Annotated in this window: 49 protein-coding genes, 2 tRNA genes and 3 pseudogenes (2 of these 54 cut by a window edge); 30 read left to right on the forward strand and 24 right to left on the reverse strand. The window is 71.1% G+C overall.

From position 1 onward, the window contains the following. On the reverse strand, positions 1–667 hold the 5' portion of the coding sequence (locus tag F4554_RS02660) for a phytanoyl-CoA dioxygenase family protein (protein ID WP_179785895.1). Its footprint begins 170 nt before the window's first position; 667 of the gene's 837 nt are visible here — the first part of the coding sequence; it begins with the start codon at positions 665–667; the stop codon falls past the left edge of the window. A 147-nt stretch (positions 668–814) separates the two neighbouring features. Between F4554_RS02660 and F4554_RS02665 the strand changes: the two genes are divergently transcribed. Beyond that, entirely contained in the window at positions 815–1,636 is an 822-nt protein-coding gene (locus F4554_RS02665; protein ID WP_337795844.1) for an AraC family transcriptional regulator, read from the forward strand. On the opposite strand, the gene F4554_RS02670 is transcribed toward F4554_RS02665, so the two are convergent. After that, the gene (locus tag F4554_RS02670; RefSeq protein WP_179785896.1) at positions 1,607–2,257 is read right to left on the reverse strand and encodes a hypothetical protein; all 651 of its coding nucleotides are present in this window, start codon (positions 2,255–2,257) and stop codon (positions 1,607–1,609) included. The two genes, F4554_RS02665 and F4554_RS02670, sit on opposite strands and share 30 nt — an antisense overlap. Positions 2,258–2,374: 117 nt before the next feature. Between F4554_RS02670 and F4554_RS02675 the strand changes: the two genes are divergently transcribed. Beyond that, positions 2,375–3,772: a class I SAM-dependent RNA methyltransferase gene (locus F4554_RS02675; protein ID WP_179785897.1), complete on the forward strand. Its 1,398-nt coding sequence runs from the start codon at positions 2,375–2,377 to the stop codon at positions 3,770–3,772. A gap of 97 nt (positions 3,773–3,869) precedes the next feature. Then, on the forward strand, positions 3,870–6,026 hold the full coding sequence (locus F4554_RS02680) for an ABC transporter substrate-binding protein (RefSeq protein WP_337795845.1): 2,157 nt from the start codon (positions 3,870–3,872) through the stop codon (positions 6,024–6,026). 23 nt (positions 6,027–6,049) lie between these two features. On the opposite strand, the gene F4554_RS02685 is transcribed toward F4554_RS02680, so the two are convergent. Beyond that, positions 6,050–6,709 carry a hypothetical protein gene (locus F4554_RS02685; RefSeq protein WP_179785899.1) on the reverse strand — a complete coding sequence of 220 codons (660 nt, stop codon included), beginning with the start codon at positions 6,707–6,709 and terminating at the stop codon, positions 6,050–6,052. 201 nt (positions 6,710–6,910) lie between these two features. Here F4554_RS02685 and F4554_RS02690 point away from each other — a divergent pair, with 201 nt between their 5' ends. The 3 genes from F4554_RS02690 to F4554_RS02700 all read left to right on the forward strand — a co-directional run bounded on the left by F4554_RS02690 (position 6,911) and on the right by F4554_RS02700 (position 8,668). After that, positions 6,911–7,123 carry a CsbD family protein gene (locus F4554_RS02690; RefSeq protein WP_179785900.1) on the forward strand — a complete coding sequence of 71 codons (213 nt, stop codon included), beginning with the start codon at positions 6,911–6,913 and terminating at the stop codon, positions 7,121–7,123. A 252-nt stretch (positions 7,124–7,375) separates the two neighbouring features. Continuing rightward, the gene (locus F4554_RS02695) at positions 7,376–7,612 is read left to right on the forward strand and encodes a DUF6458 family protein (protein WP_179785901.1); all 237 of its coding nucleotides are present in this window, start codon (positions 7,376–7,378) and stop codon (positions 7,610–7,612) included. Positions 7,613–7,831: 219 nt separating this feature from the next. Further along, positions 7,832–8,668 carry a DUF1206 domain-containing protein gene (locus tag F4554_RS02700; RefSeq protein ID WP_179785902.1) on the forward strand — a complete coding sequence of 279 codons (837 nt, stop codon included), beginning with the start codon at positions 7,832–7,834 and terminating at the stop codon, positions 8,666–8,668. Positions 8,669–8,786: 118 nt separating this feature from the next. Here F4554_RS02700 and F4554_RS02705 read toward each other — a convergent pair whose 3' ends face one another. Continuing rightward, on the reverse strand, positions 8,787–9,713 hold the full coding sequence (locus F4554_RS02705) for a diacylglycerol/lipid kinase family protein (protein ID WP_179785903.1): 927 nt from the start codon (positions 9,711–9,713) through the stop codon (positions 8,787–8,789). Positions 9,714–10,017: 304 nt separating this feature from the next. Here F4554_RS02705 and F4554_RS02710 point away from each other — a divergent pair, with 304 nt between their 5' ends. Then, on the forward strand, positions 10,018–10,872 hold the full coding sequence (locus tag F4554_RS02710) for a low temperature requirement protein A (RefSeq protein ID WP_238341195.1): 855 nt from the start codon (positions 10,018–10,020) through the stop codon (positions 10,870–10,872). Beyond that, a complete protein-coding gene (locus F4554_RS31805; RefSeq protein ID WP_337796286.1) occupies positions 10,872–11,195 on the forward strand; it encodes a low temperature requirement protein A in 324 nt (107 codons plus the stop codon). Before F4554_RS02710 ends, F4554_RS31805 begins: the two co-directional genes overlap by 1 nt. Positions 11,196–11,206: 11 nt before the next feature. On the opposite strand, the gene F4554_RS02715 is transcribed toward F4554_RS31805, so the two are convergent. After that, positions 11,207–12,235: a putative sulfate exporter family transporter gene (locus F4554_RS02715; protein ID WP_202889116.1), complete on the reverse strand. Its 1,029-nt coding sequence runs from the start codon at positions 12,233–12,235 to the stop codon at positions 11,207–11,209. Between the two features lie 250 nt (positions 12,236–12,485). On the opposite strand from F4554_RS02715, the gene F4554_RS02720 reads away from it, so the two are divergent. Then, positions 12,486–13,421: a LysR family transcriptional regulator gene (locus tag F4554_RS02720; protein ID WP_179785904.1), complete on the forward strand. Its 936-nt coding sequence runs from the start codon at positions 12,486–12,488 to the stop codon at positions 13,419–13,421. 23 nt (positions 13,422–13,444) lie between these two features. Here the strand turns inward: F4554_RS02720 and F4554_RS02725 are convergent, their stop codons facing one another. Then, positions 13,445–14,422 carry a pirin family protein gene (locus tag F4554_RS02725; protein ID WP_179785905.1) on the reverse strand — a complete coding sequence of 326 codons (978 nt, stop codon included), beginning with the start codon at positions 14,420–14,422 and terminating at the stop codon, positions 13,445–13,447. 249 nt (positions 14,423–14,671) lie between these two features. Between F4554_RS02725 and F4554_RS02730 the strand changes: the two genes are divergently transcribed. The 8 genes and pseudogenes from F4554_RS02730 (at position 14,672) to F4554_RS02765 (ending at position 22,363) form a co-directional block, all read left to right on the forward strand. Next, a complete protein-coding gene (locus F4554_RS02730) occupies positions 14,672–15,697 on the forward strand; it encodes a zinc-dependent alcohol dehydrogenase (RefSeq protein WP_179785906.1) in 1,026 nt (341 codons plus the stop codon). Next, positions 15,694–16,521 (forward strand): SDR family oxidoreductase, encoded by an 828-nt coding sequence (locus F4554_RS02735; protein ID WP_337795846.1) that lies wholly within the window; start codon positions 15,694–15,696, stop codon positions 16,519–16,521. Before F4554_RS02730 ends, F4554_RS02735 begins: the two co-directional genes overlap by 4 nt. Positions 16,522–16,678: 157 nt before the next feature. Then, a pseudogene (locus F4554_RS31810) lies at positions 16,679–16,906 on the forward strand (ArsR/SmtB family transcription factor); the annotation flags it as partial. A 272-nt stretch (positions 16,907–17,178) separates the two neighbouring features. Beyond that, a complete protein-coding gene (locus F4554_RS02745; RefSeq protein ID WP_179785907.1) occupies positions 17,179–18,120 on the forward strand; it encodes a cation diffusion facilitator family transporter in 942 nt (313 codons plus the stop codon). A 328-nt stretch (positions 18,121–18,448) separates the two neighbouring features. Continuing rightward, on the forward strand, positions 18,449–18,664 hold the full coding sequence (locus F4554_RS02750) for a hypothetical protein (RefSeq protein ID WP_179785908.1): 216 nt from the start codon (positions 18,449–18,451) through the stop codon (positions 18,662–18,664). A 562-nt stretch (positions 18,665–19,226) separates the two neighbouring features. Next, on the forward strand, positions 19,227–20,510 hold the full coding sequence (locus tag F4554_RS02755; RefSeq protein ID WP_179785909.1) for an ABC transporter substrate-binding protein: 1,284 nt from the start codon (positions 19,227–19,229) through the stop codon (positions 20,508–20,510). Between the two features lie 6 nt (positions 20,511–20,516). Beyond that, positions 20,517–21,467, forward strand: coding sequence for a carbohydrate ABC transporter permease (locus F4554_RS02760; protein ID WP_202889117.1), 951 nt, complete (start codon positions 20,517–20,519; stop codon positions 21,465–21,467). Further along, the gene (locus F4554_RS02765) at positions 21,467–22,363 is read left to right on the forward strand and encodes a carbohydrate ABC transporter permease (protein WP_179785910.1); all 897 of its coding nucleotides are present in this window, start codon (positions 21,467–21,469) and stop codon (positions 22,361–22,363) included. The genes F4554_RS02760 and F4554_RS02765 overlap by 1 nt, the downstream gene beginning before the upstream one ends. 22 nt (positions 22,364–22,385) lie before the next feature. Here the strand turns inward: F4554_RS02765 and F4554_RS02770 are convergent, their stop codons facing one another. Continuing rightward, on the reverse strand, positions 22,386–23,411 hold the full coding sequence (locus F4554_RS02770; RefSeq protein WP_179785911.1) for a nuclear transport factor 2 family protein: 1,026 nt from the start codon (positions 23,409–23,411) through the stop codon (positions 22,386–22,388). 92 nt (positions 23,412–23,503) lie between these two features. Here F4554_RS02770 and F4554_RS02775 point away from each other — a divergent pair, with 92 nt between their 5' ends. After that, positions 23,504–24,118, forward strand: a complete 615-nt coding sequence (locus F4554_RS02775) for a TetR/AcrR family transcriptional regulator (protein ID WP_179785912.1) — start codon at positions 23,504–23,506, stop codon at positions 24,116–24,118. A gap of 16 nt (positions 24,119–24,134) precedes the next feature. Here the strand turns inward: F4554_RS02775 and F4554_RS02780 are convergent, their stop codons facing one another. Continuing rightward, entirely contained in the window at positions 24,135–25,148 is a 1,014-nt protein-coding gene (locus F4554_RS02780) for a DUF6081 family protein (protein ID WP_179785913.1), read from the reverse strand. 236 nt (positions 25,149–25,384) lie between these two features. Between F4554_RS02780 and F4554_RS02785 the strand changes: the two genes are divergently transcribed. Then, the gene (locus F4554_RS02785; RefSeq protein WP_179785914.1) at positions 25,385–25,912 is read left to right on the forward strand and encodes a hypothetical protein; all 528 of its coding nucleotides are present in this window, start codon (positions 25,385–25,387) and stop codon (positions 25,910–25,912) included. A gap of 16 nt (positions 25,913–25,928) precedes the next feature. On the opposite strand, the gene F4554_RS02790 is transcribed toward F4554_RS02785, so the two are convergent. Further along, positions 25,929–27,464, reverse strand: coding sequence for an LCP family protein (locus F4554_RS02790; protein ID WP_238341196.1), 1,536 nt, complete (start codon positions 27,462–27,464; stop codon positions 25,929–25,931). 477 nt (positions 27,465–27,941) lie between these two features. On the opposite strand from F4554_RS02790, the gene F4554_RS02795 reads away from it, so the two are divergent. The 3 genes and pseudogenes from F4554_RS02795 to F4554_RS33925 all read left to right on the forward strand — a co-directional run. Further along, positions 27,942–28,032, forward strand: a tRNA-Ser gene (locus F4554_RS02795). A 197-nt stretch (positions 28,033–28,229) separates the two neighbouring features. Further along, entirely contained in the window at positions 28,230–29,456 is a 1,227-nt protein-coding gene (locus F4554_RS02800) for a hypothetical protein (protein ID WP_179785915.1), read from the forward strand. Positions 29,457–30,038: 582 nt separating this feature from the next. Further along, positions 30,039–30,194, forward strand: a pseudogene (locus F4554_RS33925) (DapH/DapD/GlmU-related protein); the annotation flags it as partial. Positions 30,195–31,350: 1,156 nt separating this feature from the next. Here F4554_RS33925 and F4554_RS02810 read toward each other — a convergent pair. From F4554_RS02810 to F4554_RS02820, 3 genes are all read right to left on the reverse strand, one after another. After that, complete coding sequence (locus F4554_RS02810) at positions 31,351–33,207, reverse strand: phosphoenolpyruvate carboxykinase (GTP) (protein ID WP_179785917.1); 1,857 nt, start codon at positions 33,205–33,207, stop codon at positions 31,351–31,353. 227 nt (positions 33,208–33,434) lie between these two features. Next, positions 33,435–34,331 (reverse strand): TIGR03621 family F420-dependent LLM class oxidoreductase, encoded by an 897-nt coding sequence (locus F4554_RS02815; protein WP_179785918.1) that lies wholly within the window; start codon positions 34,329–34,331, stop codon positions 33,435–33,437. A 126-nt stretch (positions 34,332–34,457) separates the two neighbouring features. Beyond that, complete coding sequence (locus F4554_RS02820; protein ID WP_202889118.1) at positions 34,458–36,179, reverse strand: FAD-binding oxidoreductase; 1,722 nt, start codon at positions 36,177–36,179, stop codon at positions 34,458–34,460. Positions 36,180–36,237: 58 nt separating this feature from the next. Between F4554_RS02820 and F4554_RS02825 the strand changes: the two genes are divergently transcribed. The 3 genes from F4554_RS02825 to F4554_RS02835 all read left to right on the forward strand — a co-directional run bounded on the left by F4554_RS02825 (position 36,238) and on the right by F4554_RS02835 (position 40,421). After that, positions 36,238–38,292: a TRAP transporter permease gene (locus F4554_RS02825; protein ID WP_337795847.1), complete on the forward strand. Its 2,055-nt coding sequence runs from the start codon at positions 36,238–36,240 to the stop codon at positions 38,290–38,292. Further along, a complete protein-coding gene (locus F4554_RS02830; RefSeq protein WP_179785920.1) occupies positions 38,289–39,314 on the forward strand; it encodes a TAXI family TRAP transporter solute-binding subunit in 1,026 nt (341 codons plus the stop codon). The genes F4554_RS02825 and F4554_RS02830 overlap by 4 nt, the downstream gene beginning before the upstream one ends. 93 nt (positions 39,315–39,407) lie before the next feature. Next, entirely contained in the window at positions 39,408–40,421 is a 1,014-nt protein-coding gene (locus F4554_RS02835) for a DUF5914 domain-containing protein (protein ID WP_202889119.1), read from the forward strand. A 30-nt stretch (positions 40,422–40,451) separates the two neighbouring features. On the opposite strand, the gene F4554_RS02840 is transcribed toward F4554_RS02835, so the two are convergent. From F4554_RS02840 to F4554_RS02855, 4 genes are all read right to left on the reverse strand, one after another. Then, positions 40,452–40,598, reverse strand: coding sequence for a hypothetical protein (locus tag F4554_RS02840; RefSeq protein WP_179785921.1), 147 nt, complete (start codon positions 40,596–40,598; stop codon positions 40,452–40,454). A gap of 308 nt (positions 40,599–40,906) precedes the next feature. Then, complete coding sequence (locus tag F4554_RS02845) at positions 40,907–43,300, reverse strand: FAD-dependent oxidoreductase (RefSeq protein ID WP_179785922.1); 2,394 nt, start codon at positions 43,298–43,300, stop codon at positions 40,907–40,909. Then, positions 43,297–44,700 carry a cryptochrome/photolyase family protein gene (locus tag F4554_RS02850; RefSeq protein WP_202889120.1) on the reverse strand — a complete coding sequence of 468 codons (1,404 nt, stop codon included), beginning with the start codon at positions 44,698–44,700 and terminating at the stop codon, positions 43,297–43,299. Before F4554_RS02850 ends, F4554_RS02845 begins: the two co-directional genes overlap by 4 nt. Next, positions 44,697–45,596: a cobalamin-dependent protein gene (locus tag F4554_RS02855; protein ID WP_179785923.1), complete on the reverse strand. Its 900-nt coding sequence runs from the start codon at positions 45,594–45,596 to the stop codon at positions 44,697–44,699. Before F4554_RS02855 ends, F4554_RS02850 begins: the two co-directional genes overlap by 4 nt. 92 nt (positions 45,597–45,688) lie before the next feature. On the opposite strand from F4554_RS02855, the gene F4554_RS02860 reads away from it, so the two are divergent. Beyond that, positions 45,689–46,096: a lycopene cyclase domain-containing protein gene (locus F4554_RS02860; RefSeq protein ID WP_337795848.1), complete on the forward strand. Its 408-nt coding sequence runs from the start codon at positions 45,689–45,691 to the stop codon at positions 46,094–46,096. Next, positions 46,089–46,310, forward strand: a pseudogene (locus tag F4554_RS33930) (lycopene cyclase domain-containing protein); the annotation flags it as partial. The gene F4554_RS02860 and the pseudogene F4554_RS33930, both read left to right, overlap by 8 nt. Before the next feature lie 43 nt (positions 46,311–46,353). Here the strand turns inward: F4554_RS33930 and F4554_RS02870 are convergent. The 5 genes from F4554_RS02870 to F4554_RS02890 form a co-directional block, all read right to left on the reverse strand. Then, a complete protein-coding gene (locus F4554_RS02870; protein WP_420360713.1) occupies positions 46,354–47,304 on the reverse strand; it encodes a phytoene/squalene synthase family protein in 951 nt (316 codons plus the stop codon). After that, positions 47,301–48,863 (reverse strand): phytoene desaturase family protein, encoded by a 1,563-nt coding sequence (gene crtI, locus F4554_RS02875; RefSeq protein WP_179785925.1) that lies wholly within the window; start codon positions 48,861–48,863, stop codon positions 47,301–47,303. Before crtI ends, F4554_RS02870 begins: the two co-directional genes overlap by 4 nt. Next, positions 48,860–50,443: an SDR family oxidoreductase gene (locus F4554_RS02880; RefSeq protein ID WP_179785926.1), complete on the reverse strand. Its 1,584-nt coding sequence runs from the start codon at positions 50,441–50,443 to the stop codon at positions 48,860–48,862. Before F4554_RS02880 ends, crtI begins: the two co-directional genes overlap by 4 nt. Further along, complete coding sequence (locus F4554_RS02885) at positions 50,428–51,558, reverse strand: polyprenyl synthetase family protein (protein ID WP_179785927.1); 1,131 nt, start codon at positions 51,556–51,558, stop codon at positions 50,428–50,430. Before F4554_RS02885 ends, F4554_RS02880 begins: the two co-directional genes overlap by 16 nt. A gap of 260 nt (positions 51,559–51,818) precedes the next feature. Next, complete coding sequence (locus F4554_RS02890) at positions 51,819–53,129, reverse strand: FAD-dependent oxidoreductase (RefSeq protein WP_179785928.1); 1,311 nt, start codon at positions 53,127–53,129, stop codon at positions 51,819–51,821. 276 nt (positions 53,130–53,405) lie between these two features. Here F4554_RS02890 and F4554_RS02895 point away from each other — a divergent pair. Continuing rightward, a tRNA-Arg gene (locus F4554_RS02895) sits at positions 53,406–53,481 on the forward strand. A 13-nt stretch (positions 53,482–53,494) separates the two neighbouring features. Here F4554_RS02895 and F4554_RS02900 read toward each other — a convergent pair. Beyond that, positions 53,495–53,650 (reverse strand): hypothetical protein, encoded by a 156-nt coding sequence (locus F4554_RS02900; RefSeq protein WP_179785929.1) that lies wholly within the window; start codon positions 53,648–53,650, stop codon positions 53,495–53,497. A 252-nt stretch (positions 53,651–53,902) separates the two neighbouring features. Between F4554_RS02900 and F4554_RS02905 the strand changes: the two genes are divergently transcribed. Beyond that, positions 53,903–54,046, forward strand: coding sequence for a hypothetical protein (locus F4554_RS02905; protein WP_179785930.1), 144 nt, complete (start codon positions 53,903–53,905; stop codon positions 54,044–54,046). Between the two features lie 190 nt (positions 54,047–54,236). On the opposite strand, the gene F4554_RS02910 is transcribed toward F4554_RS02905, so the two are convergent. Together F4554_RS02910 and F4554_RS02915 are read right to left on the reverse strand one after the other, a co-directional pair. Continuing rightward, on the reverse strand, positions 54,237–55,211 hold the full coding sequence (locus tag F4554_RS02910; RefSeq protein ID WP_179785931.1) for a hypothetical protein: 975 nt from the start codon (positions 55,209–55,211) through the stop codon (positions 54,237–54,239). A gap of 111 nt (positions 55,212–55,322) precedes the next feature. Further along, the gene (locus F4554_RS02915) at positions 55,323–55,988 is read right to left on the reverse strand and encodes a VOC family protein (RefSeq protein WP_179785932.1); all 666 of its coding nucleotides are present in this window, start codon (positions 55,986–55,988) and stop codon (positions 55,323–55,325) included. 425 nt (positions 55,989–56,413) lie between these two features. Here F4554_RS02915 and F4554_RS02920 point away from each other — a divergent pair, with 425 nt between their 5' ends. Beyond that, positions 56,414–56,686: the 5' portion of an NUDIX hydrolase gene (locus F4554_RS02920; protein WP_179785933.1), read on the forward strand. Its footprint extends 162 nt past the window's final position; 273 of the gene's 435 nt are visible here — the first part of the coding sequence; its start codon is at positions 56,414–56,416; its stop codon lies off the right edge, out of view.

Raw genomic sequence — 56,686 nt, forward strand, 5'->3', positions numbered from 1 at the left:
TCTCGCCCACCTCCGGCTTGTCGATGTCGTCGGTGTTCCACAGTCGCAGCTGGCGCACCGTCGGGTTGAACCGGATCTTGAACATGTAGCGCTCGATGTCGCTGTCGTTGCGCCGGCCGCCGTGCCAGATGCCGTGGTGGACGAGGACGACCGTGCCGGCCGGGCAGGTGAGCCGGGTCTGGCCGCGGAGGTTCTGGTAGCGGCCGGTGTCGCTCTCGTTCGTACGGCGCAGGTGGCTGCCCGGCACGCTGAGCGTTCCGCCCATCTCCAGGGTGACGTCCTGCGGGTAGTACATGAGCTGCACGTCGAACGCGTCCAGGCGTACGTCGATGATCGCGTCACCGTGAAGCGGCTGGGCCTGGCCGTCCTTCGGCTTGCGGATGTGCACGGCGTGGTGGTCGATGGTCGGGCCGGGGCCGACCAGGCTGTGGATGGCGCCCGCGATCTGGGGGACCTCGATCAGGCGGCGCGCGAACGAGCCCTCGGGGAAGGAGTCCTCGATGGAGGTGCCGTACGGGACTGCCGGGATGCCGGCGCGGAAGACGTCGATCGCCTGGGCGTTCAACTCGTCGGGGACGACCGCCTCCATGATGAGCGAGCCGTGCGAGACGAAGTGCGCCATCTGCACCGAGCTGAGCAGGTGGTCGCGGGCTGGTTGGAAGTTCATGTCCTCTCCGAGGGCCTGGGCGGGTGCCGGTGGATGCCGGCGCGGTGCGCGCCGCCGGCGGACGTGCTGGTTGGCACCCATCCACGCTAGGCCGCGATCACCTGCCGACGCGTGGGTTCCAATCACCATTACTGGTAGTTTTTCACCGTGGCGGAGAACGCTGTCCCAACCTGGTCCGCGCTGGCCGACGCCGGACAGGTCGGCCCCGGGCAGGTCGCGGTCCGGATCGAGGAGCCGCCGCAGGTGATGAACATGGGTGTCGGCGTGCACGGGACGGTCCGCCGGCGCGACGTCTTCCGGCTGCCGGACATGTGGCAGTTCCACCTCTACCGCTACGCGGCCGACCTGGTGGTGGACGGCTCGGCGTACGTGATCCGTCCTGGCCGGGTGAGCCTGATCCCGCCCGGCGTACAGGTGCAGTACATCTACCGCGGGCGTTCGGAGCACCTGTACGCCCACCTGCGGCTGCCCGCCACCGGCCCGGCGCGGGTCGTACCCGTGATCCAGGACGCGGGCGCGGACGCCCCGCAGCTGACCGAGCTGCTCTCCCGGGCGGTCGCGGCGTGGCCCGACTCGCCGGCCAGGGCGACCGCGCAGGTGTGGGCCGCGCTGTGGGACGTCGTCCAGCTCGGCGCCGCGGCCGACGGCGGGCCGCACGCCGCGGTCGGCCGGGCGCTCGCCTACATCGCCGCCAACCTGGCCAGCCCGATCACCGTTCCCGACGTCGCCCGGGCGGCCGGCATCTCCCACAACCACCTGACCCGGCTGTTCCGCGCGGAGACCGGCGACACCGTGGTCGCGCATATCCGCAGGCGCCGGCTGGAACATGCCCGCCACCTGCTGCGGGAGTCGACGTTGTCCATCCCGACCATCGCGGCCTCGGTCGGGATCGGCGACCTGCAGGCGTTCAACAAGGCCTGTCGGCGAGAGCTGGGCGCCTCACCGCGCGCGGTCCGCTCCGGTCACTGATCCGGTCCCTGATCCGGCCCTCGAGGTGACCTCGAGGCCGAGGCGGTGGAGTTCGACCGAGGCGAGCCGGCGGAGCAACTCGGGGTCACCGCGCCGCCAGGCGTCGCCGAGCGCGGGCGCGGCCGCCACCAGCGGGCGGTACCGGCGGCTGACCAGGGCACGCAGCGCCAGTGCCGAGACACCGCCGGGCGTACTGGCCATCCGGCTGGCTGCGGTCGCCCGCGCGATCCACCGGACGCGGAAGACCAGCCGGACCAGCAGCAGCCCGAACATCACGACGCCGAGCACGACGGCGGTCCCCATGGCGAGCTGGTGCACGAAGTCCTGCACCGTGCGCCCGGTGTCGGCGATCGAGGAGCCGGTGCCGGCCATCGTCTCGAACGGCGTTCGCAGCGCGTCCCCCACGACCGGGGTCCCGGACACCTCCCGGCTCGCCTCGGTCATCTTGTCCTGGATGCCGGTGCCGGCCGTCTCCAGCCGCTGCCCCGGCGTGGCGTACCCGCTCATCTGGGTGTAGCCGGCGCTGATCACGCGTACGGACAGATAGATCCAGACCAGGCTGAGCACGTCCGCCAGCAGCTGTGCGGCCCGGCGCCCGGGCAGGTCGGCGTAGAACTTCATCGAGCCTCCTCGGGTGTCATGTCCAGGACAGAGCCTAGGGGTGTCCGGAGCCTTCGGGCAGGACGGACCGAAGGTCGCCGGTGCGGTACGCCGGAAGGCTGACAGACTCGACCCGATATGAACGACAGTGACGACGGCAGCCGCAGCCCAGCCCGCACCGACATCCGCGCCGAAGCCGGCCGCGAGCATGATCTCGTCGGCACGGTCCTCGAACTCGAGATCGGCCCGGTCGCTCACGGCGGCTGGTGCGTGGCCCACCACGACGGAAAGGTCGCGTTCGTCCGGCATGCGCTGCCCGGCGAACGCGTCCGGGCCCACGTGGTGGAGGAGACCGCGCGCCTGCTGCGGGCGGACGCGATCGAGGTGCTGGCCGCGTCGCCGGACCGGGTGACGCCGCCGTGCCCGTTCGCCGGCCCGGGCCGGTGCGGCGGCTGCGACTGGCAGCACGCGACCCTGCCCGCCCAGCGGCGGCTGAAGGCCGCTGTGGTCGAGGACCAGTTGCGCCGGATCGCCGGGATCGAGCGTTCGGTCGAGGTGGAGGCGCTGCCGATCCCCGGCGAGGACGAGGATGCCGGTGAGTACGCGGACGGCGACGCCGGCGACGCCGGCGAGGCCTACGACGACGCCGACGACGGGCTCGGCTGGCGGACCCGGGTGCAGTTCGCGGTACGCCGGGACGGCGCCATCGGGTTCCGCCGGCACCGCTCGCACGACATCGAACCTGTCGACGAGTGCCTGATCGCCCACCCCGAGGTGGAACGCCTCGGCATCGAGCGGCGGCGCTGGCCCGGTGCCGCGCGGGTGGAGGGCATCGCCTCGGCGGCAACCGGTGACCGGGTGGTCGCGGTGTCCGGGCGCGGAGCGAGGACGCGGGTCCGTGTACCCCGGCTGGCCGCCGCGGTGCGGGTCCTGCACGGCGAGCCGCGGCCCGGCCCCGGCCTGCCGTACGTGCGCGAAATCGCCGCCGGGCGGACGTGGCAGGTCAGCGGCGCGGGTTTCTGGCAGGTTCACCCGGGTGCCGCACAGGCGCTCGCGGACGCGGTGCTCGCGGGCCTGGCGCCGCGTACGGACGAGTCGGTCCTCGACCTCTACTGCGGCGTGGGGCTTTTCCTCGGCGCCCTCGCCGATTCGGTCGGGCCGTACGCCCCGCTGGTCGGTGTGGAGGAGAACGCGCTCGCGGTCCGCGACGCCCGGCACAACCTGCGCGACCTGCCCAACGCCATGGTCGAGCGGGGCCGCGTCGACGAGGTGCTCGAGCGGCTCGACCAGGCCGACCTGGTGGTGCTCGACCCGCCGCGCTCCGGCGTCGGTGCCGACGTCGTACGCCAGGTCGCGGGGCTCGGCGGCCGCGCGATCGCCTACGTCTCGTGCGACCCGGCCACGCTGGCCCGCGACCTCGGCTACTTCGCCGAGCACGGCTGGGAGCTGACCGGTCTGCGGGCCTTCGACGCGTTCCCGATGACCCACCATGTGGAGTGCGTGGCGATCCTGCACCCGGCCGGCATGCCCGGGTAGTTGCGTCGGCCGACCGCGGGCGGTTCGGGTGTTCGTGTACGTTTCACCCGCCGTTCGCGAACGCGCGCGCCCCGGCCCACCGCCTAGCGTCCGGGCTGTGAACCCAGACTCGAACCGCCCGAACCGCCGTACCTTCCTGCTGGCATCCGCGACGGCCGCCGTGGCCACCCTGTCGGCCTGCTCATCCGGCAATGGGAAAGACGGGGGCGGGGCGACGGGCACCGCGAAGGACGCAGCGAAGGACGCCGCGGCCACCGGCAAGGCGATCCGGAAGGGTTCGGTCACCAAGCCGCTGCGGCCGCCGGCGAAGTTCGCCGAGGCGCCCGAGCTGGCAGCGAAGGTGAAGGCGGGCAGCCTGCCGGCGGTCGCCGACCGGCTCCCCGACTCCCCGTACGTCGTACCCCACCGGTGGGTCGCGCCCGGCAGGTACGGCGGCAACCTGCGGATGCCCACCACCGACCCGGCCGGGGCGTCCAACAAGGAGTACATGTACGGCCACTCCCTCCTGCGCTGGCTGAACGACGGCCGCGACGTGGGCCCCGGACTCGTGCAGGAGTGGGACTCCAACGCCGACGCCTCGGAGTGGACCTTCCACTTCCGCAAGGGCCTTCGCTGGTCGGACGGCAAGCCGTGGTCGACAGCGGACATCATGTTCTGGTGGGAGGACATGGTTCTGAACAAGGACCACTCCGAGGCCCCGCCGGACGAGACCAAGGGCGCGGACGGCGAGCTCGTGAAGATGTCCGCACCCGACCCGCACACGCTGGTGCTGCGGTTCACCACTCCTGCCCCGCTCACGCCGTTCCACCTCGCCCGCTGGGTGAACGGCAACGTCGGGCCGGCCTGGATGGCGCCCAAGCACTACCTCGCCGAATACCACCCCCGCTACAACCCGAAGGTCGGCGCCGACTGGGCGGCGGCCGGCGGGAAGTTCGACCGGCTCCGCGACTACGGCACCAACCCGGACTGCCCGACCATGAACGGCTGGAAGGTGCGCTCCTACCGCGAGGGTCGCAGTGCGGTGTGGGAACGCAACCCCTACTACTGGTGCGTCGACACCGCCGGCAACCAGCTGCCGTACCTCGACACGGTGACCATCACCGCGGTCCAGGACGTCGAGGTCACCAAACTCCAACTACAGCAGGGGAAACTCGACCACGCGCACGGGCCGTTCCTGTCGCTGACCCTGGGCGACGTGTCCGGGCTGAAGCAGACACAGAACCGCACCGGCCTGGAAGTCCTGTTGTGGGACGGGGGTTCCGGCACCGGGTCGATCTTCTTCTTCAACTACGACTACAAGGACGACAAGCTCCGGCCACTGATCCGGGAGCCGAAGTTCCGCCAGGCCCTGTCGTACGCCTTCAACCGGGCCGACGCCCGCAAGGCGATCTACTTCAACACCGGCGAGCTCACCACCGGCACCTACAGCCCGAAGGCGATCGACCTGCAGGGCAGTGCGCAGGCCAAGCACGCCTACACGGGTTGGCGGGACAGCTACGTACGGCACGATCCGGAGAAGGCGAAGGCGATCCTTGACGACCTCGGCGTCGTCGACCGCGACGGTGACGGGCTGCGCGAACTCCCCGACGGCGGCAAACTCGTCGTACGACTGGACTATCCCGCGGGCACCTCGCCCGAGCACATCCACAAGAACGCCATGCTGGAACGCGACTGGCGGGCGATCGGTGTCGCGGTGAAGCAGAACCCCGTCGCGCCGGACGCGTTCTCGATCCGCTGGCAGGCCGGTGAGTTGATGACCACCACGGCCTGGGAGAACGGCGGCGGCATCCACGAGATCCTGGTCGAGCCGCAGGTTCTCGTACCGCTGGCGGGTTTCGCCGACTGGTGGGCGCCGCTGCACGCCAACTACCACGCGATCCGCAACACTCCCGAGGCTGCGAAGGTGAAGAGCACCGACCCGTACGAGCGGAAGCCGCCGAGCGTCGAACCGGACAAGGGCGGACCGATCGCCCGGCTGTGGGCGCTGCACGACCGGGCGAAGGTCGAACCGGACGCCCTGCGCCGCTACCGGCTGGTGTGGGAGATGGTGAAGATCCACGTGACCGACGGTCCGTTCTTCATCGGGCCGGTGGCGAACACCCCGGTGCCGATCCTTGCGCACAAGGACCTGCGCAACGTGCCGCGACGGGAGAACCTCGCCATGAACGGGTTCGCCGGGCCGTGGAGCCATCCCACTCCCGCGGTGTACGACCCGGAGACGTGGCACTGGACCAACCCCGCGCAGCACACCTGACGTGCGCCGGTGTCAGCGAATGCTCAGCGGGTCGGTCCGGCCGGACCGCGAAGGTAGGAAGGGCGCAGCAGGAGGGCGCCGGTGGCGTACAAGGTGATCGCGGCACCCACACCGGGCAGCAGCGTCCACAGGGCGGGGTTGCCGGACAGCGGTGCCACGATCACGGTGGCGATCGCGATCACGCACATCGCCAGCCCGGTGGCGTCGTAGAGCGGTACGGCGAACAGCCTGCGCAGTGGGAAGAAGTGGATGCCGACACCGAGACAGACCACCGGAGCGATGACCTCAGGATGGCCGGTGCGGCCGAGAACGGCGGAGACGACGAACAGCCCGAGGAACTCCGCGCCGACCACGATGCCGAAAGTGCGCCCCACCCGCTTCGACTGGTAGTCGACGCTTCCCGGGCGCAGCGACGCCGACCGCCGGAACGCCAGGACGGCCCAGCCCAGCAGGCAGAGGAAGCACAGGGCGCTGAGGATGCGCCCGGTGTTCTGAATCGTGGCCGGCACGCCGGTGGACAGTCCCCAGGCGGTCCAGGCGAGCGCGAAGAACGCCATCACCATGGTGCCCACCGCGCGCCCGCGTACTTCGGGTCGGGTCGGGCCCGCTTCCGGAGCGCCTGCCTTGGGCGGCGTGGTTCGCGGATCAGCGGCATCCGGGCGCTGCGGAGCGTGCTCGGTCATGGTTGTCCCCCCGAAGTCTGGTATCGCCGCATCCTAGGCGTGTCCAGGTGTCAAGTCCGTGTTGCGGCCATCCCCGGTTGTTCGGAACTTCACAAAGTCGGTGTGGCCAGTTGCGAGAAGGCGATCTTGGGTATGTGCTGTCAGGTGAGGCCGCGGTCGGCACCATCCGATGGCCGCGCCACGGGAAGGGAGACTTCCGTAATGGCTGCAGGCGACAAGATGAAGCACAAGGCAGAAGGTGCCAAGGGCAAGGCCAAGGAGAAGACCGGCGAAGCCACTGGCAACGACCAGCTGCGTGACGAGGGTCGCGCCGACCAGGCATCGGCGGGCGTCAAGCGTGCCGGCGACAAGGTGGGCGACGCCGCCGAGGACGCCAAGGACTCCGTGAAGAAGACTCTCGACAAGGACAAGTGACGCCGCACAGTCGGCTCGCGTCTCTGCGTAACCTGACGGGTGCCCCGTGCCGACCGGCGTGGGGCACCCGTTCGCATGGGGGCCAGGCGGAGTCCCGGTGGGATCTTGGTGGGATAGCCGGTTCGGCCGACTGCTCAGCACGCCGGGACCGCGACCGGTCGCGTCGACCTCTGAATTGCCCTATGGTTTGCCGACGGTATGCCAATCGGGGGGTCAACCAGATCCAGTTTTCCCAGCCACGAGGTGGTACGTATGGGTATCGGTGCGAGCATTCTTCTCATCGCGGTGGGTGCCATTCTGGCGTTCGCGGTCAACTTCAGCATTTCCGGACTCGACATCTCCGTCATCGGGTGGATCCTGATGGTCGTCGGTGTGATCGGCCTGATCATGACCGCGCTGATCTGGGGCCCCCGGCGCCGGCGTGCGGCGGCTCCCACCACTCGGGTCGAGGAGCGCCGGGTGTACGACGACGGGCCGCCCGCCGTCTGACCCACCACGTCACAACTTCGGGACGAAGCCCGCGGGGCACGTAGTCCCATGGCCCGGTGCCCGGGCAGGTGTGTGCCTGCCCGGGCACGGGCTTCTGCCCGATCACACTTGTGCCAGAAACGCTGTGCCCAGAGAACCTGTGCCCAGAAGACCTGTGCCCAGAAAACCTGAGCCCGGACGACACGCTCATGCAACAAGAGAACAGGGGTGGGAGCGCGGATGAACGCGCAGGTACGAAGCGGTGCGAACGCGGGCCGGCAGGCCCAGCAGGCCGCTGACAGCAAACCGGTCAGGGTGCTCGGCCGGGTCGGACTCGCCGCGTACGGACTCGTCAATCTCCTGTTCGCCTACCTCGCGGCCAAGGTGGCCTTCAGCGGTGGAGGTGGCGGCAACGCCAGCAAGCAGGGAGCGCTGCAGACCCTGGCCAGCCAGCCGGGTGGCGGTGTTCTCCTGTGGGTCATCACCATCGGCCTGGTCGCGCTGGCGGTCTGGCAGCTCGCCGAGGCCGGCGTCGGATACGCGTACGCCGGCTCCAGCAAGCGCCGGACGGCCCGGCGGCTCGGCAGTGCCGGCAAGGCGATCGCGTTCGGCGCGCTGGCGTTCAGCGCGGGCAAGATCGCGGCCGGGGGTAGCGCCGGCGGGGGCCAGCAGAAGACCATCACCGCGAAGGTCCTCGAGCTCCCCGGCGGCCAGATTCTGGTCGGCCTGGTAGGGCTCGGCATCGTCGCGGGTGCGGGCTACCTCGTCTACCGCGGCTGGAAGAAGAAGTTCCTCGAGGACCTCGACCTCGTGCGGGCGAGCCAGGCCACTCGGAAGGCCGCGATCAGGCTCGGGCAGGTGGGGTTCGTCGCCGTCGGTGTCGCGTACGTCCTCGTGGGAGTGCTGGTACTTGCCGCGGCGGTGACGTACGACCCGAAGAAGTCCACCGGCCTCGACGGTGCGCTGCAGACACTGGCGAAGCAGCCCTACGGCCCGCTGCTGCTCGGACTGATCGCCCTCGGTGTCGCGTGCTACGGGATCTACTGCTTCTTCGACGCCCGCTTCCGCAGGGGCTGAGTCTCACCGAACCGAGCCTCACCGAACTGACCGACAACCGACGGGCGGGTCTCCTCACATGAGGTGGGGAGGCCCGCCCGTCGGTGTGCCTGGCTCGGTTCTGGCTCGGTCAGCTCCTTCAGCCCGTTGCGCCCGCCGTCGCGGCGGGGTCGGCATCGGCCGGCTGGCCGCTTGGGAGGTACATCCGCCAGGCGCCCGGCACGACCCGCCACGAGCAGTGCCGCCGTGGCCCGGTCACCTCGCCGTCGGCGTTGATGAAGAACTCCTCGCCGGACACCACGACCTCACGGCCCCGCAGCGACACGACGTCGTCGCGTCCGGTGTGCCGGCCACGGGTCAGGTGCAGGGCGTAGCCCAGCCGGGCCAGCCGGCCCACCGAGTGCGACACCACGACGTCGACCTGCCCGTCATGCGGGACCGCATCCGGCGAGAGTTGCGCGGTGCCGCCGGCGATGCTCGGCGCGTTGGCCAGCCCCACCATGAGGGTCTTCCGCCGGGGCCGGGCGACCGTGCGTCCGTCGACGACCACGGTGAGCCGCCATCCCTTCGTACGCAGGCCGGCGACCACGGCGCCCAGCGGGAACGCCAGCGGGCCGAGGCGCGGCTTCAGCGGGTGCGCCGCCTGGGCTGCCTCCGCACCGGCGCCGACGTGCACGGCGTTGACGACCACACCGCCGTTGTCGTCGGCGATCAGGTCCATCGGCCGCAGCGAGCCCGCGCGGATGATTTCGGCCGCCTCCGCCGCGTCCAGCGGCAGGTCCAGCCCGCGGGCGAGGTCGTTGCCGGTGCCCAGCGGGATCAGACCGACCGGGCAGTCGGCAAGCTCGCCCCGGGCGTACAACGCCGAGACCGTGGTGTGCAGCGAGCCGTCGCCGCCGATGACCACGACGGGCCGGCCGGCACGGGCGTCGAGGCATTCCTGGAGGTGGTCGAGGCTCTCGCAGTAGACCAGCTCGGTAGGGGCGGCGGCGCGAAGGACCTCCAACGCCCGTTCGATCGCGTCGGGTTCGGTGCTGCCGGCGTCCTTGTTGGCGATGACCAGCATCTGCGACCCATCTTTCGTCCGGTCCTGTGGCCCACCGGCCGGTGAGTCTGGGTGGTGCCCTGGCGCGCCCTGGGGTGTGCCGCGAACACACCCTAGGCTTTCGGCCGCACCGAAGCACGACAACGACGTACCGCCGGGGCCACCGTCGTGATCGTTTCCGCGCACCGCTGTCGACGCCTCCCGCGCGTCATCCGCCGGGTCGCCGTCCGGCGCCGTACGGTGCCATACGGTGAGGCCCGCCGGACCGCACTGCGGAGGCACGCCACACTGCGGAAGCACGCCACGAAGCCATGGCAGAGGCCAGATGACCGAGCCCGCGGCACCCCAGGGCTGGCGCCGGACGATCGTGGCCCGGGACGCCCGCGAACAGCACCGCGCCGCGACGCCCCTGGAACTGCTGTTCGACCTGTGCTTCGTCGCCGCCGTCGCCCAGGCCGCGGCGCACCTGCACCACGCCGTCGTGGTGGGCCACGTCGGCGCCGGCGTCACCGGCTATCTGATGGTGTTCTTCGCGATCTGGTGGGCGTGGGTCAACTTCACCTGGTTCGCCTCGGCGTACGACAACGACGACGTGCCCTACCGGCTGGCCACCATGGTCGAAATCGCGGGCGCCCTGGTGATCGCCGCCGGAGTTCCCCGGGCGTTCGAGTCCCGCGACTTCGTGGTCATCCTGCTCGGCTATGCAGTCATGCGGCTCGCGCTCGTCGGGCAGTGGGTGCGAGTGGCTGTCGAGGTGCCGGCGGTCCGGGCCACCGCGTTGCGGTTCGTCGCGGGACTGAGCGTGTGCATGGTCGGCTGGGCGGTGCTTCTGCTGCGGCCGGAGTGGCCTGCTTGGGCGTTCGTGGTCATGGTGGCGGCCGAGCTGGCGGTGCCGGTCTGGGCCGAGCGCGCCGGGCGTACGTCGTGGCATCCGGGGCACGTCGCCGAGCGGTATGGCCTGTTCACGCTGATCGTCCTCGGTGAGGCGATCCTCGCCGCGACGGTCGCGGTGCAGACCGCGATCGACTCCCGCCGCATGGCCGGTGGTCTGTATGTAACTCGTCGTGGGCGGGCTGCTGATCGTGTTCGCGATGTGGTGGCTGTACTTCGCCAAGCCTGCTCAGGAGTTCCTGAACTCCAACCGGGAGGCGTTCGTCTGGAGCTACGGCCCACTACCTGATCTTCGCGGCGGCGGCCGCGGTCGGAGCCGGGCTCGGCGTCGAGGTCGACCGGGTGTCCCGGCCGGGCTCGGTTCCGTGGCTCACTGCCGGTGCGGCGGTCACCGTTCCGGTCGCGGTGTTCCTGTGTGCGGTGTGGGTTCTGCACGTACGGCCGCACCGGCTGCCCGCCGTCCGCAACGCGGTCTACCCCGGCGCCGCACTGCTGGTGCTGGCGTCGACGTTCACCGCTGCGGCCACACTGGTCACCGGGCTGCTGCTGGTGGCACTGGTGGCCACGGCCGAACTGCTGTCCCGCCGCGATGCCGCGTCAACCGCGTCCTGACACCGGTTCCGTCACCACTGGCCGGTCGCGGCCTGCAGCAGCAGGGCGGTGCCGGCGACGCACACCCACAGCAGCGCACCGAGGAGCAGCGGCCGAGGTCCGGTCGTTCGCAGCTCACCCAGCCGGGTGCCCAGGCCGACCGCCGCGAGCGCTGCCGTGACGAGGAACGCAGCGACGTGGCCGAGCGGTGCGTGGACGGCCGCGGGCACCAGACCGAGGCTGTTCGCCAGGGCGGCGGCGACGAAGAGTACGACGAAGCCGGGCACCACCTGTCGCAGGCGGGGGAAGGCTCGTGGCCCGGGCGCGGTGGCCGTCCCGTCACCCGACGGTGAACTGTTCGCCGCGGCCCGGGCGGCACGTGCCTGAACGAACGCGAGACCGAGCGTGAGCGGGACGATCGCGAGCGTGCGGGTCAGTTTCACCACGACGGCGTGGGTCCCGGCGGCCGCGCCGAACGCGTATCCCACCGCCACGACCGAGGAGGTGTCGTTGACCGCGCTGCCCGCCCACAGGCCGAAGCCCGTCGAGGACAGGTCGAGCAGGTGGCCGAGGACGGGGAAGACCACCACGGCGGCGATGTTGAACGCGAAGATCGTGGCGACGGCGTACGCGATCTCGGCCTCGGTGACCGCGATGACCCCTGCCGTGGCGGCGATGGCCGACGCGCCACATATCGCGGTGCCTGCGCCGACGAGCGTACGCAAGCCGCCGTTGACACCGAGGGCGCGACCCAGCAGTGGGGTCGCCACCAGGGCGATGCCGAGCGTCCCCGCCAGCACCGGCAGCGACGCCAGACCTGTGTGCGCGATCTGGCGCAGCGACAGGCTCGTGCCGAGTACGACCACCGCGGCCTGCAGACACCACCGTCCGGGAAGTGCCAACCGCGGGCGCAGTCGCGCCACCGGCGGGCAGGTGCTGGTGAGAAGTACGCCGAGCGCCAGCGCCACCACCGGTGCGCCGACCACCGGAACGTACCCACCGAGCACGGTCGCCACGAGGGCCGTCGCCAGGATCGTCAGGGCCGCCGGAATCGCCGGCACAGCCCGTCCGGCGCGCGCCCTGCCCGTCTTCGCCGGTGTGACCGGCGCCTGCCCCGTCCTCGCAGGTGCGTGGGACGCCCGGGTCGAGGGGTTCCGCACGTCCGTTGCCACCTTGCTCCTTTCGGGGTTTTCGGCGTACTGCCGCACCCTCCACGATGCGGGTGGTGGGCGGCCGGCGGTAGCCGTCGATTGCCGGGCAGGTGATAAGGCGGCCTTATGGCGGCGGCTGCCGGCCTCCTATGCTCGCGGTATGCTCGAACTCCCCGAGGTCGCGACGCTGCACCTGCTGGTCACGGTGGCGGAGACCGGCAGCCTGCGGCAGGCCGCAGGGTTGCACGGCATCAGCCAGCCGGCGGTGAGCCAGCGCCTGCGCGGACTCGAACGACGGCTGGGACTGACGTTGCTGGAACGCTCCACGGTCGGTTCGACACTCACCCCGGCCGGCGCTGCCGTCGTCGACTGGGCCCGGCCGGTCCTGGAGGCGTCCCGCGAACTCGCTCTCGGCGTGGCAGCTCTGCGTGCGGAGCAGGCCGGTCAGCTGCGGCTGGCCGCGTCGATGACCGTCGCGGAGTACCTCGTACCCGGCTGGCTGGCCCGGTTGCACGCCGCCGAGCCCGACCTTGACGTCGCGCTGCGGGTCGGCAACTCCGAGCAGGTCGCGGCGATGGTCCGCGACCGGCGCGCGGACCTCGGCTTCGTCGAGGGAACGTCGGTGCCGACCGGCCTGCGGTCGCGCACGGTCGGCGCGGACGAACTACTGGTCGTGGTGGCGCCCGGCCATCGGTGGTCCCGGCGCCACGCCGGCGTGCGCCCGGACGAGTTGGCTGCGGCCCGGTTGGTGCTGCGGGAGGAAGGGTCGGGTACGCGGGACGTGTTCGTCCGCCGGCTCGCCGCCGCCGGGCACCGCGTTCACGCCGGTCTCGAGCTCGGCTCCACCACGGCGATCAAGGCGGCGGTGATGGCCGGGGAGGGACCGGGTGTGCTCAGCGCGCTCGCGGTCGGCGCGGAACTCGCGGACGGGCGGCTGGTCGCGGTGGCCGTACGCGACCTGCGGTTCGAGCGCCGGTTCCGCGCGGTGTGGCTGCCCGGCCGCGACCCGAGCGGCCCGGCCGCGCGGCTGATGGCCACCGCGACGAGTTCGCCGGGCCGGCGGCCCCGGAGGGCGCCGGCCCGGCGAGGGTCGTAGCGATCAGAGCGGCTCAGGCGCACTCAGAGCACGTCGTGGCCGGGGTGCGGCTGGGCGGGAATGGTGCCCAGCCGGCCGGCCTGGAAGTCCTCGAAGGCCTGCAGGAGCTCCTGGCGGGTGTTCATGACGAACGGGCCGTACGCCGCGACCGGCTCCCGGATCGGCTGCCCGCCGAGGACCAGCACGTCGAGCGCCGGGCTGCGGCTCTCCTGGTTCTGGTCGGCGTCCAGCGTCACCACGTCACCGGGGCCGAACACCGCGAGCTGGCCGCTGCGGATCGGCCGCCGGTTCGCGCCCACGGTGCCGGTGCCGCTCAGGACGTACACCAGCGCGTTGAAGTCGGCCCGCCATGGCAGCCGGACCTGCGCACCGGGGGAGACGGTCGCGTGCAGCAGGGCGATCGGGGTGTGGGTGACGCCGGGCCCGCGGTGGCCGCCCACCTCACCGGCGATGACGCGCAGCAGCGCGCCGCCGTCGTGGGAGCTGACCAGGCCCACGTCGCCGCGGTGGATGTCCTGGTAGCGCGGCGCGGTCATCTTCAGGCGCCCCGGCAGGTTGACCCACAGCTGGAAGCCGTGGAACAGGCCGCCGCTCATCACGACCTCCTCCGGCGGGGCCTCGATGTGCAGCAGACCACCACCGGCGGTCATCCACTGGGTGTCGCCGTCGCTGATCAGCCCGCCGCCGCCGTTGGAGTCCTGGTGGCGGAGCGTGCCGTCGATCATGTACGTCACGGTCTCGAAGCCGCGGTGTGGGTGCCAGGGCGTCCCCTTGGGCTCGCCCGGCGCGTACTCCACCTCGCCCATCTGGTCCATGTGGATGAACGGGTCGAGCTGACTCAGGTCGACGCCGGCGAACGCCCGGCGGACCGGGAAGCCCTCGCCCTCGAACCCGGACGGTGCGGTCGTCACCGACGAGACCTTCCGCTCGGTGGCGGTCGCCGGGTCGACCTTGGGCAGGCGAGGCAGCACGAGGATGTTGTCGACGCTGACCGCGGGCATGGTCACTCCTTGGGTCGGTGGGGGCCTGCCGCCCGGCTGGCGGCCGGTCCTGCCACACGGAACGATAGTTGAAGCGTCAACATTCCCGCCATCCCCGTCCCTGCCCCCGTCCCCGGTTGTCGTGCCGCCGCCGGACACCGGCTTGGTCGGAAATGGGCCGGTGTGGTGCACTCCAACCGCGGACGTGGGTGCACGTGGAGGCAGCGTGGAGACTGCGTGGAGACCCAGAACGACGGCGGAGGAGATCGCATGCGCGCGGCCCTGTACACCGGTGACCCGACCCTGATCGTCGAGGACCGCGAACGGGTCCCGCCCGGGCCGGGCGAGGTCGAGATCGAGGTGGCGTACGCCGGTATCTGCGGCACCGACCTGCACATCCGGCACGGCGCGATGGACCACCGCGTGCCGGCCAAGGCGGTGCTCGGCCACGAGTCGTCGGGCCGGATCGCCGCCGTGGGCGAGGGGGCCACCAACTGGCGGGCCGGCGACCCGGTGACCGTGATGCCGCTGCGCTGGTGCGGCACCTGCGGCGCGTGCCGGGCCGGCCACACCCACGTGTGCCAGACGCTGAAGGTCATCGGCGTCGACATCCCGGGTGCCATGCAGGGGAGCTGGACGGTGCCGGCGGACGTCGTGGTCGGGCTGCCCGCCGACCTGCCGCTGGACGTGGCCGCGCTGGTGGAGCCGACCGCGGTCGCGGTGCACGACGTACGCCGGTCCGGCCTCGCCGCCGGTGAGAAGGCGGTCGTCGTGGGCGGCGGGCCGATCGGGGTGCTGATCGCCCGGGTGGCGCAGGCACAGGGGAGCGAGGTCGTCCTCCTCGAACTCGACCCGCACCGCCAGGCGACCGCCGAGGGCCTCGGCCTCACCGTCGTCGACCCGAGCCGCACCGACGTCGGTGCGTACGTCGCGGACTGGACCGCGGGCGCGGGCGTTCCCGTCTCGTTCGAGGTGTCCGGAGCGCCGGCCGGCGTGCGGACCGCCACCGACGTGCTCGGCGTACGCGGCGTGATGGTCGTCGTGGCCATCCACTCCGAACCACGACTGGTCGACCTCAACCAGGTCTTCCTGCGGGAGCTTTCCGTCCTCGGCACCCGCGTCTACACCCGGGACGACTTCGAGTACGCCGTCCGGCTGGTGGCCGACCGCCAGGTGCCGGCCGAGGAGCTGATCTCGCGGGTGGTCCCGCTGTCCGGCGCGAGTGCTGCGTTCGACGCGCTGGAGTCCGGCGGCGGTGTGATGAAGGTGCTGATCGACTGCCAGGACGCCTCGTGAGCAGCCCGGCAACCGGCCCGGCCTCGGGCTCGTCCGGCGCGGCCGCCGACCCGTCCGGCGCGGGCGGGATCTTCGACCTGACCGGGCAGCTGGCGCTGGTCACCGGCGCCAACCGCGGGCTCGGGCTGGCGATGGCGCGGGCGCTGGCCGCCGCCGGCGCGGACGTGATCGGGGTGAGCTCCCGGCTCCAGGCCAGGGGCAGCGAGGTGAAGCAGGCGGTGACCTCGCTCGGCCGCTCCTTCGAGGGGCACCGGGTCGACTTCGCCGACCGGGCGGCGGTCACGGAGTTCGCACGGAGCCTCGCCGACCGGGACCGGCCGGTGGACATCCTGGTCAACAACGCCGGGACCATTCGCCGGTCGCCCGCCGTGGACTACGCCGACGCCGACTGGGACGAGGTGCTCGCGGTCGACCTGACCGCGCAGTTCGCGCTCACCCGTGAGCTCGGCCGGCCGATGGTGCGCCGCCGCGCCGGCAAGGTGATCTTCACCGGGTCGGTGCTGAGCTTCCAGGGCGGGATCAATGTCGCCGCGTACACCGCGGCCAAGAGCGGGCTGGCCGGGCTGACCCGGGCGCTGGCCAACGAGTGGGCTCCGTACGGCGTGAACGTCAACGCGATCGCGCCCGGCTACTTCGCCACCGACAACACCGAGGCGCTGCGCAGCGACCCCGATCGCAGCCGGGCCATCCTGGAGCGGATCCCGGCCGGTCGCTGGGGCCGCCCGGACGACCTCGCGGGCGTGGTCGTCTTCCTGGCCTCGGCCGCCTCGGACTACGTGTCGGGTGCGGTCGTGCCGGTGGACGGCGGCTGGCTCGCACGCTGACCTCGCGACATCCGGGGCGGTACCAGCAGCTATCGGATGAACGCGATGATTCAGTGCTTGCTTAATTCAGTGAGTGCTGTACCTTGACTGGGTGCTCACCCCACCACCGGAACCCCCTCGCCCGCAGGCCCCGATCGGCCCGGCGGACGTGGAGGCGATGTCCCGGCTCGGCCGGGCGATCGCCGATCCCACCCGCTGCCGCATCCTGCTCGCCCTGGCCGCCGGGCCCGCCTACCCCGCCCAACTGGCCGACGTGCTCGAGCTGACCCGGCCGAACGTCTCCAACCACCTGACCTTCCTGCGCGGCTCCGGCCTGGTGGCAGCCACACCGGAGGGCCGGCAGGTGCGCTACGACCTGGCCAGCCCGCACCTCGCGCACGCGTTGTGGGAGTTCCTCGCCGTCGTCGCCGAGGACGCCGACCAGGCCGCCTGCGCGGAGACCGGCGTACGCGACCGGACTGACGTACGCGACCACACCGGCGAGCAGGCGCCCGCGTTCGCTCGCTCGGCCCGTCCGCACGAGAGCCTTCCCGCCAGCGGACACGAGCCGGCCCGCACGCAGGAGTCCGGACAGGTGCGCGCGCACCGCCGCCCGGCCCGCCCGGACCGCCCGGACCGCCTCGGCCGTCGGGGCCAGCACGCGGAGGGAGGCGGCTGATGGCCGCCGGACACGGGCATGGCCACGGGCACGGCCACGCGGCGGCGCAGGGAACCGCGACGGGCGGGCACCGGCGCCGGCTGATGCTCGTCCTGCTGTTCACCGCGTCGGTGCTGGTGGTGCAGGTCGTCGGCGCGATCGCGTCCGGCTCGCTGGCGCTGCTCGCCGATGCGGGCCACATGGCTGCCGACTCCGCCGGAATCGTGCTCTCCCTGGTGGCGGTGACGCTGGCCCAGCGCGCACCGACCAGCCGGCGTACGTTCGGCTGGCAGCGGGCGGAGATCCTGGCCGCCGCGGCCAACGCGGTGGTCCTGTTCGCCCTCGCTCTCTACATTCTGGTCGAGGCGGTACGCCGGTTCTCCGAGCCGCCGGAGGTCGCTTCGGGGCTGATGCTGGTGGTCGCGCTGGTCGGCCTGGCCGCCAACACCGCGTCCCTGCTGCTCCTCCACCGGGCCCAGTCGGACTCCCTCAACCTTCGCGGCGCCTACCTCGAGGTCCTCGGCGACCTGCTCGGGTCGGTCGCGGTGGTGGTGGCGGCGCTGGTCATCACGCTGACCGGCTGGCAGCGCGCGGACGCGGTCGCGTCCGGGCTGGTGGCCCTGATGATCCTGCCCCGGGCGTGGGGGTTGCTACGGGAGGCGATCGACGTACTCCTGGAGGCCGTGCCCAGGGGTGTGGACATCGGGGCCGTACGCCACCACATCACGCACGTGCCCGGCGTGGTCGACGTACACGACCTGCATGCCTGGACGATCACCTCCGGCCTGCCCGTCCTGTCCGCGCACGTCGTCGTGGACGAGGTGACGATGGCCGGCGGCCACACCGGACGGGTGCTGGACGAGCTGTGCACCTGCCTGGCCGGGCACTTCGACGTGGAGCACTCGACGTTCCAGATCGAGTCGGCCACCCACCGCGAGCACGAGAGCCCGGTACACGACTGAGCCACGTCCGGCCCGCTGAGCCTTCGCGCGAGCGTGCGCTGGAGACCGGTGGTGGGGAAGTGAGAAGGCTCGCGGGAGTCCTGGCCACCCGGACTTTTCGCACTTCGCCACGTCGCACCTTCGACTCGGCGGCCGCCGACCGCGCGATTCTTCCGCGGTGGAATCCACGCCGGGGCTACCGCGCGCCGGGCCGTGGAGGCCGGTGCCGTGCCGTCGCTTTTATGAGGGATCCCTCGTCAGGTTGGGTGGCAAATTTGCGGAAACCGGTGCTGACCGGCATTGGAGCAGGTGACCATGGGGTACAGCACGAGATCGGAAGGCGGCGCCAATGCCGGAACCACACGGGTTCGAGTTCGCCGCGGCGCAGGGGTCTCCCGGGCCCTCGCGCACCGCGCCGGACCCGGACGTCGGGCGGGACCAGGTCCGCGATCCGCTGGTCTTCTGCGTGAGTGGCGGGACCGGCGGTTTCGGCGGGGCCTACTGGCTCGACGACCGGATGGACGAGCCCGGACAGGAGCACGGCCCGGACGAGGTGACGCGGTAGCCACGCCGATACGATCATCGGCTGGTACGCCGAAGGCGCGGCGAGCGCCGTAGGCCCGCCGACCGCGGAGTCGCCCGACGACGAAGTTCGCAGCAGTTCGCAGCAGTTCGCAGCAGCGCAGCACCCGGCAGCATCGCAACACCGGAAGTTTCCGCGCACCGCCGCAGCCCGAACCACCGAACGACCGAACCGCGACACCGACCGCACGACCACACTGTCCGACCGAGCTGGGACCGCCACGAGGCCCCAGCCCCGGCGCCCTCGTCGAGCCCGTGCTCGGAGGGTCCAGATCGCACGCCTCCGCGATCTGGGCCGTCCCGGCGCGGGTTCGTCCGTTTCGGGCACATTGCAGACAACGAGACGGTGCACGAACGATTTAACTCTTGACGCCATTCCCCCCAACTGGGACTGTTTTCCAACGTGGGAGATCACTCATGCCGCCCGGTCCGTTGGCGTCGTTGGTGCCCTCGTCCCGCGTCGGTCGAGGTGACCGGGAGTCCGCTCGTGTGTCGTCAGCTGCGACCGCTCCGGCTGGCGTTTCTTCCTCGGAGGTGTGGTTCGCATGACCCCGACACAGCCGGCCGGCGCTTGGAGCCGACGTACTTTCCTGCGCCGCACAGGTGGGCTGGCAGCCCTCGGTGCGTTCGCCGCGGCCTGCGGCGGCAACAGCGGACGCCCGGCGAGCGGGGGCGGCGGTGGTGGTGGCAACACCGTGTTGTCACAGTGGTACCACCAGTACGGCGAAACCGGCACGAAGGAAGCCGCGCTGAAGTACGCCAAGGCGTACGACAAGGCCGCTGTCAACGTGCAGTGGACACCTGGTGACTACGCGTCGAAGCTCGCGTCCGGACTGCTGTCCGACAAGGGCCCGGACGTTTTCGAGAGCCAGCTCAACATCGCCATGGTGCAGAGCAAGCAGGTCGTAGCCCTCGACGACATCATCAGCGACGTCAAGGACGACTTCAACGCCAACGACATCACCACCAACACCGTCGACGGCAAGCTCTACGGCATCCGGATGATCGACGACCCGCAGCTCATCTACTACCGCAAGAGCCTGCTGGACAAGGCCGGACTCAAGCCGCCGACGACGATCGACGAGCTCATCGCCGCGGCGAAGGCCCTCACCAACAAGAACATGAAGGGCCTGTTCGCCGGAAACGACGGCGGTCTCGCCCTCGGCCGGCCCGCGTTGTACTCCGCCGGCGGGACCTGCCTCACCCAGGACCACAAGCCGAACTTCGCCGGTGAGCGCGCGCTCAAGGCGTACTCCAAACTGCACGAGCTGTACGCCAGCAAGGCCATGTTGCTCGGTGCCCCCACCGACTGGACCGACCCGGGTGCGTTCATCAACGAACTCGCGGCCATGCAGTGGATCGGCCTGTGGGCGATGCCGGCGATCCTGAAGAAGTTCGGCGACGACGTCGGCGTGATGCCGTACCCGAAGCTGGACGCTCAGGGCAAGGACGTGGTCTACTCCGGCGGCTGGACGCAGTTCGTCTCCGCCAAGAGCAAGAACGTCGAGGCCGCCAAGAAGTTCGTCCGCTGGCTGTGGATCGACAAGACGGACTTCCAGGAGGACTGGAGCCTGAGCTACGGCTTCCACATCCCGCCGCGCAAGAGCCTCGCGGCGAGGGCGAAGAAGCTGCAGACCGGCCCGGCTGCCGAGGCCGTGAAGCTCGCCTCCGACAACGGCTTCACCGACGATCCCGCCTGGACTCCCAAGATGGCCTCGGCGTTCGGCGACATGCTGACCAACGTCATCAAGAAGGGCGCCGACCCCGCCGGTGAGGCGGCGAAGGCGGAGAAGACCACCAATGCAGAGCTCGACCGGCTGTTCGGCTGAGCGGCGATGAGCGCCGTCACCGAGCCGTCCACCACGGGCGGCACCACCCAGTCGACCGGTGGGGGGAGGCGCCGCGGCATCCGCGGCACCTCCCTCGCCTACTGGCTCTTCGTCGGCCCGTTCCTCGTCGGCCTGCTGGTCTTCGGCTACGTGCCGATCGTGTGGAGCCTGTTCCTCAGCTTCTTCGACGCCCGCAACACGGTCACGCCGACCAACTTCGTGGGGCTGCGCAACTACGTCGACATGCTGACGGACCCGAACTTCCTGTCCAGCCTGCTGACCTTCACGGTCTTCGCGGTGTTCATCGTGCCGCTCACGTTCGCGTTGTCGCTCGGCATGGCGTTGCTGGTCAACGGCGTACGGGTGGCGCGGGCGTTCTTCCGGTCGGTGTTCTTCCTGCCCACCGCGTGTTCGTACGTCGTGGCCTCGCTGATCTGGAAGCTGTCCATCTTCAACGGCGTGCGGTTCGGCCTGGCCAACACCGTGCTGAGCTGGTTCGGCATCGAGAACATCGCCTGGCTGAGCACGGTCGACCCGCCGTGGTACTGGCTTCCGCTGGTGACCGTGCGGCTGTGGCTGCAGCTCGGCTTCTACATGATCCTGTTCATCGCGGGTCTGCAGCGCATCCCGACCGACCTCTACGAGGCGGCCTACGTCGACGGGGCCAAGCCGGGCTGGCAGGTGTTCCGCTTCATCACCTTCCCGCAGCTGCGGGCCACCTCGATCGCGGTGCTGCTGCTGAACCTCATCGCGGCGTACCAGGCGTTCGACGAGTTCTACAACCTCGTCGGCAACGTCAACTACGCCCGGCCGCCGCTGGTGTATCTGTACGGCGTCTCGCTGAGCTCCATCCAGGACCTCGGCCGGGGCAGCGCCGGCGCGCTCATCCTGGCGGCGATCATCATGGTGCTCACGCTGGTGCAGAGCAGGATCTTCGGATTCGGTAAGGCGGACTGATGGCGACCACGACCCAACCCGCCGTACGCACCACCGGAACGCCGGTCCCGATCGGGCACCGGCGCGGCCCGATGGCGACGGTGGCCACGATCGCTCGCTGGGCGGCGCTGCTGATCACCACCGTGGTCTTCCTGGTGCCGTTCTACCTCATCGTGCGCAACGCGCTGTCCAGCGACGCCGACATCACCGCGCCCGGCTGGACGGTGTTCCCGACCACGCTGCACTGGGAGAACATCGCCGAGCTGTTCAACGACAACGAGGTTCCGATGGCGCGGGCGCTGTGGAACTCCACGGTCGTCGGCGTGGTCGGCACCGGTGGCCAGCTGCTGCTGGCGGCGATGGCCGGCTACGGCCTGGCGCGGATTCCCAACCGCGCGTCCGACAAGATCTTCTACCTGATCGTGGCCACGCTGATGATCCCGGCGGCGGTGACGTTCATCCCGAGCTTCGTGCTGGTCTCCTCGCTCGGCTGGGTGAGCTCGCTGCGCGGCCTGATCATCCCCGGGCTGTTCAGCGGGTTCGCGGCGTTCCTCTTCCGGCAGTACTTCATCAACTTCCCCAAGGAGTTGGAGGAGGCGGCCAGGGTCGACGGCCTGGGCTACTGGCGGACGTTCTGGCTGATCGTCGTACCCAACTCGCTGCCGTTCTTCGCCGCGATCGCCGCCATCACGTTCATCGCCAACTGGAACGCCTTCCTGTGGCCACTGGTGATCGGGCAGGACTCCTCGTCGTGGACGGTGCAGGTGGCGCTGTCGACGTTCATCACCGCGCAGACCATCAACATCCACGAACTGTTCGTGGCCGCCGCGGTGTCGATCCTCCCGCTGGTGCTGATCTTCGTGTTCCTGCAGCGTTACCTCGTGCAGGGCGTCACCGAGACCGGCATCAAGGGCTGACCGGGCCATGGGCTGACCGGCGTCAGGCGCCGACCAGTCGGGCCGCGAGCACGGGCAGCAGGTTCGCGTAGTCGCGCAGCAGGGTGATCCGTCCGTCGCGGGCACGAAGCACGTAGACGTACGACATCCGCAGCGGGCGCCCGGTCCCGAGGTGCGTGCAGTCGATGGCGTGCTCGACGACGATCACCTCCGGGTCGGTCGTGTCGTGGATGGTGACGTCGCGGTACGCCTGGAACCGGATCGACTGCCCGGCCGTCCGGCTGAGCCAGGAGCGCACGGCCTCCCGGCCCTCCAGCCGCTCCGGGATGCCCGGCAGCCGGAACGGAAACTCCTGGACGCCGTCGGCGGCGAACAGGTCGGCCATCGCGTCGGGGGAGTTCGCCAGCACCGCCTGCTGGTAGCGGGCGAAGACGGCCCGCGGTCCCGTGCCCGACGGGACCGCTGTGTCGTTGTCGGAGTCGGTGCCGGTGCCGGTGTCGGTGCCGGGTCCGCCGGCGTCGGTGCCGGTGTCGGTGCCGGGTCCGCCGGCGTCGGCTTCGGTCGGGTCGGCTGGTGCGGTCTTCACCGCGGCGAGCAGTTCGTCGTACCGGCCGAACGCCTGGGCCATCGCCACCACGTCCTGGTACTCGCGTACGTGCACGACCCGGCCGTCGCGGACGCGGAGCAGCACCAGCACCGCGCCGGACACGCTCTCGCCAGTGGCGGTGAGCGTCCCGGCGAGTTCGTACTCCACGATCGCCACCTCGGGGTCGAGACTGTCGTGGATCGCGACGACGGGGACGTCCTCGATGCGCATCGGCAGCGCGGCCCGCCCGGCGCGCGTCAGCGCCTCGAGCTCCGACCTGCCCCGGAGACGGCGCGGGCGTCCCGGAGGGGTGAACGGCCACTCGACGAGGACGTCCTCGGCCTGGTCGCCCGAATCGTCGGCGGTGCCGGACAGGACGGACCGCCGGAACCTCTCGAAGGCGCGTCGCGGAGTCAGCACCGCTTCCGGGCCCGGTTCATCGCGCAGATGGGGCAGTTCGGGCAGGTCGGGCAGATTGGGCATGACGGCTCTCTCCCGTTCACTCAACAGGCGTTGAACCTCAACGAGCGTAGAGCGAAATCGCCACCTCGGTCAACGCCGGTAGAGTCACGAGAATGAGTGCCGCCAGGAAGGCCCGGGCCGACGCACCCGATGAGGCCGGCCGTCCCCGGCCGAGCCGGTCCGAGCGCAGACGGCAGACCGAGGAACGAATCCTGGCCTCGGCCCGGAAGGAGTTCGCCGAGCGCGGCTACGAACGCACCACCATCCGGGGAGTCGCCGGTGCGGCCGGGGTCGACCCGGCGCTGGTGATGCAGTACTTCGGCTCGAAGGACCAGCTGTTCCGGCAGGCCGTGCACGTACCGGCGGGCGAGGAGCTGCCCGCGGAGCCGGCCGAGTTCGCCGAGCTGTTGCTGTCGATCCTGGGCGTCAAGCTGAGCGGGCAGGCGGCCACCATGCCCCTGCTGCGGTCGGCGTTCACTCATCCGGAGGCGACCGAGGCGGTGCGGGCTTCGCTGGCCGGGCAGATCGCCCAGGGCGCCACGGTGATCCCCGCCGACGACCCGGAGTTGCGGTCGGCCCTGCTGGTCGCGGTGCTGCTGGGTGTCACCACCGGACGTCACCTGCTCGAGCTCGACCACCTGCGCGACGCCTCGCCCGAACAGATCACCGACCTGCTGCGGCCGGCCTTCCAGGCGCTGGTCGGTGGGACCGCGGCCCCGGACGCCTGACGGCACCGGCCCGCGGTCAGGTGCCGACCGCGCTCGAGACCACCACGCGACGAACCTCGAGCCTCGCCCCCTGGCCGAAGAGCCGGCTGGACGGGAGACTCGACGGGTCCACGAAGGGCGACGGCGTGGGATCGCCCACGTCCGGGTCGAAGTAGCCGGTGGGGCCGTCGCCGAGCTTCACCAGGCCGATGCCGGCCGGACGGTACCCGTCCAGCAACGTGAACATGCCCATGCCGCAGGCGAGTTGGCGCGGCTCCACGAGTACCTCCTCACCGCCGTGGTCCAGGGTGAGATACCTGCGGTCGATGCGGCAGCCGATGCGGTCGACCCTGAACACCTCCTCCTCGTTCACGTACCAGCGCACGACTCCGGCCGCACGGTCGTAGGAGATCCTCAGATGGTGCATCGCACGCGGGTTGTTGGCGGCGACCGGGATCTGGAAGCTGAACGCCGCATAGTTGTCTCCGAGCGCCGGGCCCCTGCCGAACGGGAGGCGCTCGTAGAAGGCGTAGATGGTCTTGTTCGTAAGGAAGAAGTCGAAGACGATGTACGTCTCGAAGTCGATCTGGTTAGCAGCGAACGAGGCAAGGCGCAGGTCGTCGTCCGGGTCGTCCACGGCGCCGCCGAACGGCTGGAACCGCGTGCCGTACGTCCGTCCTCCCAGCCAGGTCTCGAAGGAGAAGACCTGGCCGGGGACGGCATCGAAGCCGGGGTAGCCGCTGGAGGCGGTGTGGTTGGCATAGGCGAGCCACTTCACGTGGTCGAGCCCGCCCGGAAGACCGCCGTTCTGGCTGTCCGGCGCGACTGAGAGCGTGAACGCGGGTTCTCCCGTCGTTCGGTTCTCGCCCGGAGCGACGACGTTGAGGCCGTGGGAGCCGGTGGAGACGACGCCGTCGTCACCTGTGAAGCTCCCGGAGCCGAAGTAGAACCACTTCGCCGTGGGCGAGCCGACGGTGAACCCGTCCTTGAAGTCGTCCCAAAGATGCCGGTAGGTCCCGTCCTCCGCGCGGGGGGACTCGAGATCGCGCATGTCCTTGTGCCTCCCGGCCCTCGACGGCCCTGGCGCAAGCCCGCGTTGCGCGAACTCGCGGGCGGACCTCTCGATGACAGCAGACGCAGAGGTCGCACCTGTCTTGATCAACTTCGTCGAAGATAGCTGAGCCGAAGGGCGATGTCCCGTGCCACAGGGGAGGCGACCCGCTCGAACAGAATGCCGGGCCGGACGCCTGACGATGCCGCGGTGGCGGCGTGACAGACTCCGGTGTCATGTCCGCCCCGCAGACCCCGCCGACCCCGCACGGCTCGCAAAGCTCGCATGGCTCGAACTCCTCGGTCAGCTACCGCCTGCGCCCGGCGCTGGGCGTCCGCATGCTCGGCATGGCCTGCGTCTGGCTCGCCCTGGTCGTGGTGCTCGAGGCGCTCCGCCGGGGCGTACCCGCGATCGACGGCACTCTCGTCGTGGCGCTGGAGTGGATCTTCTTCGCGGTCTTCGTGATCGTCGTGGCGCTGGCCGCCTGGTCACGGCTCAGCGGGCGGTCGGGCCTGGTGCTGTCCGACGAGGGGTTCGTCAACCGGACCAACTGGCGTCGCGACAGCGTGCGGTCGGCGCGCTGGTCGGAGGTCGCCGACGTACGGCGGTCCGACGGTGCGGCCGGTCCGGTGTTCGTCGTCGCACTGGCCGACGGCCGGCGCAGCCTGATCGCCACCCGGCTGCTGGACGTCCCGGTCGGTTCGCTGGAGCAGCAGTTGCAGAGCCGGCTGAACACCGCGCACGGCTACCGCCCGTTCAACTGACCGGCTACTGAACCGGCTACTGGACCGGGCGGTACGCGCAGGCGTCGGCGAGGGAGTCGGCCGGTGCGTTCGGGTTCGGAGTGGCATTGCCGGTGGGCGTGGGCTTGGGCTTCGCCGTCTTGTTGGGGTTGTCCTTGGGGATCGCCGGCTTCTTGGTCGGCGGCGCCTTCTCGCTGGCCGCGACCGCGGTGCTCACCCGCTTGCGGATCAGCTTGTAGTTGGGGTTCCACGGCTTGATGATCTTGTTGGTGAACGCGATGCTCTTGACGTCGCCGCCCTTCACCTTCATCGACAGGTCGACGAACGCCGGGAGCAGTGAGCTCGGGATGTCGGTGAGCACGATGTGCTTCGACGTCTTGGCGATCGCTTCGTACCTCGTGAGGACCGTGCCCGGGTTGGCCTGGTCGATGATCGCCTTCATCGCGCAGCGCTGGCGCAGCATCCGCTGGTAGTCGTCGGCGCCGTAGCGGCCGCGGGCGAACCACAGTGCGTGGTAGCCGTCCAGGTGCTGGTTGGGGCCCGGGTGGAGGTAGCCCGACGGCTTGATGCCCTCGTCGGTCGCACCGCCGATGGCCACTCGCTCGTTGATGTTGACGGTGATCCCGCCGAGGGCGTTGACCAGTTGCTCGAAGCCCTGCAGGTTGATCAGGACGTAGTAGTCGAGCTTGAGGCCGAGCGCCTGGCCCACGGCCAGCTTGGTGGCGTCGGCGCCGGGGTTGTCGCTGACGAGCAGGCCCGGGTGCTGGGCCGGGACATTGCGGTAGATCGAGTTGATCATCCACTCCAGCTGGTCGCCCGGCCCGGCGTAGACGCCGCCCTTGTAGGCCTTGGCCAGGGACGAGCCCGGCGGGAACGGCACCTTCTCCAGGTTGCGCGGCAGGCTGAACAGCACGGTGTTGCCGGTGCGGGTGTCGATGCTCGCGACCTGGATGCTGTCCGGCCGGATGCCGGACCGGTCCTTGCCGCCGTCGCCGCCGAGCAGGAGGACGTTGACGCGGTCCTGGCCGGCCCACGGGTCGGCCGCGGTGACGTTCTTGGGGCGGGTGGCGCTGCGGCTGTGGGAGCCGGCGAAGACGTCCTGGACCACTCCGCGCTGCACCTGTGCGTAGCGGCCACCGACGGCGAGCGGGGTGAGCACGACCAGCACCAGCAGGGTGACGAGCGCCGAACCGCCGATGCGCTGCAACGGGCTGACGTTCAAAGGCCGCAGCGAACGGTAGGTGAGGACGATCACCACCATCCACGCGAGGCCGATCACCGGCAGCACGATCCCGATCAGCCGGAGGGTGTCGGGCTGGACCAGCCAGTGCAGGATCGACCGCCGCTGGGTGAGGCCGATCCAGGCGGTGACCGCGAGGACGGCCACGGCGACGGCCAGCACCGCCGCTCCGAGCCGGCGGCGGCCGGCGGCCAGCAGGCCGAGACCCGGCACGAGCGCGCCGGCCACTGTCAGGAGGAGGGCGCTGGTGAACGACATCGGCCGACGGCGTCGCCGGTCGGTCACCGGCGGCTTCGACGACGTTCCGTGGTCGTCCTTTACCAGCTCAGACATGGACCGTATTCAATCCCACTCGGACCCCCGTCCAGGACCGCCCTCGGGAGCGGACGTGCTGGCTCTCACCCTGGCACGACGTGCGAGCAGGGCTTGGAGTTGCACTCGCGGGTGCAATATCCGGTTCGCTCTCGTCGCGAGGTCTGCCGAGCTCCACGTGCGGCTCCTGTTGGTCGTTCGGTCCTGCTGTCGCCCCACAGGCGCTGCAGACCCGCCCGGGCGACGAACGTTTCCCGGGGGTTCGGACGGGTTCGTGACAGGTTGATGCCCGTTTTCGGTACGTTTTCTCCGGTTCGGCCCGCGCAATCGGCCGGTTTCCCGGCATTGGCGACGCGCGTCCCGGATCAGCGCACGGTACGCCACCACCCTGAGATTGGCCATCTGACCTCGCGGTTCGTGGCTAGTGGCAGGTCGCTTTGCCCGGCTCCGCCCCGGCCCGCTACCCTGATCCGGCGTCCTGGCTTTGCCAGGACGAGGGGAGGCGTCGCCTAGTCCGGTCTATGGCGCCCGCCTGCTAAGCGGGTTGAGGGTTCATCCCCTCTCGCGGGTTCAAATCCCGCCGCCTCCGCCCTCATTTCGGCAAAACGCCCTCGGCGAGCGCCGGGCCGTACCCCACCTGAGTGGGGCGGCCCGGCCCAGCCGACCCGATCGACCACTCCTCACCGCAGCGGTCCCGTCACCTGTGGTTTTTCCCGCGTCCGGATCCGGACGCGGGAAGTACCTCAGGTAGATCGTCCTTGTACGTGGCATTACGTTGCCTTTGCCATGACAGATGAACTCGCCTTGACGTCCGATCCGCCCGCTGACGACTGGAGAGTGCCGACCGGCACCCGGTTGCTGCACATCGGACCGCACAAGACGGGGACGACCGCCGTCCAGGCGGCACTGTTCGAGATTCGCGACCAGCTGGCCGAGCGGGGCATCTACTACCCGAGCTACGACCGGCACCCCATGCATGCTGTGCTCGCCGTGACCGGCCGGCACTCGATGATGGGTGACGACCCGCCGAAGGGGCGGCACTGGGATCGGCTGCTCGCCGAGGTGACGGCGGCCGACGACCAGACCGGCGTGATCAGCAGCGAGTTCTTCTCCGAGGCCGCCCCGGACGCCATCGCCCGCATCGTCGAGGACCTCGGCGGGGAGCGGGTGCACGTCGTCGTGACGCTCCGGCCGCTGGTCAAGATCCTTCCCTCGCAGTGGCAGCAGTACGTGCAGAACGGCCAGCGGACGACCTACGAGAACTGGCTGCACCACATGCTGCGGGTTCCGCCGTACGAGCAGCCGAACCCCAGCTTCTGGCGCCGGCACCGGCACGATCGGCTGATCGAGCGGTGGGTCGACGTGGTCGGGCGGGACAGGGTGACCGTGGTCGTGGTCGACGACTCACACCGCGACATGGTGTTGCGGGTGTTCGAGTCGCTGCTCGGTCTGCCGGACGGAACGCTGCCGGCGGTGCAGGTGGCGACCAACCGGTCGCTCAGCCTCGGCGAGATCGAGATGGTCCGGCGCTTCAACGTCGAGTTCCGCAGCCAGGACGAGCTGCCGGACAACTTCTACTCCAGGCTGGTGCGGTACGGCGCGATCCAGCGGATGAAGCAGGCCCGCAGGCCGGGGCCGGACGAGCCGAGGGTGACGACCCCGCGGTGGGCGCAGGAACAAGCGGTCGAGATCGGCCAGGAGATCGCGAACTGGGTCGCGGGCTCCGGGGTCCGCGTCATCGGCGATCTGGAGCTCCTGCACCAGCAGTTGCCCGAGGCCGCCGAGAACGCGACCTCCGAGGCCACGGTGGACCCGGAGGCGGCGGCGCAGGCGCTCTTCGGCGCGATCGCCGCCATTCCGACCCTCAACGGCAACGGCAACGGCAACGGCGGATCGCCCGCTCCGCCGGCGCCGAAGCCGGAGAAGGTCGGCGTGCCGGTCCACAAGGTTCGCTCCGCAGAACTGGTCAGGATCCTGGCCCGCCGCGCCCGCAGGCGCTTCCTCCGCCGGTAGGACACGTCCTGGCGCTGCGGGGTCTGCCCTGATCCGTAGGGCAGGGCCCGGTCGGCCGGTTCCTGAAGCGCGCGTTGTCCCGACCGGCCGGGTGCTCCAGACTGGGAGCTTGGAGAGCGTTTTCCCGAGGGGGAGCTGATGACCGACGGCGGTGTGCCGGTGCCCGAGACCCATCCCGAGACCCACGCGGAGACGTACTACGACTTCGGCTCGCCCTGGTCGTTCCACCGCGACGCGACCGAGCCCGAACGCAAGGCGCAACAGGAGTGGCAGAACGAACTCGCAGGCCGCGGCGACGTGGAGTTCGGCCCCGACGTGTTCGTCTCGGCCCGCGCCCACGTCTATCCCGAGCGGCTGCGCATGGGCGCGAAGTCCTACATCGGCGGGCACGCCGTGGTGAAGGTCGACGTCCTGGAGATGGGCGCGGAGTGCACGCTCAACCCCTACTCCGTGGTGCGCGGCCAGGTGCGAATGGGCGACCAGGTGCGGATCGGCGCGCACACCTCGCTGCTCGGCTTCAACCACTCGACGGCGCCGGACCGGCCGGTGTGCAAGCAGCCGACGACGTCCCGGGGCATCACCATCGGCAACGACGTGTGGATCGGTTCCCACGTGGTCGTACTGGACGGCGTGCACGTCGGTGACCACGCGGTGCTCGGCGCCGGTGCGGTGGTGACCAAGGACGTGCCGGCGTGGGCGATCGTCGGCGGCAACCCCGCGCGGCAGATCCGGGACCGCCGGCAGACCGGGCGGGCCGGCGGCGACCTGGCCACGCGGCTGACGGCGTTCGCCGACCGGGCCCGCGAACAGGCCGAGGCGGTGCTGGCCCGCTGCTGGCGGCCGGCGCCGGACGCGGGTGACGATGCCGGCGAGGGTGTCGTCCACGGCGGCCGGTTCCTGGACCGCCCCGGCGCCGTACCCACCGTGCGGGCCTGGTGCGACGCGGTGGAGATCGCCGACCTGCTGCTCGGCACGACTCCGCCGCACCTGCCCGGCGAGGAGATCGCCGCGCACCTGCGGGGGCGCCAGGACGCCGGGACCGGGCTCGTTCCGGAGTACGCGACACCAGGACAGCCGCATGAGCAACCCAGCCTTGACAACGGTGCGAGCTACCACATCCTCTCCGTGGGGTACGCACTCGAACTGCTGGGTACGTCGTTCCCGCAGCCGATCCGGGCGGTCTCGGACCTGCCGGGGCCGGAGCTGGTCGCCCGGCTGGCGGCGCTGCCCTGGGACACCCGCGGCTGGTCGGCCGGCTCCTGGGTGGACGGCGTGGGCACCGCTCTGCACCGCAACCTGGTCGACTTCGGCGTCACCGGGCCGGCCGAGCCGCTGTTCGGCTGGCTGCTCACCAACGCCGACCCGTTCACCGGCATGTGGAGCGCGCCGGACCCGAACGGCCGGTGGCTGCAGCCGGTGAACGGCTTCTACCGGCTCACCCGCGGCACCTACGCGCAGTTCGGTCTGCCGCTGCCCTATCCGGAGCAGGCGCTGGACACCGTGCTCACCCACAGCCGGGACGCGGCGTACTTCGCCGACGACCGGGGCAACGCCTGCAACGTGCTGGACGTGATCCACCCGCTGTGGCTCGTCGGGAAGCAGACCCGGCTGCGCCGCAACGAGGGCGAGCAGTGGGCCCGCTGGCAGCTGGAGCGGGCCCTCACCCGGTGGCGTGACGGCGCGGGCTTCTCCTTCGCCCTGGAGGACGACCGCGGGCCGGACCGCGACCGAACGCCCGGCCTCCAGGGCACGGAGATGTGGCTGGCGGTGATCTGGCTGCTCGCCGACTATCTCGGCGAGAGCGGTGCGCTCGGCTACCGCCCGCGCGGCGTGCACCGGCCGGAGCCGGCGTCGTCGCTGCGGGGCGTCACCGCTGCCACCGCTGCCGCCGGTGTCACCGCTCCCCGAGCCGGTGCCTGAGGCCGTCGAGCTCGCCCCACAGCGCGGCCGGCACGGTGTCGCCGATGGTCTCGAACCACTCGGCGATGCCGGGCACCTCGGCCCGCCACTCCTCCCCGTCGACCCGCACCAGCTCCTCGACCGAGTCGTCGTCGATCGACAGGCCGGACAGGTCCAGTGAGCCCGGTGCGGGCACGTACCCGATCGGCGTCTCCCGGGCGTCCGCGCGACCCTCGATGCGGTCGATGGCCCACTTCAGGACGCGGCCGTTCTCGCCGAACCCGGGCCACAGGAACGAGCCGTCCTCGTCGCGGCGGAACCAGTTGACGTAGAAGATCTGCGGCAGCCTGGCGGCGTCGTGGTGCTTGCCGATGTTGATCCAGTGGTCGAAGTAGTCACCGGCGTTGTAGCCCATGAACGGCAGCATCGCCATCGGGTCCCGGCGTACGACACCGACCTTGCCCTCCGCCGCCGCGGTCTGCTCCGAGGACAGCGTGGCCGCCAGGAACACCCCGTGCGTCCAGTCGCGTGCCTGGGTGACCAGCGGCACCGTGGTCGCCCGCCGGCCGCCGAAGAACAACGCGGAGATGGGTACGCCGCGCGGGTCGTCGAACTCGGGCGCCACGATCGGGCACTGCGGCAGCGGGGTGCAGAACCTGCTGTTGGGGTGGGCGGACGGCTCGTCGCTGTCCGGGGTCCAGTCGCGGCCCTTCCAGTCGGTGAGGTGTACGGGCGGCTGGTCGCTGTAGCCCTCCCACCAGACGTCGCCCTCGTCGGTGAACGCGACGTTGGTGAACAACGAGTTGCCGCGCTCGATGGTGCGCATGGCGTTCGGGTTGGTCTTCCAGCCGGTGCCCGGTGCCACGCCGAACAGGCCGTACTCCGGGTTCTGCGCGTACAGCCTTCCGTCCGGACCGAACCGCATCCAGGCGATGTCGTCGCCCAGTGTCTCCACCTTCCAGCCCGGCAGGGTCGGCTCGAGCATGGCGAGGTTGGTCTTCCCACACGCGCTCGGGAACGCCGCGGCGATGTAGTGGACGTGCTGCTCGGGCGAGGTGAGCTTGAGGATCAGCATGTGCTCGGCCAGCCAGCCCTCGTCGCGGGCGATGGCGCTGGCGATCCGCAGCGAGTAGCACTTCTTGCCCAGCAGGGAGTTGCCGCCGTAGCCGGAGCCGTACGACCAGATCTCGCGGGTCTCGGGGAAGTGCGAGATGTACTTCGTGTCGTCGCACGGCCAGGGCACGTCCTGCTCGCCCGGCTCCAGCGGCGCGCCCACCGAGTGCAGGCAGGGCACGAAGTCTCCGTCGGAACCGAGACCGTCAAGGACGGCTTGCCCCATCCGGGTCATGATCCGCATCGACACCGCGACGTACGCCGAGTCGGTGATCTCCACGCCGTACAACGGGTTCTCGGCGTCGAGCGGGCCCATGCAGAACGGCACGACGTACATCGTCCGGCCACGCATGCTGCCGCGGTACAGCTCGGTCATCGTGTCCTTCATCTGCCGCGGGGCCATCCAGTTGTTGGTGGGGCCCGCGTCGGCCTCGCGCCGGGAGCAGATGAACGTGCGTTTCTCCACCCGGGCGACGTCGCTGGGGTCGGTACGCGCCCAGAAGGAGTTCGGCTTCTTCGCCGGGTTCAGGCGGACCAGCGTGCCGGCCTCGACGAGCTGGTCGGTGAGCCGCTCCCACTCCTCGTCCGAACCGTCGCACCAGTAGATCTGGTCCGGTTCGCACAGGTGGGCGACGTCTTCGACCCAGGCGCGCAGACGGGCATGGCTGGTGGGGATTCCGGCGGGGGTGTCGCCGGTGGCGTGCAGCACCCTGCCGGTAGGCGTAGTGGTGGTGGACATGCGGTCACGGTAGGGGCGGGCGCGCGGCCGCGGACGGGATCGGGAAGGTGCTCGGGACAACGGGAAAGGGCTGTCCTACCGGTTCTTGCGTACGCGCTGCAAGGCCTTGCCGGAAGCCGGCCCGGTTCGTCATGATCAGCCGCAAGTCGGCGTGACCGGTCCGGACCAGCCCATACCTACGTCGGAGCTTCGCCGTTCACGAGGGTTGTGCAGAATCCCAACGGATCTCACCGACCCGCGAGGGCTTCCACCACCGGCGCGAGTTGGTCCATGAACGCCCCGTTCACGGTGATGTAGGAGATCCCGAGCGCGTCCCGGCGCCGGCGGAGGGTGTCGGCCATCTCCGCGGGCGTACCGCTGAGGATCGCCGCCGACCCCGACCGGACCAGCTCGGCCGGGTCCGCGCCAAGCTGGCCGGCCAGCCAGCCGGGCAGTTCGGAGCCGATCGCGGCGAGGTTGTAGGCGATCTCCAGCCTGTCGAACCGGTCGCCGGCGACGTCGCGGAGCTCGCCCACCTTGGCGGCGAGGTCGTACTCCGTGCCGGTCGGCGCCACCCCGAGCGCCACGATGTCGGCCTCGCGGGCGGCGAGCGTGAGCAGCCGCCGCCCGGCGCCGGCCACCAGGATCGGCGGGCCGGGCTGCTGCACCGCCCTCATCTCCGGCCCGCGTGCCGCCTGGCCGCCGGTGGGCGAGCCGGCGTCGGCGGCGCTCTTGGCCAGCGCCTCCTTCACCGTCCGGATCGTCTCCGAGAGCCGGCCGATCCGCTCGCCCGGCGTGCCCCACGGCAGACCCAGCCGGGCAGCGTCGGCCTCGCCTCCGGGCCGCCCGGCCCCGAGCCCGAGCTCGAACCGGCCGCCGCTCACCAGGTCCAGGCTCACCGTCTCGTGCGCGACCGCCGCGGGAGTGCGCAGGGGAGCGTTGAGGACGAACGTTCCGAGGCGCAGCGTGGACGTGGCGGCCGCGGCGGCACCCAGCGCGACCCACGGGGACAGCGTCCACAGCGTGTCCGGCACCAGCAGGCTGTCGTAGCCGAGGTTCTCGGCGCGCCGGGCGGTCTCCGCCCAGGTGGGTCCGGTGGCGGCGAGCCCGGCGACGATGCCGAAGCGGAACGGTCGGTCGGCCATCAGATGACTCCTTCTCGCGGTGGCGGGTAGGGCTGCGTCCCAGCATGGCCGGGCGAGGGAGTCCGTCGCGTCCGCTCGATGGGGTGATTTCGGGTACGGCGGACGGCGTGCGGGCGCGCGGTGTGCCTACTCCTCCGGGCGTACGCCGTCCCGCCCGCTCGGCGGCTCGCCGGGCGGCTGGACCAGCACACCCGGGTTGAGGATTCCCGCCGGGTCCAGCGCGGCCTTCACCGCCGCCAGCACCCGCGCGCCGACCGGTCCGATCTCACCCTCGAGGTAGGGCGCGTGCGTACGCCCGACCGCGTGGTGGTGGGTGATCGTGCCGCCGGCGGACCGGATCGCCTCGCTCGCGGCCGCCTTGGCGTCCGCCCACTGCGCGACCGCGGCGGCCGGGTCGGCCAGCCTGCGGGCGAGGACGGTGAAGTACAGCGAGGCGCCGGTGGGATAGATGTGCGACACGTGCGCGAACACCAGCGGCGGAGTGCCGCACCCGGCGACGCTGGTCGCGAGCGCCGTACTCACCGCGGCGTACAGACCGGTCAGATCCGCCCAGTCGGTCGCGGTCTCCACCGTCTCCACCAGCGCGCCCGCGTCCAGCAGGACGTCCCGCTGGTGCGGTCCGGCGAACCGGTGCCGACGCCACGCCTGTCCGGCCCGGGCGCCGACCCGGATGGCGTCGTGCGCCCGCAGCACGGGGAGTACGGCCGACCGCGCCTCGGAGGTCGTTCCGGCCGCGCCCTCCCAGCCCAGGACGCAGACGGCCGGGGTGCGACCGGCCCGGGTCCGGACGTACACCGCCAGGGCCCGCCCGGCCGCTCCCTGCGTGGCGAGGGTGGTCCGGGTCTCCTCCTCGTCGGACAGGCGTACGACGTCCGGCGGCCGGGAGCAATCCTGCGCGAACGCCCGCACCGCCGCCAGGCCCTGTTCGAACGACGGGAACACCCACATCTCGTACCTGTGCTCGACCGGCCGGGGCCGCACCCGCAGGGTGACCTCGGTGACCACGCCGAACGCGCCCTCGGATCCGACGAACACCGCCCGCAGGTCCGGCCCGGCGGCGTTCGGCGTTCCTGTGCCGGCCCGCACCTCGCCGACCGGCGTGGCCAGCCGCAGTGCGACCACCAGTTCGTCCAGCCGGCCGTACCCGGTGGAGGCCTGGCCGGCCGAGCGGGTCGCGACGTAGCCGCCCAGCGTCGCGCGGGCGAAGCTCTGCGGCACGTGGCCGAGGGTGAGGCCGTACGGCGCGAGCAGCGCCTCCGCGCGCGGGCCGGTGACACCGGGCTGGAACGTCGCGGTACGCGAGACCTCGTCCACGGCGACCAGCGCGTCCATCCGGGCCAGGTCCAGCGTCACCACGGCGCGCCGCGGCGGCCCGCCGGGTACGGATCCGCCGACCCCGCCGACCGGCTCGACCCCGCCGACCACGCTGGTGCCGCCGCCGTACGGCACGACCGCGAACCCGTGCTCGCCCGCGACCGCCAGCACGGCGGCCACCTCGTCGTGGCTGCCCGGCGACACCACCGCGTCGGGTACGGCGACCTCGTGCCCGGCGCGCCGGCGTACCAGATCGAGGTAGGACTGCCCGCCCGCGTGCGCCAGCCGGGCCGGCGCGTCCAGGTCGACGTGCGCGGTGCCGACGGCGGACCGCAGCGCGTCGGCGGCGGCGGGCGGCAGCGCGCTCGGCGGCACCGGTATGTCCGACACCGGCACCGCCGGGCTCGGGGTCAGCCCACCGAGACGGCGTACCAGCCACACTGGGACCTTGCTCGACGGCACCGCCGTGTCCTCGGGGTCCGCCCACCGGGCGAACGGCCGGGGACCGAGACCTGCATGCGCAAGCTCGTCCATGGGGAGAGCGTGACATATGGCAGAGGGTGATCACCCGGCGTCGACCAGATCCTCCACCGTGTCCACCGGTGCAGAGCCGGCCGCCGCGGAGGAGCAGCCCGACGTCGAGCGCATCATCGCCGAGCACGACGAGGAACGCCCCGCCCGCCGGTTGTCCGGCCGGGTCGCGCTGGTGGTCACCGTAATGTGCGCGGTGGTCAGCGTGTTCGTGTTGTACGTCGTCTTCTTCCCGCTGGCCCGGGGAACGCAGTACTACCTCGTGCTCTTCCTCGCCGCGATCCTGCCGCTGACGTTCGTGTCGTACCGGCCGAGACCGAAGCCCCCCACAGACGCGGACGGCGCCGATGCGTCCGACAACCCCGGCGTGCTCGACTGGGCGCTCGCGGCCCTCTCCCTGGCGGTCACGCTCTACCCGCTGCTGGACTTCGACGGCTTCCTCGAACGCCGGCAGGTGCCCACGACCCTCGACCTGGTTGCCGGGCTGCTGCTCACCCTGCTGGTGCTGGAGGCGTGCCGGCGTACGACCGGATGGTGGCTGCCGGCGATCTGCCTGGCGTTCTTCGCCTACGCCTACTACGGCGGCTACCTGCCCGCCGACTGGTCGCTGGCCCACGTGGGCTTCAACATCGACGAGATCGTGCCGCAGCTCTACATGGGGACCAGCGGCTTCTTCGGCACGCCGCTCAACGTGGCCGCGACCTACATCGTGCTGTTCACCATCTACGGCGCGGTGCTGGACATGTCGGGGGCGGGGAAGTTCTTCATCGACCTGTCGTTCGCGGCGTTCCAGGGCAGGAAGGGGAGGCAGTCGCCGAACGCGCCGGGTCGTACGGTCACGCTCGCGGGCTTCCTGCTCGGCACCGTCTCCGGGTCAGGTACGGCGACCGCGGTCAGCCTGGGTTCGGTGTCGTGGCCGATCCTGCGCCGCGCGGGTTACGGGCGCGAACAGGGCGGCGGGGTGCTGGCGGCGGCCGGCATCGGGGCGATCCTGTCCCCGCCGACGCTGGGTGCCGCGGCGTTCATCATCGCCGAACTCCTGCGCACCAGTTATCTCACCGTGCTGGTGTACGCGATCGTCCCCACGCTGCTCTACTACGTCGGGATCATCCTGGCGATCGAGATCGACGCCCGCCGGCACGGTGCCCGCCCGGTCGACATCCCGGCCGGGTCGGCGCGCAGGCTGCTGCTGCGGTTCGGCTACCACTTCGCGTCGCTGTTCCTGATCGTGGCGTTCATGGCGGCCGACATTCCGCCGTTCCGTGCCGTTGTCTACGCCACGATCCTGCAGTTCCTGTTCTCGTTCCTCGACCCCGCGCACCGGATGGGGCCGCGGCGGCTGCTGGAGGCGCTGGCCGCCGGCACCCGCAGCGTGCTTCCGGTGGCGGCGGTGTGCGCGGCGGCCGGCATCATCGTCGCGGTCGTCACCCTCACCGGGCTCGGCCTCAACCTGGCCGGGATCATCATCGACGCCGCGCAGGTCGTCGGCGACCACCCGACGCTGGTGCTGGTGCTGACCGCGGTGTTCGCGGCGGTCGCGGTCGCGGTGCTCGGCCTCGCCGTACCCGTCACGGCGTCGTTCATCATCGCGTCGGTCATCATCACCCCGGCGCTGGTCGAGTTGGGCGTGAGCCGGCCCGAGGCGTACATGTTCGTCTTCTACTACGCGGTGCTGTCCGAGGTCAGCCCGCCGACCGCGCTGGCCGCCGTCGCCGCCGCCGCGATCACCGGCGGCAACCCGATCCGGACGATGTGGGCTACCTGGCGGTACGCGCTGCCGGCGTTCCTGGTGCCGTTTGCGTTCGTGCTCACCGACAACGGCTCGGCCCTGCTGGCACAGGGACCGCTGCTCGGCATCCTCGCGGCCACCGCCGTGTCGGTGGTCGCCGTCGCGGCACTCGCCGCGGCCACCGGCGGCTGGATCGTCGGGCCGGCCAACGCGCCGGAACGGGTTCTTGCCTTCGCCGCCGCACTCCTGCTTCTCTACCTGGAACCGCTCACCGCCGGGATCGGCGGCACGCTGATCGGCGTCGCCGTCGTCCTCCATCTGCTCCGGCGCCGCCTGCGTGGCAGGCCTGACGCGCCGGTGCCGGACACGCAAGGGAGCACCACATGACCAGGTCCACTCGCCGGTCCACACGGATGTCGGTCCGGATCGCGGTGGCGTTGCTCGCGGGCGTGCTCGCGCTGGCCGGCTGCGGCGGCAAGCGAAACGACGCCGGCAGCGACGACGCCGGCAGCGGCAAGGGCAAGAGCTCCGGTGGCCGCCTCACCATCGCCACCGGCAACACCACCGGCGTCTACTACCAGCTCGGCGGCGGCCTGGCCCGGCTGATCGGCCAGGACATCGACGGCTACAAGGCCACCGCCAGCGAGACCGGCGCGTCGGTGCAGAACATCCAGGGCATCGTGGCCGGCACCTACGACGTCGCGTTCTCCCTCGCCGACACCGCCGACGACGCGGTGGAGGGCAAGGGGGCTTTCAAGACCAAGCAGCCGGTCGAGGCGCTGACCCGGCTCTACCCCAACTACACCCACGTGCTGGTACGCACCGGCTCGGGGATCGACTCGATCGCGGACATGAAGGGCAAGCGCATCTCCACCGGTTCGCCGAACTCCGGCACCGAGGTGATCGCCCAGCGCCTGCTCCGCGCCGCGGGACTCGATCCATCCAAGGACGTCAAGGCGCAGCGGCTCGGCCTGCCGGAGACCCAGGACGGCATGAAGGACGGCACGGTGGACGGGATGTTCTGGTCCGGTGGCCTGCCCACCGGAGGCATCACCGACCTCACCACGTCCCTGCGGGGCAAGGTGAAGTTCCTCGACCTGTCCGGGGAGCTGCCGAAGCTGCAGCAGGAGTACGGCCAGATCTACGAGGCCGGCGCACTCCCGAAGGCGACGTACGACCAGCCCGCGGACGTGCCCACCATCGTGGTACCCAACGTGCTGGTGGTGAAGAAGGGCTTCGACCCCGACCTCGCGGGCAAGCTGGTCAAGCTGGTCTTCGACCGCAAGGCGGACTTGGCGAAGGTCAACCCGGCCGCCAACGACATCTCGCTGGACACCGCCCGCAAGACCGACCCGATCCCGCTGAACTCCGGTGCGGACAAGGCCCTGAGCGATCTCGGCGCGAAGTAGGGAACCCGGCGCGAAGCAGGGCAGGCCAACCACCAGGCCCGCGAGCGGTTAGCGTGGAGGCGGTATCACACGCGACGCGGGCGAGGTGGGCAGATGGCCGGGCGGTTGACCGAACGGGTCGCGGGCAAGATCCCGTTGCGGCGGATGGCCGCGACCCGGTGGGCGGAGCAGACGCCGACCTGGGAGAGCGCCCGCCCCGGACTGATCGATGCCGCCCTCAAACGCGCGCAGGCACGGCCGTCCGGCAACTGGTTCGTGCTCGCGAGCAGCGCGGAGATCCGTGCCGACAAGCCGTTCGGGCGTACGGTCGCCGGGGTCGAGTTGGTCGCCTGGCGTACTCCGGACGGTGCTCCGCACGCGGGCCCCGGTGCCTGCCCGCACCTCGGCGCGCCGCTGTGTCAAGCGGCTGTTGACGGGGGCAGGCTGATCTGCCGCTGGCACGGACTCGGCCTTGGCCCACAGGGCTTTCCCGGCTGGGATCCCTACCCCGTCCACGACGACGGCGTGCTGTGCTGGGTCCGGCTGGACGGCCCGGGCGGGGAGGAGCCGCTGCCCGCGCCGGTGCTGCCCGCGCGGCCGGACGTACCCGTGAGCATCGACGCGGTGACCACCATGGTCGGCCGGTGCGAACCCGCAGACGTCGTGGCCAACCGGCTCGACCCGTGGCACGGCGCGTGGTTCCACCCGTACTCCTTCGCACATCTGAAGGTGCTGGACGCCCCGCGCGATCCCGCGCCTGAGGACGACAACCTCGTGGTGGAGGTGACCTTCCGGGTCGCCGGCCGGGTCGGCGTGCCCGTGCGGGTGGCGTTCAGCTGCCCCGAACCGCGCACCGTCGTCATGCACATCCTCGACGGGGAGGGCGCGACCAGCGTGGTGGAGACCCACGCCACTCCGCTCGGACCGGACGAGCGGGGCCGGCCGCTGACCGCGGTCATCGAGGCGACGATCGCCTACTCGGGACGGCCCGGGTTCGTCCTGGCCCGGCGGGTCGCGCCGGCGGTACGGCCGCTGATGCGGGTCGCCGCCCGCCGACTGTGGAAGGACGACCTCGCCTACGCCGAACGCCGGTACGAGCTGCGCAGCACCGGCCGATTCCCCGGCTGACGCCGGACGCGCAGGGGCGAGATCCAGGCGCTATCGCGGGAAGGTCGCGAGTTCGGCGACCGCCTGGTCCAGGGCATCGGGTATGCCCTGGCCGAGCAGTCGTAGGAATGCCTCGTCTCCTGAGGCGGCGAGGTCGCGGATGCTGTCGGCCTGTGACCTGGCGCGTGCCTCGACCACGTCCAGGAACTCTCCGGTCGTCGCCGGCCAGCCGTAGGTACGAAGGAACCGGGCCAGCCGGCGCGGTCTGGCGGCGTCTCGCCTTCCAGGAAGGTGAGCACTTCCCGGCCCTGCTCGTCGAACCCGAGGGGTCGTGGCGCGCCGGTGAACCCCTTGTCGGCAAGGTGTACGAGCAGCGCGTGCACGGCCGGCGTCCAGGGACCGGCCGCGCGGCGAACCGTGTCCCCTGACCGCACCGCACCGCCGACGTTCCCGCCCTCCAGCCGCTGCTCAGCCATGAAACTGTGGCGTTCGGCCCGTCAGCCCGCTCACGCCCTGGCGTATCGGCGGGACAGCGCCCGCAGCGCCCGCCACCGACCGGCGTTCGGGACACTCCACACCTGATGGGTCGGCCGGCCCCACCGGGCAAGCAGTTGGTTGGCCGCGAGCAGGCCGCTGGTGGCTGCGCGCTCCATCAACGCCACCGGTGCGTCCACGCGCACCAGGTCGCCGGCGACCACGACGGCGGGGTCGGGGGTGGTGACCGTGGGCCGCCGGCCGAACCCGCCGGGCGGGAAGAGTGGGCAGTCCGCGCGGAACTCGTGGCGTTCGTCCACCACGGTCGCGTCGGCCGTCTCCGGGAACACCCGGTGCAGCTGGTCGAGCAGCTCGTGGCGAAGCTTGTCCAGGTCGGTGCCGTCGGGCACGGCGTACGCGTGCAGCTCGACCACCGACCCGCCGGTGCGCTGGGCCCAGGCCCGGGCCTCGTCCTCGTACCTGTCCAGCACGCTCACGTTGTCCAGCGGGCCGTATCCCGCCGTACCGGCGAACGCGGGCCGGTCCGCCCGCAGCGGCTTGGCCAGCCACAGCCGGGAGACCAGGAAGGCCGGTGCGCTCGGCAATCCGGCGAGCTGGTCCCGCCACTCGGGTGTGCCGAGGGTCGAGGATCCGGTGACCAGGGACCGTAGCCCGGGTACGTCCGCGGCCAGCACCACTCCGTCCACGTCGTAGATCGCGGTGTCGGTGTGCACGAGGTGTGTACGCCCACCTCCACCGGCGCCGCTCGGCTCGACCGCCCGCACCGGGGTGTCAACCTCCACTTGCGCGCCGCGGTCGTACAGGTAGGCCGCGAGCGGGTTCCACAACGCCTGCGGGAACGGCGCGGACGGCACGTCGAACAGCAGCCCCTCGCTGGAGCCGAGGAAGTACAGGTGGAACATCGCCACGAGTTCGGCCGCGGACAGGTCGCGCGGGTCGGCGAAGAAGCTCCGGGAGAACACCGAGAACGCCAGGTCGCGCGCCGCCGCCGGGAACCCGATGCGGTTCAGGAACGTGAGCGCGTCCACGTCGTCCAGCCGGTGGTAGACGTCGGGCACCGACACGTCCACCATCGGCAGCGCGGCCCGTGGGTTCAGCCGGAGGAAGTCGCGGGCGGCGAACGTCGGGCTGGTCGCGGCGAAGACGGCGGCGTTCAGCGGCGGCGTACGCGGCACCCGGGTGAACGTGTCGCGTACGCCGTCGGCGTGCAGCAGGGGGTAGTCGCGCAGCGGGACCAGCGAGCCGAGCCCGGGGTCGACCCGCTCGATCAGCGCGCGCAGGTTGTAGTACTGCCGGAAGAACGCGTGGAAGCCGCGGGTCATGGTGACCTCGCTGCCGTCGTTGAGCCGGGTGGACCAGCCGGCCAGTCGTCCGCCGAGGTGCGGCTCGCGTTCGAACAGCACGACCCGGACGCCGCGTTCGGCCAGCGCGACCGCGGCGCTCACCCCGGCGATGCCGCCGCCGACGACAGCGACCCGCGGAGTGTCCGGCGGCCGCGGCACCGGGCGCACCGTGGGGGAGGGGACCAGCGCCGCCCGGCGGTCCCGCCCCGGCGGCCGCGGCGAGCCGGTTCCGTCGACGGCCCTGTCAGCGGACTGGTCGCCGGACCCGTTGCCCAGCTCGTCCAGGACTTCAGGGACGTGCCCGTTGACCAGGTCGTTGGCGGCCCCGGTGGCCGGACGGCTGGCCAGGAACGTGTGCACGATTCCTCGCTGCCAGCCCGACATCGGGGCCACCCGCACCCGGGTGTAGCCCGCCGACCGCAGCCGTGCGGACAGCTGCCCGACACTGTCGAAGTGCAGCACGCTGTGCCGCAGGTGTTCGTACAACGTGGAATGACCGGACACCACCCGTCCCGCCGGCACGATGATCGACGCGCACACCGCCCGCCAGACGGCGCGGCTGAGCGCGGAGCCGGCGACGGAGTACTCGTGCACGGCGAGCGTGCCGCCCGGGCGCAGCAGGCCGAATACCTGGCGCAGCAGGGCGTCGGGGTCGTCGAGATTGCGCAGCAGGTAGGCGGCCAGCACGCCGTCGAACGGGCCGTGCTCGCCGGCCGCGGCCAGTGCGGCCGTGAGGTCCGAGGCGTCCGCGTGCACGAACGTCACCCCGGCCGGCCAGGGTTTGCGGCGCGCCTGCGCCAGCATCCCGGCCGACCCGTCGACGGCGACGACCCGGGCGCGCGGCGCGACCCGCAGCAGGGCGGCGGTGGACGCACCGGTGCCACAGCCGAGGTCGAGCAGCCGCAGCCCGGACCCGTCGGCGGAAGGCGGCACCAGCCGGCGGGCCGACCTGCGCAGGTGGGTGTGGTAGCCGGGGTTGGATCCGACCAGAAGGTCGTAGGTGTCGGCCGCGTCGTCGAAGCCCGCCACCACCCGTGTCGGGCGCACCAGCCGGTCGGTCACGTGGGTCCCTTCTGTCCGCGCCGGGGCACGGGGTCGATCAACGGCGGCGGGTAGTCCAGGTTACGGCGTACTTCGTCCGGCAGCCGCCACGGCTGGAGCGCCGCGCCGCCCTCGATCTCGGCCAGTTCGGGGACGTGCCGGCGGACGTACTCCCCGTCGGCGTCGAAGCGCTCACCCTGCCGGATCGGGCTGAGCACCCGGTTGGGCCTGGTGTCGTTGCCGGTGCCGGCGACCCACTGCCAGTTGCCGAAGTTGTTGGCGACGTCACCGTCGACCAGCCAGTGCATGAAGTGCGCGGCGCCGACCCGCCAGTCGACCCCGAGCTGCTTGGTGAGGAACGACGCCACCAGCATCCGGGCACGGTTGTGCATCCAGCCCTCGTCCAGCAGTTGCCGCATCCCGGCGTCGACGAGCGGCACGCCGGTGTGTCCCGTGCGCCACGCCTCCACCGCGTCCTCGGTGCCGGTGGTCCACTCCCGGCCCCGGTCGCGCAGATCGTCGGTGGAGATGCGCGGGAACGTCGCGGTCACCTGGTGGTAGAAGTCCCGCCAGCACAGTTGGCGTACGACGTCGTCGGCCTTGCCGCGCAGCCGGTTGGCCACCCCGAGCGGCGACAGGCAACCGAAGTGGAAGTACGGGCTGAGCCGGGTGGTCTGGTCGCCGGCCAGGTCGTCCCGGTCGAGTTCGCCGCCGTCGCCGGGCAGCCTGCGCAGGTACGCGTCCAGCACGGACCGGCCCGCACTCTCTCCGCCCTTCGGCAGCCGCGGCGACGTCTCACCGAACACCAGGTCGGAGCGGCCGGGCAGGTCGCCGGCCGCGAGTCCGTCCGGAAGCTCCACCCGAGCGGGCGCGCGGTCGGGAGTGCGCCAGGTGGCCGAGTCCCAGGCCCGCCAGTACGGCGTGAAGACCTGGTACGACGAACCCGACGCGGGCCGGAGCTCACCCGGCGGGACCACGGTCACGCCCGGGAACAACCGCAGGTCCAGGCCCTCGCGCTCGCACTCCCGGGCCAGCCGGTCCTGTCTGGCCTGCGCGTACGCGGTGACGTCCGCACTGACGGCCACCCGGTCCGCGCCGACCTCCTTGGCCACCCGAAGCGTCTCCGTCACCGGGTCGCCGGACCGGATCACCAGGTCACCGCCGCGTTCGCGCAGGCTGTCCCGCAGGTCGGCCAGGGCGTCGGCCAGGAATGCGGCCCGGTTGGGTGAGGCGTACCGGCCCCGGACGATCCGGTCGTCCACGACGAACAGCGGCACCACCCGCGCCGACCACCGGCACGCGGCGGCCAGGGCCGGATGGTCGCGGACCCGCAGGTCGCGGGTGAAGAGCACCACCGTCGTGTGGTCCCCGGCGGAGATCCCAGGGCCGGAGGAGCCGGTGGGGGCCTCGGCGTTGCTCAAGAACTCAGTCCTTCCAGTAGGTCGGCGAACCCGGCCGCGTCGGCGGCCCAGCCGTCCGCGCCGAGGTCGGTGGCCTGGTCGGTCGAGACCACCGCCGGGCCGCCGACGTAGATCGGCAGGTCGGGCCGATCCGCGCGGATGGCACCGACAGTGCGGCGTACGGCGTCCAGGTGCTGGTCGGCGCCGGCGCTCAGCCCGAGCGCGAGCGGCCGCGGCGTCCTGCCGACCGCCTCGACCACCGACCGGACGGGCGTGTCGGCGCCGAGGTCGATCAGCGCGTACCCCTCGCCGCGCAGCACGTCGGCGACAATCGCGATGGGCAGGCTGTGCGGGTCGCCGGTCACCGCGGCGAGGACGACGGTGCCGCGCGGGCGTCCCCGGCGGGCGAACAGCGGCCCGAGCCGGCCGACCAGGCGCAGGGCGACCGCGCTGGCCCGGTGTTCCTCGGCGATCGTGAACCGGCCCTCCTGCCAGCCGTCGCCGAGGGTCCGCATCGCCGGGGCGAGCACACCGAGGATCACCTCCTTCGGCGCGACGCCGGACACCAGCGCGGACTCCACCACCGCCCAGGCGCCCGCCTCGTCGCCCTCGACCATGCGTTCGCCGAGCCTGGTGCGGTAGGCCTCCGGATGCCAGTCGCCCCGCCGGGCGGGCGGTGCGGCGGTACGCTGCACGACGAACCGGTCCAGATCGGCCGGATCGACCCACCAGCGGCCGCCGCGATGAGCAGCGGGCAGCCGGCCGAGGCGCACGTAGCGGTAGGCCGTCATGTAGTGCACGTCCAGCCGCCGAGCGACCTCGGCGAGGTCGAGAGGGTGTCCCGAACGCGGGGATTCCACCGGATCGGCGGGATCGTCTTCGCGGTCGCGGCCCCCGGAACCCTGGGTGCCGTTCATCTCGTTACTACCCTCGCAGGTGGTCTGGCCGCGCGGGCGCCCGGCCGGACCCGGCGCCCAGGGATCGCAGGGCAGACTCCAGGGGCGTTGCCGTGCCGCACCGAGTGCTGAGGAGTCCGCAGATCGACAGGTTCCAGTACCTCCTGCTGATGGCGGCGTGCCTCGTGCTGACCCTGCCGTTGGAGTTCGTGTTCCGTGCCCGGGTCTACCGCCGCCCGAGTCGGCTGGTGCGCACGCTCGTACCGGTGCTGGTGGTGTTCCTCGCCTGGGACGCGGTGGCGGTCGCGCGCGGCCACTGGCACTTCAGCGACCGCTACACCACCGGCTGGCTGCTGCCGCTGCGAATCCCGGTGGAGGAGTTCGCGTTCTTCCTGGTGATCCCGATCTGCGCGTTGCTGACGTACGAGTCGGTGAGCACCATGCTCGGCTACCTCGCCGCCCGGCGTCGCGCCCGGTGCTCCCCACAGGTAGGCGAACCGCAGGGAGCCGAGCATGCCTGAGTACACCCTGGCCGCGGTGGTGTCGGTGGTCCTCGTCGTGCTGCTCGAGTTGGCCTGGCTGCGCACCGGGATGTTCCGCCGCCCGACGTTCTGGATCACCGCCGTGATCGTCTTCGGCTTCCAGATCCCGGTGGACGGCTGGCTCACCAAGCTCAGCGCGCCGATCGTGTTGTACGCCGAGAGCCACGCCACTGGTATCCGGATGCCGTGGGACATCCCGGTGGAGGACTTCGCGTTCGGCTTCAGCCTCATGACGCTCACGTTGCTGCTGTGGGATCGGCTGGGCTCCCGGGAGCGCGGCCGGGACGGTGGCCGGGAGCGCGACCGAGCATCGACCGCAGCGCGACCGCCAGCTTCCGCCGACCGGGCACCCGCGCGCGAGCGGTGAACACGTCGTAGCCGGCGGCCTCGATCCGTTCCAGGATCTGGCTGTAGAGCACCCGGGCGGTGTGCACGCAGCGCGCCGAACGTCCTGCCAGCATGGGGATTCCGGTGTCGGCGGCGGCGTAGATCTCCCGGTTGCGGGCGATCTCGAACCTCATCAGCGCCCGCCACTCCGGCGTGACCGTACGGGCCTGCGGGTCGGCGCCGAACCTCCACAGGTCCTCCTGCGGCAGGTAGATCCGGCCGCGGTCGAGGTCCTCGCCGACGTCGCGCAGGAAGTTGGTGAGCTGGAACGCCACCCCGAGGTCGCGGGCCGGGCGCAAGGCCGCATTGTCACGGGGTCGCAGCACCGGCAGCATCATCTCGCCGATCACCGCGGCGGACCCGTCCATGTAGTCCATCAGGTCGGCCCAGGTGTCGTACTTCGCGGTGTCGAGGTCCATCGACATCGACCGCATGAACCTGGTGAAGCACTCCGGGTCGATGTGCAGGGTGTGTGCGGTGTGCACGACGGCGGCGAGTACGGGATGGCCGGAGTGCCCGGCGGCGAGGTCGGCCTCGAACCTCGCGCCGAACTCCGTGAGCGCCGCCCGGGTCTGCGCCAGGTCACGCTCGCCGGCCTCGTCCACGATGTCGTCGGCGACCCGGCAGAACGCGTACACCGCGTGCACGTGCCGGCGTTGCTCGGCGTCCAGCAGCCGGGCCGCCATCGAGTACGTCTTGCCGTGGGCGCGGGCGATCCCGCGGCACAGGTCGTACGACCGTTGGAGTTCCGGCGTCAAACCGTGCTTGCCTGGTTCGTGTTCGGCAGAGCCCCCGCTCACAGCTCCTCCACACGTTCGGCGGCCAACCGGCCGGAGACGAGCACCATGGGAACACCGACACCCGGGACGGTTCCGCTGCCGACGAAGACGAGGCCGCGCATCCGCCGGTCGACGTTGGGCGGCCGGAACGGCCCGGACTGGAAGAACGTGTGCGCCAACGCGAACGGCGTGCCCCTGGCCATGCCCTGGTAGGCCCAGTCGGTCGGGTCGACGGTCTCCTCGACCACCACGTCGCTCGGGTAGCCCCACCCCTCGACGAGCCCGGCCAGCCGGTCGCGGGTGGCGCCGCGTTCGACCGTCCAGTCGACCTTGCCGGACAGGTTCGGCACCGGCTCCAGGACGTACAGCACCGAGGAACCGTCCGGCGCCAGGCCCGGGTCGGTCAGCGTGGGCACGGTGACCAGCACGGACGGGTCGGGCATCCGCCGGCCCTCGCGCAGCAGCGTGCGGAACGACGACGACCACTCCTTGCCGAAGTGGATGTTGTGGTGGGTCGCCTCGGGCGGCGGTAGGCCGCGCACGCCGACGTGCCACACGAACGCCGACGGGGAGTAGCGGCCCTTCCGGGCGGCGACGGGTGCTGAGAGTTCGGGCAGCAGCGTGCGGTAGGCCGTCGGCAGGTCGGCGTTGACGACCACCGCGTCGGCGGGGATCTCGGTGCCGTCGGCGAGTCGTACGCCACGTACCTGGGCGGCGCGACCGGCGCCAGCCGACCCGGGCATGGTGCCGTCGTGCAGCACGCGTTCGACCCGGGCGTCGTGGACGAACGTGGCGCCGGCCTTCTGCGCGGCGGTCGCCATCGCGGCCGGCACCGCGCCGATGCCGCCCTCGGGGAAGTACACCCCGCGTACCGAGTCCATGTAGGTGATCACCGCGAACACGGCGAGGGCCTGCTGGGGTGCGAGCCCGGCGTACATCGCCTGGAAGCTGAACAGCCGCACCAGTCGCTCGTCGGTGAAGTACCGCCGGATCGCGCTCTCCAGCCGTCGCAGCGCGCCCAGCCGGAACAGTCCGAGCGCCGGACCCAGCGGCCGCGCGAGGTCCCAGAAGTGGTCGTAGTTGCGGTCGATGAACGCCGGCATCTCCAACCGGTACAGCGATTCCAGCCAGTCGCACATGCGCACGAAGCCGGCCTCCTCGGCCGGCCCGCACTTGTCCCGGATCTCCGCCGCCATCGCATCACGGCCGTGGCGGAGCGCGATGGTCGAGCCGTCGGCGAAGTTCGCGCGGTACGACGGGTCCAGTGGGCGCAGCGTCAGCAGGTCGGCCATCGGCGTACCGGCCGCGGCGAACGTCGACTCCAGCAGGTCCGGCATGGTGAGCACGGTCGGCCCGGTGTCGAACGTGAAGCCGTCGGACAGGATCCGCCCGGCCCGGCCACCAGGCCGCGCGGCCTGCTCGACGACGGTGACCTGGTGGCCCGCGCCGGCGAGCTGGCAGGCGGCGGACAGCCCGCCGAGCCCGGCGCCGACGATGACCACCCGGCGTCTCGGTCGGGTGCCGGACAGGCCGGTGCCGGAGCCGGTACTCATGCCGGCGCTGGAGCCGGTCGGGCTCATCGGTGGTCTCCTTCGTCTCGCCGTGCGGCTACCTCCCGGCGCCACTGCTCGTGCTCGCGCAGCGGACGTGGCCGACCGCGTTCGGCGGCCTGGGCGATGTTGGCGATCATTGTCCCGAAGACCAGGCCGTGGAAGGGCATGATGCCCCACCAGTACGCCTGACCGAGCAGTCCGCGCGGATGGAACAACGCGCGCTGGACGAGGGTCACTTCTTCTTTGCCGCCGTCGTTGCCACCGTCTTCCAGGTGGAACTCCAGCCAGGCAAGGCCGGGCAGCCGCATCTCCGCGCGCAGCCGGAGCAGCCGGCCGGGCTCGCGGGCCTCCACCCGCCACCAGTCCAGCGCGTCACCGACCTGCAGCCTGTTCGGGTCGCGCCGCCCGCGCCGCAGCCCGACACCACCCACCGCACGGTCCATCAGTCCGCGTACCCGCCAGGGCAGGTTGACGGAGTACCACCCGCGCTCGCCGCCGATCCCCTCGATCACCGACCACAGCGCGTCCCGCGACGCGTGCACCCGGCGGCGGCGCTCGTCCACGTACAGGCTGCCGCCGGCCCAGTCAGGGTCGGTGGGCAGCGGGTCGCTGGGCGCGCCGGCCACCGACGCCGAGGACCACCGGGTGGTCACGTCGGCCTCCCGGATCCGCTTCAGGGCAAGGGAGACGGCCTCGTCGAACCCGAGCCGCCCCGGCGGTGGTCCGCCGAGGTGGTCGGCGACGTCGTTCTCCCGGCACACCACCTCGTAGCGCAGCGACTCGACCAGCGGCTTGGCGATCCCGCTCGGCACCGGCGTCACCAGGCCCACCCAGTGGCTGGACAGCCGAGGCGTGAGCACCGGCACCGGCACGATCACCCGCCGGGGGAGCCCGGCCACGGCGGCGAACCGCTTCATCATCTGCTCGTACGTGAGGACGTCGGTGCCGCCGATGTCGAACGTACGGTTGACGTCCGGTGCCAGCCTCGGCGCCTCGGCGAGGTACCACAGCACGTCCCGGATCGCGATCGGCTGGATCCGCGTACGCACCCACGACGGCGCCACCATCGCCGGCAACCGCTCGGTGAGATAGCGCAGCATCTCGAACGACACCGAGCCCGACCCGATGATCACCGCCGCCTGCATCACCGCGGCCGGGACCGAGGAGTCCAGGAAGATGCGCCCGACCTCCTCCCGCGAGCGCAGGTGCGGCGACAGGTCGGTCGCCGGGTGGCCGTTCTCGTCCAGGGGAGTGATGCCGCCGAGGTAGACGATGCGGCCCACCTTCGCCCGCTCGGCGGCCCGGGCGAACTCGGTGCCGGTACGGCGGTCCCGTTCCTCGAACTTCGCCGACGTGCCCATCGCGTGGATCAGGTAGTACGCCACGGAGACGCCGTCGAGCGCCCGGGAGAGTACGTCGGGGTCGCCCGCGTCACCCTCCACGGCCTCGACGTCGGCGAACCAGGTGCGTTCGCGGATCCGGTCGACCGACCGGGTGAGCACGCGGACGTGGTAGCCGCGGCCCAGGAGCTCGGGGACCAGGCGGCCCCCGACGTATCCGGTGACTCCGGTGACCAGGACCGGTGCGTCATTCATCGCTGCCGCCATGCGGCCTCCTCGGCGAGTGCGCGCAACGCGGGCACCGCCCTCGGGTGGACCGGCGCCCGCTCCAGCGCCAGCAGTGCGCGGTCGACAGCCAGCTTGACCTGCTGCTCGACCTCGACGTCGGCACCGGTCCGGCGGAGTACGCCGGTCAGCGCGGCCACCTCGCCCTCGTCCAGGTCGGGGTCGCCGACCCGGTCCAGCAACCGGCGGTCGGCGGGCCCGGCGCGTTCGGCGGCTACCGCCAGCAGCAGGGTCGGTCGGCCCTCCCGCAGATCCTCACCGACCGGCTTTCCGGTGGCGGCGCTGTCGCCGAACGCGCCGAGCAGGTCGTCCCGCAGCTGGAACGCGACGCCGAGGGGACCTCCGTACTCGGCGTACGTCGCTACGAGCGACCCTGATCCACCCGCCAGGCAGGCCCCCAGCTGCAGCGGGCGGACGACTGTGTAGCGCCCGGACTTCAGGGTCGCGACGGACGTGGCGTAGTCGGCGTCGCGTTCGCCTGTGGCGCTGCCCAGCATGTCCAGGTGCTGCCCGACCACGAGTTCGGTACACATCTGATGCCATGTCCGTGCGGCCGAATCGGGCAGTCCGGCCGCGATCCGGTGCGCCAGGGTGAACGCGAGGTCGCCGACCAGGACCGCCAGGCCCTCACCGAACCGCCGCGCGTCGCCGCGCCAGCCGCGGTCGGTGTGCCGGGCGAGCAGGGTGGCGTGCAGCGCGGGGGCGCCACGCCGGGACGACGAGCCGTCCATCACGTCGTCGTGGACGAGCGCGAACGTGTGCAGGAGTTCCAGCGCGGCGGCGGCACGGACGGCCGTGTCGCCGGGCGGCGTACCGTCCACTCCCACGAAACCCCAGTGGCAGAACGCCGGTCGCAGTCGCTTGCCGCCGGTGAGGCTGTCGCGCAGGTCGGCGAGCAGCTCGCCCACCCGGTCGCCGGCCCGGTCGGTCAGGCGTACGGCGAGCCCGTCCGTCCACGGCTTCGCCTCGGCGGCCAGCAGGTCCCGCAGGTAGGCGTCGACCGCGCGGTCGAAGTCCTCGGTCAACTGGTCGGGAAACTCGTCGGTCAGCCCCGCGACCGAACTGTCGGCCAGCTCGTCGGGCAGTGCATCGGTCACAGCATGTTCTGGCAGCGCATCTTCGGTCAGCGCGTCGGGGAATGCGCCCGAATGGCCTTGTTCTTCAGGGAATCGGGCGTTGTCGGGTCGGGCGAGAGCCATTGGGTTCTCCCTGGCCGCGGAGTGGGTTTCCAGTACTGAATGAGGTCGATGTGAGTTCCGCTCGACCTGCTGACCGGACAGGTCCGGTCGGTCGGGTCGGACTTCGTACGCCGGCAGACGTACTTCCATCCCTGTCCGGCCGGGCTCGGCTCCCACCTTCACGACGCGTCCATGGTCAGCACGGACTCGTCCAGGCGGGGTGTTCGCGGGCCGTAGGCGTTGGACCGGGCGCTCAGCCAGCGCACCAGCGGCACCTCGGTGATCAGCCGCAGCGGCAGTGGTGGCCGGAACGCCTTGTCCGCGCGCAGGGTTGCGGCCGACCGGCGTTCGGTGCGGATCTGCCGGCGCTGGACGGAGATGATGGCTGGTTCGCGAATCTCCTGTACGCGTGCGAGTTCGGCCTCACTGACAAGGCCGCGTTGACGCAGCGGACGGGCCAGGACGTTCGCCACCGTCACCGCGTCCTGGATGGCCATCAGGATGCCGTTCCCACCCACCGGTGAGATCACGTGCGCGGCGTCGCCGATCAGCAGCAGTCCGGGGCGGTGCCAGCGCTCCACCCGGGCGATGTCGACCGACAGCAGCGTCAGCTGCGACCAGTCGGCGAGCAGCTGTGCCCGGTCGGCCAGCCACGGCACCCAGCGGCGGATGAAGTCCTGGATGGGTACGACGCCGGCCTTGCGGGCCTGTGCGTACGTGCCCTTGGGGATCGTGTAGCCGACCTGCCAGGTGTCGGTGCGGCCGAGCACCCCGACGTACCCGCCGACTCCGAAGTACAGCGAGACGTCCGCGTCCGGCGGGTCGGACCGAGTCCGGCGGGGCAGCTCGAACCACAGCACGTCCGCGCCGGCGCCGAACGACTCCGCGGGCATGTCGGCCAGCCGCCGCAGTCGGGAGAACCTGCCGTCCGAGCCGATCACCAGCGCGGCCGGCAGCTCGTGCTCGCCGTCGGGTCCGCGGTAACGGACGCCCTGGACCACGCCGTTCTCGTCCTCCAGCAGGCCGGTGACCCGGGCCTGCATGCGCAACGTGAAGGTCGGCAGCTCCGCCGCCTTGGCGGCCATGAAGTCGAGGAAGCGGTCCTGCGGCATCAGCGCGATGTACGGGAAGCGGGTGCGCAGCTTGCCGTAGTCGGTGGTGGTGATCGTCGCGGTGGGCGTGTGGAAGCGGAAGTAGCGGGCCCGGTAGTGGTCGAGCCGGAGGAGCTCGTCGGCCAGGCCGAGGCTGTCCAGGAGCTCGAGGGTGGCGGGGTGGAGGGAGTCGCCGCGGAAGTTGCGGTCGAAGTCGGCGTGCGCCTCCAGCAGGGTCACCTGGACTCCCGCGCGGGCGAGGAGGTAGGCCGCGATCATGCCCCCCGGCCCGCCGCCGACAACGACGCAGGTGACGGACGGTTGCCGGTGGCGGGCGGGGGCACGATCGGTGGTGGACGCGGTTGTGCGAGCCGGGTCGGCAGTTGAGCCGTTGGCCATGTCGCGTCCCTCCTCCGCGTGCACCGGTGGCTCGGGGGCCGGGAGGTCCACCGGTGTTGGACCTCAGTTTTAGCACTGAAACCAGGCTCTTGAGTACTCCCCTCCTCTTCGTCGGCCGGGTAGCACTCGCTCGCGGTCGCCCGTAATGCCTCTGACCTGCGGATTCACCCCGCGGAGGATCCACCCGAACCGGCCCGGAACGGGCACTCGGTACGCTGAGGGGTAACTGGTTCGGCAGCACCGGAGGGGTACCTGTAGACTCTCCAACCGTTCCCGGCGCTCGTAGCTCAACGGATAGAGCATCTGACTACGGATCAGAAGGTTGGGGGTTCGAATCCCTCCGAGCGCGCCAGCAAAACCGCAGGTCACAGGCCTGCTCCTCCCGGATCGTTCGGGTCAACCACCTCGGATTCGCCGTTTTGGCCACGTTCTGGCCACACGTCGAACTGCCGGGCCGTGTCGTCGAGCCGCGCGGCCCACGTGTCCATCTCGTCGGCGTACAGGTGGCCGTACAGATCCATCGTGATCGTGATCGATGCGTGCCCAAGGATGTGCTGGACGACCTTGGGCTGCGGTTGACGAACTTCCGGCGTTCGGTGTGGCACACGGCGGCGTCGCTCTACATTTCGGCCGGCACTCCACGACCACCCTTGGGTGAGGTGAAGACAACGGCATCCCGGTCACGGCCGTCCAGGACGAGGACGAACTCGTGACGCGCTCATCCGACTGGCGCTTGACCCCCGCAGCAGCGTCAAGCCCTCGCCGGTGCCGTGGTGACAGACGAACTGGCCCTCGACCTGGACAACGCGGTCCGCTCGATCCAGAACGAGAGCGAACGAACCGGCATCACTCTCGACGGCGCGCTGCTGACGGCCCTCCGAGAGCTGAACCGCCCGCCTGAAGGCGCCGCCGGGTGATCAGACCGCTGCGTGCTGTGCCTAATCGCACGCTAATCGCACGATGGGCCGGCCGCGAGTGACCGCATCTTCGTCCCGAACTATCGGCGGGGAGGTCGCTGGTGGCTGTTCAGGCGTAAGCGGGGACGGTCACAGCCAGCATTGGCCGATCATGGTTATTGACGTTGCTGTATTTCGCTGCTGTACGGACCTAATTCTGCCGGAGAGAGACCCGTGCGGCGGGGTAGTCGAGGAGGACGCGGAAGGCACGGAGTGCGTTTCCCCCGAGCGCTCCGACCACGGGTTTGTCCATCCACTGCGACATGTGCTCAACGAAGTTCGAGTCGCCGCGTTGGGTGAACCAAACGGGTCCGGTGTGGAGACCGCCGAGGTATACGGACGGTACTTGGATCATGGTGGCGCCGGTGCCGGCTTCGCCGTGGTCGATCACAGGCCAGTCGGGGTGCTGTTCGCGCCAGCGGTGGGCAATGGTGTTGATGATGAACGACGTCGCCTGTCGGCGCCCGTTCCGACCAGCTTGCATCATGGCCTCGTGAGTGAGGTTGGTGTGTGCTCCCGTGTCAAAGAGCAGGTCGAGTTGCTCACCGTCCACGCTGGCTTGAATGCGTGGAAAGTTGTACGTGCGTTGACCGTCTCTCTCCGGGAACCCGAGTGGCAGTGTGACGGGGTAATCGTCGGTCGGCGGCGTCTGATGGAGGACGAGCCTGGCTGTCCTGTAATCCACCTCCCAGATCCGCCGGCTGAACCATTGCTGGCCTAGTAGTCCGCTGCCTCCGATCGGCGGGAAGGGGCCGTTCTGTACCTCCATACTCGGGTTGAGCAGGATCGAGCCGTCCTCCAGTGGGCTGGGTATCCATGCCTCGTCACGGAAGGGTGGCAGAAGTGTGGGCGTCCAGTCGTCACTCTCATCAACGCTCGGCTCTGCCACCAACCCAAGGTCGAGTGCTGCGGCTCGATACATCCAGTCGCTTCCACCCGTGTCGGTGAGGAAACGCAGTCGTTGGCCACCTGCTGTCACAGGCTCAACGAAGATCGTTTCCTGCTCGAATGATGCGGGAAGGACATAGGGGCTGCCCGGCGCGGAGTCCATGTCGGCAGTTTGCCAGGCAAGCACGCGGTCGCGGCAGTTCCAGAGGAGCGGCAGGGTTTGCTCGGTGTCCTGCATCGGGTCGCGGAGACCGGGGGGGGCCATACCCAGACCAACCCAGGACACCGGCCAAACCCTCCGACCCTTCGGTGGCCACTCGATGCTGGTGGGACCGAGACCTTGTTCGTATCAGCCCCCGATGACGCCATCTGTCGGCTGCCACGTGCACACGCAGATCTTGTTGCCGTCCGGATCGGAGAGCGCGCCGTCGACCATCGTTCCACCGGCGGCCAGCGCCGCCTCGACCCGAGGCGCCACCTGGTCCGGGTCGACCCAGACGTCGATATGCCAGCGTTGCCGAGGCTCATCGATACCGGAGCGCTGGAACCAGATGAGCGGGAGTACCTGGTTCCGGTCGCCCACGTCGGCAAAGCCGTCGCCGTGGACGTACTCCCGGTCAAGTACGGCCGCCCAGAACGGCGCGATCTTCTCGTGGTCCGGAGTGTCCAGGGCGAATTCGATGCACGAGATGCTCCGGGACTCCAGTTCGGCGCCGACGGCCGCGGCGATGTCGGAGATCCGGCGGGCAAGGCTCACATCGCGTTCGGTTACCCCATGGGCCTCGTAGCCGCTAGTTAGCCTGACGTCGACCCGGGAAGAGCGCAGATCAAGGTCCGCATGATGGTTCATGTCCTCGGCAGCCTGCCCGATCTCATTGACGATCTTCAGGCTGGCACCGAAGCTCTCAGTCTTGATGCGCGTATGAAGCCTGAAGAGGCCGTAGTGGACAAGGAACGCCCAGCCGTCGAGGCGAGCATCGATGATCTGCTGGCCGGTCATCGCCCTGGTGCTCATCGCTCCACTCTCCAACCCGCTCTTCACCGCACGAGGTGACCTCGACTCTGGCGGCATGGTAGAGCCAACTCCGGACGTTTCACGTGGTGGTCGAGACAACGCGCTGTGGACCCCACCGGAGATGGACCCGGAGGACGCGTACTTCCCCGAGCCGTTGCCCAGCCGGGATTAGTGCTTGGATAGCTGAGAGCCCCGCGCCAGGTCCGAGGTGTCGCTGCACTTCGGAACGGTGCGGGGCTCCTGCTTGCTAGTTGGTGAAGCCTCCGGCGGGAAGCTCACGGGGCATGGCGTACGTGTTCGTGTCGGGCGTCCGGTCATCGAACGCGAGCGTGTTGATAACGCGGCGATGCGCTCCAACGTGATCTTGCCCTGCACGTCTTGTCTGATTGGGAAAGTCTGGGTCACTGTAGCCCCGAGGAGTTTCGATGTCCCCAGCCCCGCTCCACTCTGTCAGCGTCGCGGCCGCCGTCCTCGACCCACAAGGACGGGTCCTGGCCATCCGGCGCCGCGACAACAGTCACTGGGAGCCACCCGGCGGCGTCCTCGAGCTCGGCGAGTCCATCCACGACGGCCTCCGTCGCGAGGTCGAAGAGGAGACCGGCCTCCGCGTCGAACCCGATGCGCTTACCGGTGTCTACAAGAACATGAACCGCGGAATCATCGCCCTCGTCTTCCGCTGCCACCTCACAGGCGGAACC

It is taken from the genome of Actinopolymorpha rutila, assembly GCF_013407855.1.
Lineage (GTDB): Bacteria > Actinomycetota > Actinomycetes > Propionibacteriales > Actinopolymorphaceae > Actinopolymorpha > Actinopolymorpha rutila.

What these genes read in the sequence shown, in the direction of transcription:
- F4554_RS02670 (WP_179785896.1), bottom strand. Translation starts at nt 2,257, where the DNA reads ATGAAGTTCTACGCCGACCTGCCCGGGCGCCGGGCCGCACAGCTGCTG.
- F4554_RS02675 (WP_179785897.1), top strand. Translation starts at nt 2,375, where the DNA reads ATGAACGACAGTGACGACGGCAGCCGCAGCCCAGCCCGCACCGACATC.
- F4554_RS02685 (WP_179785899.1), bottom strand. Translation starts at nt 6,709, where the DNA reads ATGACCGAGCACGCTCCGCAGCGCCCGGATGCCGCTGATCCGCGAACC.
- F4554_RS02690 (WP_179785900.1), top strand. Translation starts at nt 6,911, where the DNA reads ATGGCTGCAGGCGACAAGATGAAGCACAAGGCAGAAGGTGCCAAGGGC.
- F4554_RS02695 (WP_179785901.1), top strand. Translation starts at nt 7,376, where the DNA reads ATGGGTATCGGTGCGAGCATTCTTCTCATCGCGGTGGGTGCCATTCTG.
- F4554_RS02700 (WP_179785902.1), top strand. Translation starts at nt 7,832, where the DNA reads ATGAACGCGCAGGTACGAAGCGGTGCGAACGCGGGCCGGCAGGCCCAG.
- F4554_RS02705 (WP_179785903.1), bottom strand. Translation starts at nt 9,713, where the DNA reads ATGCTGGTCATCGCCAACAAGGACGCCGGCAGCACCGAACCCGACGCG.
- F4554_RS02710 (WP_238341195.1), top strand. Translation starts at nt 10,018, where the DNA reads ATGACCGAGCCCGCGGCACCCCAGGGCTGGCGCCGGACGATCGTGGCC.
- F4554_RS02720 (WP_179785904.1), top strand. Translation starts at nt 12,486, where the DNA reads ATGCTCGAACTCCCCGAGGTCGCGACGCTGCACCTGCTGGTCACGGTG.
- F4554_RS02725 (WP_179785905.1), bottom strand. Translation starts at nt 14,422, where the DNA reads ATGCCCGCGGTCAGCGTCGACAACATCCTCGTGCTGCCTCGCCTGCCC.
- F4554_RS02730 (WP_179785906.1), top strand. Translation starts at nt 14,672, where the DNA reads ATGCGCGCGGCCCTGTACACCGGTGACCCGACCCTGATCGTCGAGGAC.
- F4554_RS02745 (WP_179785907.1), top strand. Translation starts at nt 17,179, where the DNA reads ATGGCCGCCGGACACGGGCATGGCCACGGGCACGGCCACGCGGCGGCG.
- F4554_RS02750 (WP_179785908.1), top strand. Translation starts at nt 18,449, where the DNA reads ATGCCGGAACCACACGGGTTCGAGTTCGCCGCGGCGCAGGGGTCTCCC.
- F4554_RS02755 (WP_179785909.1), top strand. Translation starts at nt 19,227, where the DNA reads ATGACCCCGACACAGCCGGCCGGCGCTTGGAGCCGACGTACTTTCCTG.
- F4554_RS02760 (WP_202889117.1), top strand. Translation starts at nt 20,517, where the DNA reads ATGAGCGCCGTCACCGAGCCGTCCACCACGGGCGGCACCACCCAGTCG.
- F4554_RS02765 (WP_179785910.1), top strand. Translation starts at nt 21,467, where the DNA reads ATGGCGACCACGACCCAACCCGCCGTACGCACCACCGGAACGCCGGTC.
- F4554_RS02770 (WP_179785911.1), bottom strand. Translation starts at nt 23,411, where the DNA reads ATGCCCAATCTGCCCGACCTGCCCGAACTGCCCCATCTGCGCGATGAA.
- F4554_RS02775 (WP_179785912.1), top strand. Translation starts at nt 23,504, where the DNA reads ATGAGTGCCGCCAGGAAGGCCCGGGCCGACGCACCCGATGAGGCCGGC.
- F4554_RS02780 (WP_179785913.1), bottom strand. Translation starts at nt 25,148, where the DNA reads ATGCGCGATCTCGAGTCCCCCCGCGCGGAGGACGGGACCTACCGGCAT.
- F4554_RS02785 (WP_179785914.1), top strand. Translation starts at nt 25,385, where the DNA reads ATGTCCGCCCCGCAGACCCCGCCGACCCCGCACGGCTCGCAAAGCTCG.
- F4554_RS02790 (WP_238341196.1), bottom strand. Translation starts at nt 27,464, where the DNA reads ATGTCTGAGCTGGTAAAGGACGACCACGGAACGTCGTCGAAGCCGCCG.
- F4554_RS02800 (WP_179785915.1), top strand. Translation starts at nt 28,230, where the DNA reads ATGACAGATGAACTCGCCTTGACGTCCGATCCGCCCGCTGACGACTGG.
- F4554_RS02810 (WP_179785917.1), bottom strand. Translation starts at nt 33,207, where the DNA reads ATGTCCACCACCACTACGCCTACCGGCAGGGTGCTGCACGCCACCGGC.
- F4554_RS02815 (WP_179785918.1), bottom strand. Translation starts at nt 34,331, where the DNA reads ATGGCCGACCGACCGTTCCGCTTCGGCATCGTCGCCGGGCTCGCCGCC.
- F4554_RS02820 (WP_202889118.1), bottom strand. Translation starts at nt 36,179, where the DNA reads ATGGACGAGCTTGCGCATGCAGGTCTCGGTCCCCGGCCGTTCGCCCGG.
- F4554_RS02830 (WP_179785920.1), top strand. Translation starts at nt 38,289, where the DNA reads ATGACCAGGTCCACTCGCCGGTCCACACGGATGTCGGTCCGGATCGCG.
- F4554_RS02835 (WP_202889119.1), top strand. Translation starts at nt 39,408, where the DNA reads ATGGCCGGGCGGTTGACCGAACGGGTCGCGGGCAAGATCCCGTTGCGG.
- F4554_RS02855 (WP_179785923.1), bottom strand. Translation starts at nt 45,596, where the DNA reads ATGAACGGCACCCAGGGTTCCGGGGGCCGCGACCGCGAAGACGATCCC.
- crtI (WP_179785925.1), bottom strand. Translation starts at nt 48,863, where the DNA reads ATGAGCCCGACCGGCTCCAGCGCCGGCATGAGTACCGGCTCCGGCACC.
- F4554_RS02880 (WP_179785926.1), bottom strand. Translation starts at nt 50,443, where the DNA reads ATGGCGGCAGCGATGAATGACGCACCGGTCCTGGTCACCGGAGTCACC.
- F4554_RS02890 (WP_179785928.1), bottom strand. Translation starts at nt 53,129, where the DNA reads ATGGCCAACGGCTCAACTGCCGACCCGGCTCGCACAACCGCGTCCACC.
- F4554_RS02900 (WP_179785929.1), bottom strand. Translation starts at nt 53,650, where the DNA reads ATGGATCTGTACGGCCACCTGTACGCCGACGAGATGGACACGTGGGCC.
- F4554_RS02910 (WP_179785931.1), bottom strand. Translation starts at nt 55,211, where the DNA reads ATGCAGGACACCGAGCAAACCCTGCCGCTCCTCTGGAACTGCCGCGAC.
- F4554_RS02915 (WP_179785932.1), bottom strand. Translation starts at nt 55,988, where the DNA reads ATGAGCACCAGGGCGATGACCGGCCAGCAGATCATCGATGCTCGCCTC.